This window comes from Streptomyces capparidis (genome assembly GCF_054782095.1).
In genome coordinates this window covers 1-57,671 of the sequence record NZ_BAAGTD010000038.1, presented here as the reverse complement: position 1 = coordinate 57,671, position 57,671 = coordinate 1, and the positions used below count along the sequence as shown (strand labels likewise).

The window sequence follows — 57,671 nt, the reverse complement described above, 5'->3', positions numbered from 1 at the left end:
CCGCGCGCCGCCCGGAGGTGTCGGTGACGGCGACGTCCAGCTCGGTGCCCGCGGTGTTGGGCGGCACGATCACCCGCAGCGCCAGCGCCTGGGAACCGGCCACGGAGAACGGCCGCCCGGGGGTCATGCGCACCGCCGAGCCCGCCTTGGACCAGCGCATCGCGACCGCGTGCCGGCCCGGCTCCCGGCGGGTCTCCCAGCGGGCGAAGTGCGGCGAGGCGCCGGGGCCGTCCGGCGACAGGCAGGCGGTGGCGGCGTCCGGGTCCACCTGCGCGCACACCCGGCCGCCGCTGACGGCGAGCGAGGAGTCAGGCAGCAGCCCCGGCGCGCGGTTGGCGCCGACGGCGTGGGTGAGCACCCGCGCGGAGCCCGCGGACGGCGCGCGCACCCCGGAGCCGTCGAGCAGCGGGCGCACCCGGTCGTCGCCCGCGACGAACAGCCGGGCCGCCGCGGCGATGTACGTGCTGCCCGCCTTCTGCTGCTGCGCGGCGGTCAGCCGGGTCTTCGTGCCCGGCGAGCACACCGGGTCCCGCTCCTCCTCCTCGCCGGGGAAGTCGTCCCAGGCCGGCGCCTCGGCCTGCCCCGGGGTCCACTCGGTGTTGAAGAAGTTGTGGTTCGCGCCGACCATGTACACCGCGCTGTGCAGGGCGGAGCCCCGGCCGACGCCGCGGGTGCCGTCCAGGTAGATCTCGCCCTGGAGGTCGGACACGTCGCCGTCGCAGCCCGGCAGGATCGTCACGGACGGCACGTCGGGGACGGGGTTGTGGCCGAAGACGGTCGGGCCGATCAGCACGGTGCCGCGGATGTCCCAGCGGGCGGGGCCCGGGGCGCCGTCCTGCTCCGCGGGCGGCGGGTAGAGGCTGTCGAGCGCGGCCCGGTTGACGCCCTCCCCGCCCCGGGAGTGGCCCACCAGCAGCACCCGGGACAGGTCCGCCCGCGGCGCCCCGCGCACGACGTCCGGGGCGCCGGAGCGGTCGGAGGCCCAGTCCGCCCAGTGGGTCAGGTGCCGTCGCACCAGGGACGAGCGGGCCTGCGCGCCGCCGTCCTCCGCGGCGAAGTCCTGGCCGTTGACGCCGTTGGCCGATATGGACACCGTCACATAGCCCTGGGAGGCCAGAAGCCGCTGGTCGTGCTGGTAGCCGCGGTGGCTGGGCACCGGCCGCGTCCCAGCCGGGCAGGGCCAGTCGCCGGTCTCCTGCCCCTCGCCGCCGTAGCACGTGGAGTGGCGGCCGTGCAGGAACAGCGCCAGCGGCCTGCTGCCCCGGGCGTCGGCCGGCGCCACGACGGTGGCCCGCATCTCCACGGGCTCCGGGAAGCCGGGCAGCTTCACCGGGTCCAGGGAGTACTCGCCGCTGACGGTGCGGTGCCCGCCCGGGACGCCCGGGTCGACCTTCAGCGAGGGCAGGGAGGTCACAGGCCGCGCCGGGGAGGTCCCGCGGGCCCGGTCCCGGTCGGCACCGGCCCCGGCATGCGCGTCCAGGCGGCGCCCGCCGGCAAGCACCTCGAGCTCCCCGCCGGCCCCGACGGCGGCCGGGCCGAGCCTCAGCCGGAACGTCCGCCCGTCGTCGTCGGCCACCGGGCGGCCGATCAGCCGGCCCCCGGAGTGGAACTCGACCCGGGCGTCGCCCATCGGGACCCGGCGCGGCGAGCGCCACACCAGCTCCCGCCCGGCGCCCGAACCGGCGATCTTCCAGCCCTTGGGAAGCGCGTCGCTCTCGCCTGCCTGCGGCGCGGACGGCGGCGCAGCGGGCGACTGCCCGGGCGACGCCTGCGCCACCCCGGGCGACCCCAGCGCCACCGCGAGCACCGCGGTGGCGGCGGCCACCATGCGCGGGACACGGATCACATGGTCCTCCTCGTCATCGGACACACCCGGCACCTCACCGGCCCCGGGCTCCTCCGGCTTCTCGGAAGACGCTCGGGGCGGCGGGAGGTTGCCCGGTGACGACGTGTCGGACGACGAGAAGGGGTACTCCGGGCCGGCCGGACCGTGCCTGTCGCTGTGATCGCGAAGCTGCGCATGGCCAGAGGCTGTGCCCGCCCCTGCGACCCGCCCTCCTACTCCCAGGTCGCGGTGTCCGGGTCGATGCCGTGGGCGCGCGCGTCGGCGTCGATGATCCGACGGAACCACGTGGCGAGACCGGCGCGGATGCCGTCGTAATGAGCGGCGAATCCGGGATCGGCCTCGAACATGCGGCCGAGACACACCTGCATCCGCCTGGACAGGGGGAAGTACGAGGCGAAGAGCTCGCGGTGCCGCTCGACGAGTCGGTTCGCCTCCGGGCTGCCGGGCGCGACACCGGCGTCCATCGCGTCCCCGAGAGCGCGTTCGAGGTCGGCGACGGCGTCCGCGATGGCCCGCCACTCCTCCGGACCGCGGGCGGCCGAGCGCTCGGCGTACTGCCGCCACTGCGTGGTGTCCCCGTAGCGCCGGCGGGCCTGGGCGGGCCAGTCCGGGTTCCACCGCGGGCCGAAGACCGCGGCCTGCTGCTCGCCGGTCAGCAGCGGGCCGCGCTCATGGGCCTCGATCATTCGGTCCAGTCCGGCGCTGAGCCGCTGGAGGCGGTCGATGCGCTCGGCGACCTGGGCGCGCTGCGCGCGCAGCGCGCCGGGCACGTCCGCGGCCGAGTCGTCCAGGATCGCCCGGATCCTGTCCAGGCCGAGGCCGATCTCCCGGTAGACGACGATGCGGTGCAGACGTTCCAGATCAGCGGAGGTGTAGAGCCGGTATCCGGCGGCCGTGCGCAGCGACGGTCGCGCCAGACCCGTCTCGTCCCAGTGGTGCAGCGCGCGGACCGTCACCCCCAGACGAGCCGAGACCTGTCCGACGGTCAGGCCCCCGGCGTCACCGGCGACATCAGGCATGTTCCCCATTGTCGCCGCGACCGGAGCCCGGTGGGGTGATCCCGACGGCGGCGAGGCTCCGCGCCTCCTCGCCGGCCGGATCGAAGGGCTTCGCCGCGGTGAGGACGATCCGCGCGTTCTCGGGGGTGATCACCGTCACATCGCGGGTGTTCCAGGGAGTGTCCCGTGGACCGTCGACCGAGTCCGGGCGCAGCGCCCGACAGGCCTCGACCAGGGAATCGACCTGGCTGAGCACGCACGCGAAAGTGAGGCTCATCGCCGGTGCCTCCGGCGGAACGCTCGCCGCCGGGACGAGGAGCACGTCCTGGAACGCCCACCGGCGCAGATGGACCACCTGTCCGGGGATGCCGAACAGCTCGATGAACCCGAGCCCGCGGGTCCAGAAGTCCACCGACGCCGCCGGATCGCTCGTGGGGATCGTCGCGAACGCGGGCATGCCGTAGATGCCACGGAACGGCTCCGGCGGAACCGCGTCCGGGCCGGGAGGGGGCACAGGACTCATCTCGAAAGCGCTGAAGTGATCGCTCATGCACCCCACCCTCCAGCCTCACGCAACGTGAGGGTCAAGCCGGTCCCCGGCCCGCGCCAGCGGGGACGCCGGCTGCCGGCGCCGCGGCCGGGCCTTCCCCGGCGAAAGGGCGGAATCCGCGGCGCGGGGCCCGTCCCGTCAGCACTCGATGACGTTCACCGCGAGGCCGCCGCGGGCGGTCTCCTTGTACTTGACCTTCATGTCGGCGCCCGTCTCCTTCATGGTCTTGATGACCTTGTCCAGGGACACGTGGTGCCGGCCGTCGCCGCGCAGGGCCATGCGGGCCGCGGTGACCGCCTTCACCGACGCCATGCCGTTGCGCTCGATGCACGGGATCTGGACCAGGCCGCCCACCGGGTCGCAGGTCAGGCCGAGGTTGTGCTCCATGCCGATCTCGGCCGCGTTCTCCACCTGCTCGGGGGAGCCGCCGAGGACCTCGGCCAGGCCGCCCGCGGCCATCGAGCACGCGGAGCCCACCTCGCCCTGGCAGCCGACCTCCGCGCCGGAGATGGAGGCGTTCTCCTTGAACAGCATGCCGATGGCCCCCGCCGCCAGCAGGAAGCGGATCACGCCCTCCTCGTCGGCGCCGGGCACGAAGTTCATGTAGTAGTGCAGGACGGCGGGGATGATCCCGGCCGCGCCGTTGGTGGGCGCGGTCACCACCCGGCCGCCCGCGGCGTTCTCCTCGTTGACGGCCATCGCGTACAGGGTCACCCACTCCATGGCGCGGGCCGCCGGGTCGCCCTCGGCGCGCAGGGCGCGGGCCGCGGTGGCCGCGCGGCGGCGCACCTTCAGGCCGCCGGGCAGGATGCCCTCCCGGGACATGCCGCGCGCCACGCAGTCCCGCATCACCCGCCAGATCTCCAGCAGACCCGCCCGGATCTGCTCCTCGGTGCGCCACGCCTTCTCGTTCTCCAGCATCAGCGCGGAGATCGAAAGCCCCGTCTCGCGGGACATGCGCAGCAGCTCGTCGCCGGTGCGGAACGGGTGCCTGAGGACGGTGTCGTCCAGCTTGATGCGGTCCTCGCCCACCGCGTCCTCGTCCACGACGAACCCGCCGCCGACGGAGTAGTACGTCTTCTCCAGCAGGGGCGTGCCGGAGGCGTCGAGGGCGGTCAGGGTCATGCCGTTGGCGTGGTACGGCAGGGAGCGGCGCCGGTGCAGGACCAGTTGGGTGGGCTCGTCGAACGGGATCTCGTGGCGGCCCAGCAGTTGCAGCCGGCCGGTGGCGCGGACGCGGGCCACCTCGTCGTCGGCCGCCTCGACGTCCACGGTCCGCGGGGAGTGGCCCGCCAGGCCGAGGAGGACGGCCTTGGGGGTGCCGTGGCCGTGGCCGGTGGCGCCCAGCGAGCCGTACAGCTCGGCGCGCACCGACGCGGTCTCCGCCAGGGCGCCCTCCTTCTCCAGGCGCCGCGCGAACATGCGCGCCGCGCGCATCGGGCCCACGGTGTGCGAACTGGACGGGCCGATGCCGACGGAGAACAGGTCGAAGACGCTGATGGCCACGGGGACTCCGGTGTCTGGTGGTGCGGGTGGGCCGGACACGGGCCCGGTGCTGGGGCCGCCCCGGGCAGGGGGCGGCGGGCGGCGGGGCACCGCCGCTCCGTCCAGTGTGCGTGACCAGGACGGCGTTCGGCGGTGCCCCGCCCGAGCGGGGCGGGTGGGCCCGGCTCAGGCCGTCGTGAGGCCCGGGTAGAGCGGGTGCCGGTCGGCCAGGGCCGTCACGCGCGCCCGCAGGCCGGCGGTGGCGGCCTCGTCCGGGCCCGGCCGCAGGGTGTGCGCGATGACGTCGGCGACCTCGCGGAAGTCCTCGGCGGTGAAGCCGCGGGTGGCCAGCGCCGGGGTGCCGATGCGCAGGCCCGAGGTGACCATCGGGGGCCGCGGGTCGAACGGGACGGCGTTGCGGTTGACGGTGATGCCGACCGCGTGCAGCCGGTCCTCGGCCTCCTGCCCGTTCAGCTCGGAGGCGCGCAGGTCCACCAGGACCAGGTGCACGTCCGTGCCGCCGGTGAGGACCGACACGCCCGCCGCGGCGGCGTCGCCCTGGGTGAGGCGCTCGGCGAGGATCCTCGCGCCCTCCAGGGTGCGGCGCTGGCGGTCCTTGAACTCGTCGGTGGCCGCCACCTTGAACGCCACCGCCTTGGCCGCGATCACGTGCTCCAGCGGGCCGCCCTGCTGGCCGGGGAACACCGCCGAGTTGATCTTCTTGGCGTGCTCGGCCCGGGACAGGATGACGCCGCCGCGCGGACCGCCGAGCGTCTTGTGCGTGGTGGTGGTCACCACGTCGGCGTGGGGGACGGGGGAGGGGTGCAGGCCCGCCGCCACCAGGCCGGCGAAGTGGGCCATGTCCACCATCAGGTAGGCGCCGACCTCGTCCGCTATCCGGCGGAACGCGGCGAAGTCCAACTGCCGCGGGTAGGCCGACCAGCCCGCGACGATCAGCTTCGGCCGGTGCTCCTTGGCCAGCCGCTCGACTTCCTCCATGTCCACCAGGTGGGACTGCTCGTCCACGTGGTAGGCCACGACGTTGTAGAGCTTGCCGGAGAAGTTGATCCGCATGCCGTGGGTCAGGTGCCCGCCGTGCGCCAGGTCCAGGCCGAGGATGGTGTCGCCCGGGTCGAGCAGCGCGAACATGGCGGCGGCGTTGGCCTGGGCGCCGGAGTGCGGCTGGACGTTGGCGGCGTCCGCGCCGAACAGCTCCTTGACCCGGTCGATGGCGAGCCGCTCGACGACGTCGACGTGCTCGCAGCCGCCGTAGTAGCGGCGGCCCGGGTAGCCCTCGGCGTACTTGTTGGTGAGCACCGAGCCCTGTGCCTGGAGGACGGAGAGCGGGGCGAAGTTCTCCGAGGCGATCATCTCGAGGGTGGACTGCTGGCGGTGCAGCTCGGCGTCCACCGCGGCGGCGACATCGGGGTCGAAGTCGTGGAGGGGGCGGTTCAGTACCGTCATGGGTTTCTCGAATCTCCGCGTGGGTCCCGGCGGCGCCCGCGGCCGTCGCGCGTGGCCGCGGCGCTTCCGGGGACGGGTGGGCCCGTGGGGACGGGGCGTGGTCGGTCGGCGGGCGCTGCCGCCGGGCGCGGGCTCAGCCGGCGGTGAACTCCTGGTACCCGGCGGCGTCCATCAGGTCGTCCGCCTCGCCGGACACCCGGATGCGGAAGAGCCAGCCGTCCCCGTAGGGGGAGGAGTTGACCAGCGACGGGTCGTCCACGACGTCCTGGTTGACCTCGGTGACCTCGCCGCCCACCGGGGAGTACAGGTCGCTGACGGACTTGGTGGACTCCAGCTCGCCGCAGGTGTCGCCCGCGGCGACGGTGGTGCCGGGCTGCGGGAGCTCGACGTAGACCACGTCGCCGAGCGCGTTCGCGGCGTGCTCGGTGATGCCCACGGTGGCGACGCCGTCCACGGCCTCGGACAGCCACTCGTGTTCCTTGCTGTAACGCAGGTTCTCGGGGGTGCTCATGGTGGGATTCTCCCGGATGGGCGTGGGTGGAGAAGGACGGTGGGGTGCCCCGGTGGTGGTGAAGGGGCAGGTGGGGCTGGCGGGACCGGACGCTCGTGGCGCCGCGCCGCCGGGCGCGCCTGGGCCCGGCCGGTGCGGGTGCGCCCCGGCGGGCCGCGGCGGCGGGCTCGCGGCAGGGGTCAGCGGGCGCGCTTGTAGAAGGGGAGGGCGACGACCTCGTGCGGCTCGCGCCCGCCGCGGATGTCCACGGCCACCCGGGTGCCGGGGGCGGCGTGGCCCGCGTCCACGTAGGCCATCGCGATGGGGCGGCCCAGGGTCGGGGACGGGGCGCCGGAGGTGACCCGGCCGATCACGGAGCCGTCCTCGGCCAGCGCGGCGAAGCCCGCCCGGGGGATCCGGCGGCCCTCCGCGACCAGGCCGACCAGGGTCCGCGGCGGCGTCCGGCGGGCCGCCTCCGCGGCCTTCGCCAGGGCCTCCCGGCCGACGAACGCGCCGCCGTTGGTGGTCTTGTCGAAGCGCACCACCCGGCCGAGCCCGGCGTCGAACGGGGTGGTCTCCTCGCTCAGCTCGTGCCCGTACAGCGGCATGCCCGCCTCAAGGCGCAGCGTGTCCCGGCAGGACAGGCCCGCGGGCACCAGGCCGTCCTCGGCGCCCGCGGCGGTGAGCGCCTCCCACAGCGCCTCGGCCGCCTCCGGGGCGACGAACAGCTCGAAGCCGTCCTCGCCGGTGTACCCGGTGCGGGCGATCAGCGCCTCGGTACCGGCGACGGTGCCCGGCAGGCCGGCGTAGTACTTCAGGCCCGCCAGGTCGGCGTCGGTGAGGCGGGCCAGGATCGCGGCGGCGCGCGGGCCCTGGAGGGCGACCAGCGCGTAGGCGTCCCGGTCGTCGCGGACCTCGGCGTCGAAGCCCTCGGCGCGGGCCCGCAGCTCGCCCAGCACCCGCTCGGCGTTGGCGGCGTTCGCCACCACGAGGAACCGCCGATCACCCGTGCGGTAGACGATCAGGTCGTCCAGGATGCCGCCGTCCGGGGCGCAGATCATGGTGTAGCGGGCCCGCCCGACCGCCAGCGCGGAGACGAAGCCCACCAGCGCGTGGTCCAGCGCCTCGCCCGCCGCGGGGCCGGTCACGGTGATCTCGCCCATGTGGGAGAGGTCGAACAGGCCGGCGCTGCCGCGCACCGCCAGGTGCTCCTCGCGCTCGCTGCCGTAGCGCAGCGGCATGTCCCAGCCCGCGAAGGGGGCCATGGTGGCGCCCAGGCGGCGGTGGACCGCGTCGAGGGGCGTGCGGCGGACGGCGTCGGCGGCCGGGGCGGCGTCGGCCGCCGGCCGGGGCTCGCCCTGGCTGTGGCTCTGGTTCGTCATCGAGGCTCCAGGCTCCGGGAGGAGGCGGGTGGGGGAGGGGTCGCGAAGATCTCCTCCCCAATCTGTCATCGGAACCTGAGAGGTTCGCCTGAGCGCCCTTGGAACGCCCCGGCTTGCACCGTGGGTGGGACCGGCGCCCCTGCCGGGACGCGGTCCGCTTTTCAGATCTGCCTCGCCCGCGCGGTAGCTGTGCCTGAGAGATTCCGGGGAGGAGTTGCTCCTTCGGCGCCCCGTCGCGGGCCCGCGCTCACGCGCGCCCGGCGGGGACTCTCCCGCGCGGCCTCGAACGGCCGTTTTGGAATTGTCCGGATCATCATCGCACGGCTCACAGGCGGCTGACAGGGGTCCCCATTACCCTTTCTTGAACGACCGGGCAACGACCCGGGGAAAGGCGGTTCGCCGGTGCGGTGGCGGAACGGGGACGTGACGGCGGCATGCCCGCCTTCGGGCGCGGCGCCACCCGGGCGGCGCGGCGGTGCGGCCGCGCGGGTGACGAGGCCGGGCCGGCCGCTCGATCTGCGCCGCGGCCGAGGCGGCCCGGCGGTGCGCAGCCTGCGCTACCCGGCGGGTGACCTGGTGGTCGTCTCGGGGCTGCCCGGCAGCGGCAAGAGCACGCTGATGAGGCGGGCCGTGGGGCGTGGCCCCGGCGCGGCGCGGTGCGTGGACTCCCAGGACGTGCGGGAGCGCTTCGAGCGGCGGATGCCGCACTGGCTGCCGTACGCGGTGTACCGGCCGGTGGTGCGGATCGCACATTACTACGGATTGCTGCGGGCGGTGCGTACGGGGCGGAGCCTGGTCGTCCACGACTGCGGCTCGCTGGTGTGGGTGCGCCGCTGGCTGGCCCGCGCGGCGCGGCGGCGGGGCCGCGGCATGCACCTGCTGGTGCTCGACGTCCCGCCCGAGGTCGCCGCGGACGGGCAGCGGACACGGGGGCGGCGGGTGTCCGGATACGCCTTCGCCCGGCACCGCAGGGCGGCCCGGCGGCTGGTCGCGGCGGCGGAGCAGGCGGTGGCGGACGGGGCGGCGGCGCGGCTGCCGCGGGGCTGCGTCTCGGTGGTGCTGCTGGACCGGGCCGCGGTGGGGGAGCTCCGGGAGATCGTGTTCGGGGACTGAGCGGCGGGGCGGTGCCGGGCGCGGCGGGGACCTGGCAAGATTCGGGGGCAGGTGCCAGTTGACATGACCGCCCCGGCGGGGGCGGAGCGGCGGAGACGGTGAGTGGCGCGATGAGCATCCCGGCACAGGAGAGCGGCTACCCGGCGGCCGGGTTCCCCTGCAACGAGCTGGAGCAGGTGCTGGCCGCCTCGCTCGGCCGGCCCGAGGCCACGGCCCGGCTGCTGGAGGTGCTGTCCCGCTCCCCGGTGTGGATCCCGCTGCCGTCGGGCGGCGGCCCGGACAGCCGGGACCTGGACCTGCCCACCATGGACCTCGGCGGCGTGCCCTACGTCCCCGTCTTCAGCTCCGAGGAGCAGTTGCGCCGCGCCGCGGGCGGGATGTCCTTCGCGGTCGCGCCCTGCCACGAGTTCGCGCGCGGCCTGCCGCCCCAGGTCGGGGTGGCCGTCAACCCCGACGGCGCGGTGGGCGTGCCCGTGCCGCCGGAGGCCGTCGTCGAGCTGTGCCGGGGCCCGGCCGTGGACCCGCGGACCGCGGCGAGCGGGCCGACCGGGCACGAGGAGGCGGGGGCGGCCCGCCCCGGGGCCCGGGTGCGGCTGTGGGAGCCGGACCTGGTGGACGAGCCGGTGGACTTCCTGGCCACGGCCGCGGGCGAGTTCGCCGTCACCCCCGTGGTGCTCTCCGCGCGCCGGGCGCTGGCCAGCGTGGAGGGGCAGTCCCCGGCGCTGTTCGTGGGCGTGGAACTGGACAGTTGGCGGGAGGAGGACCGCGTCGGCGCCATGGAGGCGCTCGGCCGGGCGCTCGGCGCCGTCCCGCTGCCGTGGCCGGTCAACTGCCTGCTGCTCGACATAGCCCAGGACCCGGTCGGCGACTGGATGCTGGAGCGGGTCGAGCCCTTCTACGTCAGGGACTGACCCCCGACTCCCCGGGGAAGGGCCTGCCGCCGACCCTTAACCTGATTGGATGGCGGCGGGCGCACACCCGTGCGCGGGACTCGACTTCGGACGGAGAGGGGCGGGTGCGACAGTGAGCGCGGGAGGTGGTGCGGCGGCGGCCGGCCAGGTCGAGCAGTTGCTGCGCCAGGTCGCGCCGGGCCGGTACGACGCCTACGAGGCGCTGCTGAGAGCCCTCGCCGAGGGCGAGGTGTGGATGCTGCTCTGGCAGGGGCAGCCCGGCTCGCCCGACGCGCAGTACGGGAACATGGACGTGGACGGCTACGGCTACGCCCCGTGCGTGACCTCCGCCCGGGAGCTGACCGCCAGCGGGTGGAACCGCGCCCACGAGGTGGTCTCCGGCCGCGCCATCGCCCGCTCCCTGTTCCGCACCCGCTGGGGCCTGTGGCTCAACCCGCACGCGCCCGGCGGCGGCGTCGGCATCCCCTGGCTCGACCTGCGCCGGATCGCCTCCGGCCTGGACCGGCTGCCCGCGGGCCCGCTGCGGCTCAGCGAACCCGCCCTCCCCTTGGCGCAGTTCTACGCGCTGCTGACGCAGAACGCCCACCACACACCGGTGGTCCGCTCACTGCGCCGCGCCTGGGTGCAGCCCGCGCTCGGCGAGCCGTACCTGGCGATCGGCCTCGACCTGTACGACCCGGGCCCGCAGTCGATGGAGGCGGCCCGGCAGATGATGCAGCGCTCCGTCGTCGCCGCCCCCGAGGGGCTGCCGGTCTCCACCGTGGTCATGGCCGACGAGTACGACCCCGTGGTGATGTGGATGCGGGCCGTCCAGCGCCCCTTCTTCGACCGCGACGCGTTCGGCGCCGTCCCCGCCCCGGCCCCCGCACCGCCCGGCCCGGCCCCGACCCCCGGCCCCGCCTGGCCCCAGCCCCACCCCGGCTCCCACCCGGCCTGGCCCGCCCAGCCGGGCTGGGGCCAGCCGGGCGCACCACGGACGTACTGACCACCTGCCCCCGGCCCGGCCGGGCGGCGACCGACGGCCCGGGGCTGGCGGGTCGCGGTTGGGCGGGTGGCCCGAGCGGCCAACCCGGGTGCGGCCCGGGTGCGGCCATGCTCCGGTCCGGCTGCGGGCGTGCTCCGGTCCGGGTGCGGCCGGGTCGGGTGCACCGACGGGGTGTGGGGTGCCACCCCGAGGCGCTCGCCCGGTGACACCAGCGCGGCCGCGGCCTCCGCCTGCCTGCCGTTGTCGGCGAACAGGACCGGGGCGCCGGGGGTGGCGCAGTCCGTGCGGTCCGGTGGCCGTGGTTGAGGTGCGGTGACAGCCTGAGGTTCGGTGACAGCCCGGCTGCCCGTACTCGTCTCCGCCCTGCTCCGTCTTGTGGTGCCCGACTGCCCAGCCGTCCCCCCTCTCCAGGCCGCACCCCGGCCCACCCGCGCCTGTCCGGCCCGACAGACCCCGGCCGCCCGTCGTCCTCTCCGACGCCCCCTGCGAGCTTCCCCCCGAGAGCCTCCCCCCCCCGCGAGGCTCCCCCTCGCGGCCGCCGCTCCCGGGCGGGCCTCACCCCCTCTCCCTCACTCCTTCAGCGCCGCGTCCATCAGCCCCAGCGGTGGGCTGCCCAGGGTCAGCAGGGCGGTGTGGAAGCGCTCCAGGGAGAAGCCCCGGCCCCAGGACGCCCTGGCCCGGTCCCGCAGGGCGAGGATTTCGAGCTTGCCCCAGGTGTAGCGGCCGTAGGAGGCGTCGAAGGTGCCGCGCCGGGCCTCCGAGGCCGCCGCCGCCCGGGACAGGTGGGCGTCGGCCATGAACCGGTGCGTCGCCTCCGCCACGTCCATCGCCCCCGTGTGCAGGCCGATCGCGCAGGTCAGCCGGGTGACCCGGGTCAGCCCCTCCAGGGCCACCCCGATCGCGAAGCGCGGGTCCCCGGCGCGGAACCCCTCCTCCATGCAGACCTCCTCCACGTAGTGCGCCCATCCCTCGGCGAAGGACAGCGAGTGCAGCAGCCGCCGCACCGGTGTCGGCGCCCGCCGCAGCGAACGGCCGTGCGCGTAGTGGCCGGGAGCCACCTCGTGCACCGTCACCGACGGCAGGCTGGTGCGGTTGAACAACTGGAGCCACCCCCGCCGCTCCTCCTCCGGCCAGTCCGGCTCCGGCGGGGTGACGTGGTACCACGACGGCACGTCGGCCTCCTGCGGGCCCGCCCACGTCATCATCGCCGCCGACCACCGGCGCGAGGGCGGGGCGAGGCCCACCCGGCACTCGCCGTCCAGGTGCGGGGCCAGCCGCCGCTCCCGGCTGAAGGCGAGCACCTCGTCCGTCAGCCGCGCCGCCTCGGCCACCACCTCGTCGGCGGCCGGGTGGTCCGCCAGCAGCCCGGGCAGCAGCTCCTCCGGCGGGCGCGCCGGGTCCAGGGCGCGGCACCCCTCCGCCAGCAGCGCGGACAGCCGCTCCCGCTCCGCGTCGGCCCGCGCCGCCAGCTCCGTCAGGTCCACCGCGACGCCCTCCTGGCTGCCCATCAGCGCGGCCAGGGCGGCTCCGCCCAGCCGGGCGTCGGGGTCGCCGAACTCCGCGGCGCGCGCCACGTGCGCCACCAGCCGGTCCAGGGCCTTCAGCGCCGCCGCCTCCTCCGGGCCCCGGTCCGGGGCGAGGTCGGCGCCGAGCCCCTGCACCGCGCCGAGCAGCGCCCCGGCGACCGGGGAGGACAACCGGTCCAGTGAGGCGATGGCCCCGTCCACGGCGTCCGGCCAGGCCGCCAGGTGCCGCCGCCGGGCCTCGGCGCGCTCCTCCTCGGGCGCGTACTCGCGGTCGTACACGGTCAGTTCGAGGTTGGCCAGGTGGGGGTAGGGGTCGCGGCGGTGGAGTTCGAGCTCCGCGAACTGCACCCGCAGCGCCTCCTCGAACACCGCCAGATGCGCCTCGTCGTGGGCGTCGCCCCGCGGCGCCCCGTCCCGCCCGGCCCGCTCCAGTGCCGCGAGGCCCGCCCGCACCCCCTCGGGGGACAGGTCCTGCACCCGCCCGTCGTACTCGTGCAGCCCCGCCATCTCGCGGACGGTGGGGATCATCAGATCGCACACCGCGCGCAGTCGATCATCCATGGACCGAAGGTAACCCTCCCCGGGGCCGCCCGGCGATGCCTCGTCACCGGCCGGAACACATCCGTCACCGCCTCCCGCGCCGGGCGGCGGGCACTTCTCCCCGACGCCCGGGGAGGCACGGCCCGCCCGGCCCGCGGCCGTCCGGCAGTGGCTGACATCACGTGCTCCCGGGGCCGGGCAGGGCTGGACCGGGCGTGGCTACTCATGGGTAACATAATCGCGGTCAAGGACGGTCCGCCCTGCGGGGGTGGTCCCGCAACTCCGTCTCGAGAGGTCGGTCTGCCCCCATGAAGATCGTCGTCTGTGTGAAGCAGGTGCCGGACACCGCGTCCGAGAAGACCCTGCGAGCCGAGGACGCGACGCTCGACCGCGAGGCGGTCGACGCGGTGATGAACGAGATGGACGAGTTCGCCGTCGAGGAGGCGCTCCTCATCGCCGAGCGCACGGACGGCGAGGTGACCGTCCTGCTGATGGGGCCCGACCAGGGCACCGAGACCCTCCGCAAGGCCCTGTCCATGGGCGCCCACCGGGGTGTCCACGTGGTGGACGACGCGCTGCACGGCTCCGACGCCGCGGTGACCTCCGCCGTGCTCGCCGCCGCCCTGAAGGACTTGGACTTCGACCTCGTCGTTCTCGGCTCCGAGGCGTCCGACGCGCGGACCTCGCTGGTGCCCGCGATGCTCGCCGAGCGCCTCGGCCTGCCGCAGATGACCTTCGCGCAGAAGGTCGAGATCGACGGCGACGCGATCACCGTCGAGCGCCTCACCGACTACGGCCACGACGTGGTGACCGGCCGGCTCCCCGCCCTCGTCTCCGTCGTGGAGAAGATCAACGAGCCGCGCTACCCCTCGTTCAAGGGGATCATGGCCGCCAAGAAGAAGCCGGTCACCACGCTCGACCTGGCGGACCTGGGCCTGGACGCCGCCGAGGTGGGCGCCGCCGGCTCCTGGAGCGCCGTCGAGGAGTTCGCGGTGCGCCCGCCGCGCACGGCCGGCGAGATCATCAAGGACGAGGGCGACGGTGGCAGGCAGCTCGTCGCGTTCCTGGCGGAGCGCAAGCTCCTGTGACCCCCCGCGGGTCCCGCCGCTTCCGCGGCGGGATGCCCGGCCCCCCGGGGCCCGCGCCGACGCGAGCGGCGCCCGCCCCCGACGCGAGCCCGCCCGCCCGCTGCCCCTTTGTCTGGAGAGATCCCCATGGCTGAAATCCTGGTCCTGGTCGACCACCTCGACGGGGACGTCAAGAAGGTCACCCTCGAACTGCTCACCAAGGCCCGCGCGCTCGGCGAGCCCGCCGCCGTCTTCGTCGGCCCCGGCTTCGACGCGGCCCGGGACCGGCTCGCCGAGTACGGCGCCGCCAAGGTCTACGTGGCCGACGCCGAGGAGCTCACCGCCCACCCGGTCGCGCCCAAGGCCGAGGTGCTCGCCCGGCTCGTGGCCGACTCCGGCGCCGCCGCCGTCCTCGTGCCCGCCACGGCCGAGGGCAAGGAGGTGGCCGCCCGTCTCGCGGTGCGCACCGGTTCCGGCGTACTCACCGACGCGGTGGACGTGACCGCGGCCGACGGTGGCCTGGTCGCCGAGCAGTCCGTCTTCGGCGGCACCACCGTGGTGCGCTCCCGGGTCACCCGCGGCACCCCCGTCGTCGCCGTGCGCCCCAACGCCGTGCAACCCGAGCCCGCTCCGGCCGAAGCCGCGCGGGTGGACGTCACCGTGGAGCTGTCCGCCGCGGCCAGGCTCGCCACCATCGCCGAGCGCGTCGTCAAGCCGCGCACCGGCCGCCCCGAGCTGACCGAGGCGTCCGTGGTCGTCTCCGGCGGGCGCGGCGTGGGCGCCGCGGAGAACTTCCCCGTGGTCGAGGCCCTGGCCGACGCCCTCGGCGGAGCGGTCGGCGCCTCCCGCGCCGTGGTGGACGCGGGCTGGTACCCGCACCAGTCGCAGGTCGGGCAGACCGGCAAGACCGTCTCCCCGCAGCTCTACGTGGCCGCCGGGATCTCCGGCGCGATCCAGCACCGCGCGGGCATGCAGACGTCCAAGACCATCGTCGCGGTGAACAAGGACCCCGAGGCGCCGATCTTCGACCTGGCGGACCTCGGCGTCATCGGCGACCTGTTCGACGTGCTGCCGCAGGCCACGGAGGAGGTCGCCGCCCGCAAGGGCTGACCCCGCCGCCTCATGAGAGCGCGGTACGGTGAGCCGGGCCCTCACCCCGGGGCCCGGCTCCGCCCCCGCCGCCGGGCACCGCCCCGCGCGGGGCCGTCCCGCTCCCGCACCGTCCGCCGCCTTCGCAACCCCCATGTCCCATCCGTCCGCGGCCGTGAGCCCGGACCGAGCCCGAAAGGCGCCCGCATGTCCCGATCCGCTGCCGAACTCCCGTTGAGCGAGAGCGAGTTCGACCGGGACACCGCGGTCGTCCCGCGCCCGGACGACCCGTTCGTCTTCGACGCGGAGTTCTCCGCCGGCTGGACGATCGGCCTCGGGGTCAACGGCGGCTACCTGCTGGCGCTCGCCGACCGCGCGCTCGCCCGGGTGCTGCCGCACCCCGACCCGCTGTCGGTGACCGCCTACTACCTCACGCCCTCCACCCCGGGCCCGGCCGTGGTGCGCACCGAGGTCGTGCGCACCGGGCGCTCGATGTCGACCGGTCAGGCGAGCCTGTTGCAGAAGGACGCCGAGGGCAACGAGGTGGAGCGGCTGCGCGTCATCGCCCACCACGGGGACCTGGACGCGCTCCCGGCGGACGTGCACACCTCCGCCGCGCCGCCGGACCTGCCGCCCCGGGACCGGTGCGTGGGCGCCGACGCCGCCCCCGAGGGCGTCTTCGGGCCGAAGGAGCTCAACGGCCTCATCGACCGCATCGACCTGCGCATGGATCCGGCCACGGTGGGCTGGGCCGTCGGCCAGCCTTCGGGCCGGGGCGAGATCAGGGGCTGGTTCCACCTCGCCGACGGACGGCCCAACGACCCGCTGACGCTGCTGCTCGCCGCCGACGCGCTGCCGCCCACCGCGTTCGACCTCGGCATGCGCGGCTGGGTGCCCACGGTGGAGCTCACCGTGCACGTGCGGGCGAAGCCCGCGCCCGGCCCGCTGCGGGTCGCCGTCACCACCCGCAACCACGCCGGCGGCTTCCTGGAGGAGGACGCCGAGGTGTGGGACGGCGCCGGCCGCCTGGTCGCCCAGTCCCGGCAACTGGCCAGGGCGCCGCGCCGCTCCCGCTGACCCCGGGCGCCCGGGGCCGGAGGCGGCCGGACGGCACCGGGCCGCGCTGGCCGGTCCTGCCCCGGCCGGTCCCGCTCCGGCGACTAGGATGGCCGCATCATGCCGTACCTCGACCACGCCGCCACGACTCCGATGCTCGCCGAGGCGGTCCAGGCGATGACCGAGCAGCTCGGCCGCACCGGGAACGCCTCCTCGCTGCACGCGGCAGGGCGGCGGGCCCGGCGGGTGGTCGAGGAGTCCCGCGAGGCACTCGCGGGCGCGCTCGGGGCCCGGCCCAGCGAGATCGTCTTCACCGGCGGCGGCACCGAGTCGGACAACCTCGCCGTCAAGGGCCTGTACTGGGCACGCCGCGCCGAGGATCCGCGGCGCACCCGCGTGCTGGTCAGCCCGGTCGAGCACCACGCCGTGCTGGACGCGGTGCTCTGGCTCGCCGAGCACGAGGGCGCCCGGCTGGAGTGGCTGCCGGTGGACGTCCACGGACGGGTGTGGCCCGACGCGCTCCGCCAGGCACTGGCCGCCTGCCCCGACGACGTGGCACTGGCCACCGTGATGTGGGCGAACAACGAGGTCGGCACGATCATGCCGGTCCGGGAACTGGCCGACGTCGCCCACGAGTTCGGGGTGCCGCTGCACGCGGACGCCGTGCAGGCGCTCGGCCAGGTGACGGTGGACTTCGCCGCCTCCGGCCTGGACGCGATGACCGTCACCGGCCACAAGGTCGGCGGTCCGCTCGGTGTGGGCGCCCTGGTGCTGGGCCGCGAGCACAAGCCCGTTCCCCAACTGCACGGCGGGGGGCAGGAGCGCGAGGTGCGCTCGGGCACCCTGGACGTGCCCGCGATCGCCGCGTTCGCCGTCGCCACGGAGCTGGCCACCGCCCGGCGCGAGGACTTCGCCCGCGAGGCCGGCGCGCTCCGCGACGATCTGGTGCGCAGGGTGCTGGACGCCGTGCCGGACGCGGTGCTCAACGGCGACCCCTCCCCCGAGGGGCGCCTGCCCGCCAACGCCCACTTCTCCTTCCCCGGCTGCGAGGGCGACTCGCTGCTGCTGCTCCTGGACGCCCAGGGCATCGAGTGCTCCACGGGCTCGGCGTGCTCCGCCGGGGTCGCCCAGCCCAGCCATGTGCTGCTGGCCATGGGCGCCGACGTCGAGCGGGCCAGGGGCTCGCTGCGCTTCTCCCTCGGCCACACCTCCACGGCAGGCGACGTGGACGCGGTGGCCGGCGCGATCGGCCCCGTGGTGGAGCGGGCCCGCCGGGCCACGGAGCGCTGCACCGCGGGATGACCCCGGGCCGCGGGGCCCGGGTGACCGGTACGCAGCGCGGCGCGGCCTCGTTACCCTGGACGGACCATGACTGACTTCCCCGGCGCACCCGCCGACCCGCACGCCTCCGCCGCGCCCGGCCGGGAGGAGCCCGGCGCCGCCCGCCCGCTGCGGGTGCTCGCCGCCATGTCCGGCGGCGTGGACTCCGCCGTGGCCGCCGCCCGCGCCGCCGAGGCCGGGCACGAGGTGACCGGCGTGCACCTGGCGCTGTCCAGCAACCCCCAGTCGTTCCGCACCGGGGCGCGCGGCTGCTGCACCGTGGAGGACGCCCGCGACGCGCGCCGCGCCGCGGACGTCATCGGCATCCCCTTCTACGTGTGGGACCTGGCCGACCGCTTCCGCCAGGACGTGATCGAGGACTTCGTCGCCGAGTACGCCGCGGGCCGCACGCCCAACCCGTGCCTGCGCTGCAACGAGAAGATCAAGTTCGCCGCGCTGCTGGACAAGGCGCTCGCCCTCGGCTTCGACGCGGTCTGCACCGGCCACTACGCCCGGATCGTGCGCACCCCCGACGGCCGCCGCGAGCTGCACCGCGCCGCGGACCACGGCAAGGACCAGTCGTACGTCCTCGGTGTGCTGGACGCCCGGCAGCTCGCCCACGCCATGTTCCCGCTCGGGGACACCGACACCACCAAGGACGAGATCCGGGCGGAGGCCGAGCGCCGCGGGCTCGCCGTGGCCCGCAAGCCCGACAGCCACGACATCTGCTTCATCGCCGACGGCGACACCCAGGGCTTCCTGGCCCGCCGCCTCGGCACCGCCGAGGGCGACATCCTGGACACCGAGGGCAACAGGCTTGGCACCCACAGCGGCGCCTACGGCTTCACCGTCGGCCAGCGCAAGGGCCTGCGCATCGGGCACCCCGCCCCCGACGGCAAGCCCCGCTACGTGCTGGACATCTCCCCGGTGGACAACACCGTCACCGTCGGCCCCGCCGCCGCCCTCGACGTGGTGGCGCTCACCGGGACGAAGCCGCGCTGGTGCGGCGAGCCCCCGGCCGGGCCGGCCTCGTACACGGCGCAGTTGCGCGCGCACGGCGGCGAGGTGCCCGTGACCGCCGAGCTGCTCGGCGGCGAGTTGCGGGTGCGGCTCGGCCGACCCGTCCGCGGCGTTGCCCCGGGACAGGCGGTCGTGCTGTACGACGGGACCCGCGTGGTCGGCTCCGCGACCATCGCCACGACGCGGCGCGCCACCGTCGACGCCTAGGCGCCGGCGCTCCCGCCAGGCACGCCACCACCCGGTCCTGGCCCCGCGGTCCGCGGCTCCCCGTGACTTGGCCATGCCTCCCCCTCCGGAGTCACGCTCGGTCCGACATCGCACACGTTAGGTGACGGGTCGGACGGTCCTCCACCCCCGTCCCCGGCCTGTGGAAAACTCCGGGGCGCCGGGAGCCCGCGGCCGCGGGCCCGTCCACAGGCCGCCGCATGCGCCCGCGGCCGCGTGGTACGCATGAGGCATGAAGACGCATCTGATCACCGGTGCCGGCTCCGGCATCGGCGCCGTGGTGGCCGCCCGGCTCGCCGCCCGCGGGGACGCGCTGGTCCTGCTCGCCCGCAGCGGGCACCGCGCCAAGGAGCTCGCCGAGCGGTTCCCGAACAGCCAGGTGCTCGTCGCCGACCTGGCCCGGCCCGAGAGCCTGGAGGAGCTCACCCTGCCGGAGCGCCTGGACTCCCTGCTGCACATAGCGGGCGTGGGCGATCTGGGCCCCGTCGCGGAGATGGACGCCGCCACCTGGACGTCGGTCCTGGCGGTCAACCTGGTCTCGCCCGCCCAACTGACCCGGCTCGCCCTGCCCGCGCTGCGCGCCGCCCGCGGCCACGTCGTCCTGGTCAACTCCGGCGCCGGGCTGCGGGCCAACCCCCAGTGGGCGGCGTACGCCGCGAGCAAGCACGGCCTGCGCGCCCTCGCCGACTCCCTGCGCGCCGAGGAGCACGGCAACGGGGTGCGGGTCACCTCCGTCTACCCGGGCCGCACCGCCACCCCCATGCAGGAGAAAGTGCACGCCTACGAGGGCATGGACTACGACCCGGAGGAGTGGATCGCCCCCGAGTCCGTGGCCACCACCATCCTCACCGCCCTCGACCTGCCGCGCGACGCCGAGATGACCGACGTGACGGTGCGCCCGGGCGCGTAGCGGACCCGCGCCGGGAAGTGGCTACCCTGCCCGGGTGAGCAGTGACGAGAGTTTCACCTGGCCGGAAGGCGTCGCCACCGGCATCGGATCCATGCCGGGCACGGACGTCCGCGAGAGCGTGCGCGTCGTCGTCGAGTCGCTCGAGGTGCTCCCGCACCTGCCCGAGCTGCCCGCGCGCGGCCCCGGCGCCGACATGACCGGGCGCACCCTGGGCCTCCTGGTGGAGCTGTACGCGCGTGTGGAGCCGTCCGGCTGGCGGTTCTCCGACCGGCCGGGCCGGGACACCCGGCGCGCCCACGCCTGGCTGCGCGAGGATCTGGACGCGCTGGAGGAGTTCACCCAGGGGTACACCGGGCCGCTGAAGATCCAGGCGGTCGGGCCGTGGACGCTGGCCGCCAACGTGGAGCTGCGCAGCGGCGAGGCGGCGCTCGGCGACCCGGGGGCCTGCCGCGACCTCACCGCCTCGCTGGCGGAGGGGCTGCGCCTGCACGCGGCCGAGGTCCGCCGCCGGGTGCCGGGGGCGCGGGTGGTCGTGCAGCTCGACGAGCCCTCGCTGAGCGCCGTGCTGGCCGGCCGGGTCGCCACGGCCAGCGGCTACCGCAGCCACCGGGCCGTGGAGCGGGAGATCGCCGAGAGCGCCGTCCGCGAGGTGGTGAACGCCGTCGGCGCACCCGTCGTCGTGCACTCGTGCGCCTCCCAGGTGCCGGTCGGGCTGCTGCGCTCCGCCGGGGTGGACGCCGTCTCGCTGGACTTCGGTTTGCTCACCGAGCGTGACGACGACATGATCGGAGAAGCCGTCGAGGCGGGCACCGTGCTGTTCGCCGGTGTCGTACCAGGCACCGATGCGCCGTTGTCGGACCCGGGCGGTAGCGTCAATGGTGTCCGGAAGCTGTGGCGCAGGTTGGGGCTGGATCCGGCGGCTCTCCCCAGGGCTGTCGCGATCACTCCGACGTGCGGTCTCGCGGGGGCCTCCCCGGCCTACGCGCGGTCCGCGCTCGCCGTGTGCGCCCGGGCGGCGAAGACACTCGTCGACAACCCGGAGTAGTCACCGCCGAGTGGGCGGGCTCTCCGGGCCGGCGTCCCGAGCGGTCGTCGCAGCAGTCGGCATCGGCAGACGGAAGGACTCACAGTGGCTCGGGAACAAGGCGCGGACGGTCAGGAGGCGGGCGTCGTGTCGGAGATCCCCGCCGACGTCCAGGAGCGGCACACCGTGCTGGCCCAGGAGATCGAGGAGCACCGCTTCCGCTACTACGTCAAGGACGCGCCGATCATCAGCGACGCCGACTTCGACCGCATGCTGCGGGAGCTGGAGGAGATCGAGGAGCGCCACCCGCAGCTTCGCACCCCCGACTCGCCGACCCAGAAGGTCGCCGGGAGCTACGAGACCGAGTTCACCCCGGTCGAGCACCGCGAGCGCATGCTCAGCCTGGACAACGCGTTCACCCACGAAGGGCTCGACGCCTGGCACGACCGCGTGGTGAAGGAGATCGGCGAGTCCGCCGTCCACTACCTGTGCGAGCTGAAGGTGGACGGCCTCGCGGTGAACCTGACGTACGAGCGCGGCAGGCTGGTCCTCGCCGCCACCCGCGGCGACGGCCGCACCGGCGAGGACATCACCCCCAACGTGCGCACCATCGCCGAGATCCCCGACCATCTCTCCGGCGACAACGTCCCCGACCTGGTCGAGGTGCGCGGCGAGGTCTACTTCCCGATGGAGAGGTTCGAGGAGCTCAACGCCCGCCTGGTGGAGGCGGGCAAGGCCCCGTTCGCCAACCCGCGCAACGCGGCGGCCGGCTCCCTGCGCCAGAAGGACCCCAGAGTCACCGCGACCAGACCCCTGCACATGGTGGTGCACGGCATCGGTGCCAGGCAGGGCCTGTCCATCGAGCGCCTGTCGGACGCCTACGGCCTGCTGCGCGAGTGGGGCCTGCCCACCGCCAGGCACAACAAGGTCGCGGGCACCATCGACGAGGTGAAGGAGTTCATCGAGCACTTCGGCAGGCACCGGCACGACGTCGAGCACGAGATCGACGGCGTGGTGGTGAAGGTGGACGAGGTGGCGCTCCAGGGGCGCCTCGGCTCGACCTCCCGCGCGCCCCGGTGGGCGATCGCGTTCAAGTACCCGCCGGAGGAGGTCAACACCAAGCTCCTCGACATCAGGGTCAACGTGGGCCGCACCGGCCGCGTCACCCCGTACGCGGTGATGGAACCGGTCAAGGTGGCCGGATCCGAGGTGGAGATGGCCACCCTGCACAACCAGGACGTGGTCAAGGCCAAGGGTGTGCTCATCGGCGACACCGTCGTGCTGCGGAAGGCGGGCGACGTCATCCCGGAGATCCTCGGCCCCGTGGTGGACCTGCGGGACGGCAGCGAGCGGGAGTTCGTCATGCCGACCGCGTGCCCGGAGTGCGGCACCCCGCTGGCGCCGGCCGCCGAGGGCGACGTGGACCTGCGCTGCCCCAACGCGCGGCGCTGCCCGGCCCAGCGGCGCGAGCGCCTGTTCTACCTCGCCGGGCGCAACAGCCTGGACATCGAGGCGCTGGGCTATGTCGCCGCGACCGCGCTCACCCAGCCGCTGGAGCCCGCCGAGCCGCCGCTCGCGGACGAGGGCGACCTGTTCGACCTGGACGTCGAGCGGCTGCTGCCGATCAAGGTGAAGGTGCTCGACCCGGACACGGGCAAGCCCAAGCTCGACCCGAAGACCGGCGAGGAGAAGGTGGTCACCTTCTTCGCCAACCAGAAGGGCGAGCCGAAGAAGAACACCCTGGTGATGCTGGAGAACATCGCGGCGGCCAAGGAGCGCCCGCTGTGGCGGCTGCTGGTGGGCCTGTCCATCCGGCACGTGGGCCCCACCGCGGCGCAGGCGCTGGCCAGGGAGTTCCGCTCCGTCGACCGGATCATCGAGGCGGACGAGGAGGAGCTGGCCAACACCGACGGTGTGGGGCCGACCATCGCCGCCGCCGTCAAGCAGTGGTTCGCCGAGCCGTGGCACCGGGAGATCATCGAGAAGTGGCGCGCGGCGGGCGTCCGGCTCGAGGAGAAGGGCTTCGGCACGGGGCCGCGGCCGCTGGAGGGCGTCACCGTCGTGGTCACCGGCACACTGGCCGGATACACCCGGGACGGCGCCAAGGAGGAGCTACAGGACCGTGGCGCCAAGGTCACCGGATCGGTGTCGAAGAAGACCGACTTCGTCGTCGTCGGCGACAACCCCGGCACGAAGTACGACAAGGCCGTACAACTGAAGGTGCCGGTTCTGGACGAGGACGGATTCGCCGTCCTCCTCGCGGAGGGCGCGGACGCGGCCCGGGCGAGGGTCGCGGCGCAGGCGCAGGACGCGGAGGAGGCGGACCGGGCGGAGGCGCAGCAGGAGGCGGCGGAGGAGGCCGAGGGCGGCGCGGCGGAGGCCGGCCAGGGCGCCTGACGTGGGGTCGAGGGGACGGCGGGCCGCCGGGACCGGGCGCGGGAACCCGGCTCCCCGCCCCCCGCCCGGGCCCGGCGCGCAGGCGCCCGTCTTCGACCGGTAACGGCTCGCCGGGGGGAGTGGATCCGATGCGGTGGCGTCAGCCGAGGCGGCGTCAGCCCGCCCGCAGCAGGGGCAAGAACGAGCCGAAGAGTAATCAGTGCAGCTCAACAGGTTCACGGATCTCTCGAACGGCGCATATCAGAGCTAGAGGGGTGGGCGGGTTGCATTTGGGCAACCGCTTCGGATCGGTGCCCCCTGCCGCCGGATCCGGCCTACTGTTGAGGTTGCGCGCCTGCATCCGCTTGTCAACGGCTACCTTCTGCCGCCTCGCGGGCACGACACCCTTGGACTGATTGAGGGCCCACAGGCTGCGAGAGGGACGGGCATGGAAATGAGGGACAGCTCTCCGCCGGAGTGCGCGGCACGCCGGGCCGCCCTGCCCGCCGTCCCGACGGCGGTCACCGCGGCGGGAGCCGTCACGCTGGCCGTCGGTGTCTTCAGGCTGCTCCACGACGAGCGCGCGCTGTTCCCCGCGGGCTCCGTCGGCTGGGCGTTCGCCATCCTCACCGGGCTCGTCGTCGGCCACCTGGTCGCGCTCGGCCGCGACCGCTGGTGGGGCGGCGCCGGGTCGGGGGCGGCCCTGACCCTGGCCGTGCTGCTCCTGCACGGATGGGTCCCCGCCGCCCTGGTGAGCCTGGCCGTGGTGGTGCTGGTCGGCGCCGCCCGCAGACACCGCTGGAGAGAGGCGTGCCTGCGCGGCGCCGTGGACATCCTCGGCATAGGCGTCGCCGCCCTGACCCTGGCCCTGTTCGGCGTCCGGCCCTCCGTGGAGCAGCCCTGGCTACCCGTCGAGTGGGACGCGGCGTCCGTGCCCGCCGTGGTCTCGGCGGCCTTCACCTACCTGGTGGTCACCCGCAGCCTGCTGTGGCTGGCCACCGCCCCGCCCGCGGGCGGGCTGCGCACCGTGCTGCGCACCGAGATCCTGCGGCACGGCATGGTCGGCGTCGCACTGCTGGGGATCTCCCCGCTGATAGCCGCCGTGGCCGCGCACCGCCCGGTGCTGCTGCCGCTGTTCGCCGTCCCGCTGATGGCCCTCGACAGCACGCTGTGGATGGTCCGGGCCCGCGCCGAGGAACAGCTCCGCGACCCGCTGACCGGGCTGCCCAACCGGCAGTGGCTGCTGGAGCGGGTGTGGGTGGCCCTCGACGAGGCCGAGCACCACGGGGAGCGGGCCGCGCTCGTCCTGATAGACCTCGACAAGTTCCGCTCCGTCAACGACACCCTGGGCCACCTCGCCGGGGACCGCTTACTCCTCCAGGTCGCCGACCGGCTGCGCTCCTCGCTGCCCCGCGGCGCGGAGGTGGCGCGGCTCGGCGGCGACGAGTTCGCGGTGCTGCTGCCCACGGCGGACTCCACCACCCGCGCCCAGCGCGTCGCCCGCTCCCTGGTCGCCGGGCTCAACGCCCCGCTGAACCTCGACGGCCTCACCCTCGTCCTCGGCGCGAGTGCCGGGGTCAGCGTGTTCCCCGACCACGCCATGGACGCCGAGGGCCTGCTGCGCCGGGCGGACGTGGCGATGTACCAGGCCAAGCGGGACCGCAGCGGGGTGGAGGTCTACGAGTCCTCCCGCGACGCCAACACGCCCGACCGCCTGGGCCTGCTCGGCGACCTGCGCCGGGCCCTGGAGTCGAACGAGATAGCCCTGCACTACCAGCCGAAGGTGTCCTTCGACGGCAAGGTCTCCGGCCTGGAGGCCCTGGTGCGCTGGGTCCACCCGGAGCGGGGCCGGGTGAACCCCGAGGAGTTCGTCACCCTCGCCGAGACCTCGGGTCTCATGCCGCAGCTCACCGAGTACGTCCTGGAGAGCGCCCTCGGCCAGGTGGCCCGCTGGCGCGCGGACGGGTTCGACGTGCCGGTCGCGGTGAACGTCTCCCCGCGCGACGTGCACAGCCCCGGCTTCGCCGGCTCGGTGGCCGCCCGGCTCGCCCGGCACGGCGTCCCCGCCAGCTCGCTGCAACTGGAGATAACCGAGCACGTGCTGCTGGAGGACCCGCAGCGGGCCGCGGACACCCTCGCCGGGCTGACCGGCCACGGGGTGCGGATGTCGCTGGACGACTTCGGCACGGGCTACTCCTCGCTGGTGCACCTGCGGCGGCTGCCGGTGAGCGAGCTGAAGATCGACCGTTCCTTCGTGGCCCGGCTGGCCGTGGACGCCGAGGACGCCGAGATCGTGCGGTGCACGGTGGAGCTGGCCCACTCCCTGGGCCTGGTCGTGGTCGCCGAGGGCGTGGAGGACGACGCCACCTGGGAGCGGCTGCGCGACCTGGGGTGCGACGCGGTCCAGGGCTGGCTGGTGGCCGCCGCCATGCCGCCGGAGGAGACCACCGCGTGGCTGCGCAGCCGCGGGGTCGGCGCGCCCGTCGCGGCGACGGTGCAGAACACCCCGGCCGTGCAGAGCGCACCGGCCAAGCAGCTCCCCCGCCAGCACGGCCCGTTCCAGCCCTCGACGGCCGAGACGGCGCAGACGACGCGCCGCTCCGCCGCCCGGCCCCGCCCCTGAGCCGGCCGGTCCCCGGGCCCGAGTCGGCCCCACGCGCCGCCGTGCCGCCGCCGCGCCGCGCCCCGCGGCACCGCCCGCGCCCGCCCGGCCCCGGGGCTCCCGCCCGGCCGCGCTGTCAAGCCCCTGTGGACGGGCGGAACCGGCCGGCGGCGGGGCCGCCTGTGGACAACGAAAAAACCGGTGGGCGCAGCGCCTAGGATTGGCCGCAGAAGACACCAGCCCCCCGAACACTCACCCTGAGGATCGCTGCATGCCTGGCATCACGCGCGAGGAGGTCGCCCACCTCGCCCGGCTGTCGCGTCTTGAGCTGAAGGACGAAGAGCTCGACCACTTCGCCGAGCAGCTCGACGCGATCATCGACGCGGTCGCCCGCGTCGGTGAGATCGCGGCCGACGACATCCCGCCGACGTCGCACCCGCTGCCGCTGACGAACGTCACGCGGCCCGACGAGGTCCGGCCGTCGCTCGATCCGCAGCAGGCCCTGACCGGCGCCCCCGCCGCGGAGGAGCAGCGTTTCCGGGTGCCGCGGATCCTGGGGGAGGAGTGACCGCCATGACCGACCTGACCAGGCTCACCGCGGCCGAGACCGCCGCCGCCGTCGCCTCGGGCGAGACCTCGGCGACCGAGGTCGCCCAGGCCCACCTCGACCGGATCGACGCGGTGGACGAGAAGGTCCACGCCTTCCTGCACGTGGACCGCGAGGGCGCCCTGGCCGCCGCCCGCGCCGTGGACGAGCGGCGCGCCAAGGGCGAGCCGCTCGGCCCGCTGGCCGGCGTCCCGCTGGCCCTGAAGGACATCTTCACCACCAAGGGCGTGCCGACCACCGTCGGCTCCAAGATCCTCGAAGGCTGGATCCCGCCCTACGACGCCACGGTCACCCGCAGGCTGCGGGAGGCGGGCGTGGTCATCCTCGGGAAGACCAACATGGACGAGTTCGCCATGGGGTCCTCCACCGAGAACAGCGCCTTCGGCCCCACCGGCAACCCCTGGGACCTCACCCGCATCCCCGGCGGCTCCGGCGGCGGCTCCTCGGCCGCCCTGGCGTCGTACCAGGCGCCGCTGGCCATCGGCACCGACACCGGCGGCTCGATCCGCCAGCCCGCCGCCGTCACCGGCACCGTCGGCGTCAAGCCCACCTACGGCGCCGTCTCCCGCTACGGGATGGTCGCCTTCTCCTCCTCCCTCGACCAGGGCGGCCCCTGCGCCCGCACGGTGCTGGACGCGGCCCTGCTGCACGAGGTCATCGCGGGCCACGACCCGCTGGACTCCACCTCCATCGACGCCCCGGTCCCGCCGGTCGTCGAGGCCGCGCGGCGGGCCGAGGTGAAGGGGACGCGCGTCGGCGTCGTCAAGGAGTTCGGCGGCGAGGGCTACCAGCCGGGTGTCGAGCAGCGCTTCCGGGAGGCCGTGGAGCTGCTGCGCGAGCTCGGCGCCGAGGTCGTGGAGATCTCCTGCCCGGCGTTCCGCTACGCCCTGCCCGCGTACTACCTGATCGCCCCCAGCGAGGCCTCGTCCAACCTGGCGCGCTACGACGCCATGCGCTACGGCCTGCGGGTCGGCGACGACGGCACCCGCTCCGCGGAGGAGGTCACCGCCCTCACCCGCGAGGCCGGGTTCGGCCCCGAGGTCAAGCGCCGCATCATGCTCGGCACCTACGCGCTGTCCTCCGGGTACTACGACGCCTACTACGGGCAGGCGCAGAAGGTGCGCACGCTGATCTCCCGCGACTTCGCGGCCGCCTTCGAGCGGGTGGACGTGCTGGTCTCCCCGACCACGCCCACCACCGCGTTCCCGATCGGCGAGCGCGTGGACGACCCCATGGCGATGTACCTGGCCGACCTGTGCACCATCCCGGCCAACCTGGCGGGCAACGCGGCGATGTCCGTGCCGTGCGGCCTGGCGCCCGAGGACGGGCTCCCGGTCGGCCTCCAGATCATCGCCCCGACCATGGCCGACGACCGGCTCTACCGGGTGGGCGCCGCCGTCGAGGCCGCGCTGAACACCCGCTGGGGCCACCCGCTGATCGAGGAGGCACCGTCACTGTGAGCGCCCTCAGCAAGGTGAAGAACTTCAAGAAGAGCAAGACCGGCACCTACCTGTCGATCGCGACCTCGCTGTTCGGCGCGGTCAGCGTGCTGAAGCAGGCGAAGACGGCCCGCGGGGAGGGCGACCGGCTCCAGTTGGTGGACGCGGTCGTCAGCGCCGCGGCCATCGCCACGGGCGTCGCCCTGCTCGTGCGCGAGCTGCGCAGCCTCGACAGCGACGATGTCCTGGCCGGCTGAGCCGGGGAGAGGGTGAAGAGGACTGTGACCGTCATGGACCTGGTGTCGTACGAGGACGCGCTGGCGTCGTACGACCCGGTGATGGGTCTGGAGGTGCACGTCGAACTCGGCACGCGCACCAAGATGTTCTGCGGGTGCGCCACGGCCTTCGGAGCCCCGCCGAACAGCCAGGTCTGCCCGACCTGCCTCGGCCTGCCCGGATCGCTGCCCGTGGTCAACCACACGGCGGTGGAGTCGGCGATCCGCATCGGCCTCGCGCTGAACTGCGAGATCGCCGAGAGGTGCCGGTTCGCCCGGAAGAACTACTTCTATCCGGACATGCCGAAGAACTACCAGATCTCCCAGTACGACGAGCCGATCGCCTACAACGGCTACCTGGATGTCGAGGTGGACGGCGAGACCTTCCGGGTCGGCATCGAGCGCGCCCACATGGAGGAGGACACCGGGAAGTCCACCCACGTGGGCGGGGCCACCGGCCGCATCCACGGCGCGGAGCACTCGCTGCTGGACTACAACCGGGCCGGGATCCCGCTCATCGAGATCGTCACCAAGCCGATCGTCGGCGCGGGCGCCCGGGCGCCCGAGGTGGCCCGGGCCTACGTCGCCGAGCTGCGCGAGCTGATCCGGGCGCTCGGCGTCTCCGAGGCCCGCATGGAGCTCGGGCAACTGCGCTGCGACGCCAACCTGTCGCTGCGCCCCATCGGCACCGAGACGTTCGGCACCCGCAGCGAAACCAAGAACGTCAACTCGCTGCGCTCGGTGGAGCGCGCGGTGCGCTACGAGATCCAGCGGCACGCCACCGTCCTGAAGGAGGGCGGCCGGATCGTGCAGGAGACCCGGCACTTCCACGAGGACGACGGCAGCACCACGCCGGGCCGGGTCAAGGAGGAGGCCGAGGACTACCGGTACTTCCCCGAGCCCGACCTGGTGCCGGTGGCGCCGGACCGCTCCTACGTCGAGGAGCTGCGCGGCACCCTGCCCGAGCTGCCGAGCGAGCGCCGCCGCAGGCTCCAGTCCGACTGGGGCCTGAGCGACCACGAGATGCAGTCGGTGCTCAACGCGGGCGCCATCGACCCGATCGTCGCGACGATCGAGGCCGGGGCCACCGCGGACGCCGCGCGCAAGTGGTGGATGGGCGAGCTCGCCCGGCGGGCGAACGAGGACGGCGTGGAGCTGAGCGCGCTGGCGATCACCCCCGTCCAGGTGGCGCGGATCGCGGCGCTGGTCGCCGACGGCTCGCTCAACGACAAGCTGGCCCGCCAGGTCATCGAGGGCGTTCTCGCCGGCGAGGGCGACCCGGAGCAGGTCGTGGAGAAGCGCGGCCTGAAGGTCGTCTCGGACGAGGGCGCGCTCACCGCGGCCGTGGACGAGGCCATCGCGGGCAACCCCGCGGTCGCGGAGAAGATCCGCGGCGGCAAGGTCGCGGCGGCGGGCGCGCTGGTCGGCGCCGTGATGAAGGCCACCCGTGGCCAGGCGGACGCGGCCCGGGTGAAGGAGCTGATCCTGGAGCGCCTCGCCCCCGGCGAGTGACCGGGGCCCCGGCTCGTGACGCGGGGGCGGCCCTCCCACCCGGGGAGGGCCGCCCCCGCGGCCGTGCCGGCGGCCGGCCCGGCGCCTACTTCTTCAGGATCGGGCTGCCGAGCACCACGACCCCGGAGTAGCAACTGTCGTCGGGGTCGCTGTACTCGATCTTCATCCGCAGCCCCTTGTTCAGCTCGAGGGTGATCGGGTTGGTCCTGCCCAGGGTGAGCCCCTCGTTGATCAGCCGCTCGCCGTCCACGGTGACGGTCAACTGCGCGTTGTCGTGCAAGGAGTTGTCCTCGATGCCCGCGGTCATCTCCAGGGTGGAGTAGGAGCGGTCGAGGTTGAACTCCATGGAGCCGCTACAGTCGTTCTCGCCGACGAAGGCGTCGTCGTAGTCCTTGCCGTCGATGGCGGCGACCTTCACGGTGAAGCCGTCGGAGGCGAGGGGCGTCAGCGTCGTCAGGCCCACCGTGTCGCCGTCGGCCGGCGGCGCCCCGCGGCTGCCGTCCGTGCCGTCGTCGACGATGTCGTCCGCGCCCAGGGACGGGTTGGTGCTGCCGTTCCCGCCGTCCGCCCCGCCGTCGGTGCCGGTGTCCTCGCCGGTGTCCTGCCCGCCGTTGCGCGCCTGCTCCGTCACCGTGTGGGTGACCGTGGTGGTGGCCTTCGCGCCGGCCTGGGTCCCCGGGTCGTCGTCCTCCATCGCCTTCATGCCCGCCGCCGTGGCACCGGCCACCGCGACGACGGCCAGCACCGCCAGCGCCACCCGCAGGCCGCGGCGGCGGCCCCGCTCGGGAGCCGGCCGCGGCGCCGGGGTCGCCAACGGCTCGGGCGCGGGGGCGGGCCCGGGCGGAGGAGGGGCCGCCGGGTCCGGGAAGGCGCGCACCGGCGGCGGCTCGGCGGCCGGCGGCTGCGCGACGGACGGCTGTGAAACCGGCGGCTGCGTGTCCGGTGCCCCGGCGACCGGTGCCCCGGTGACCGGCGGTCCGGCCGGGGGCGGAGGCGGGACGGCTGCCGCGGCGGGCTCCGGCCGGGCCGTGGGCGGCACGGTCGCCGGCGGCGGCACCGATGGCGCGGAGGAGGCGGTGATCGGCAGGCCGAACGGCGGCGGCGCGGGCACGGCGTCGGCGGGCGGCGCCGCGGGAACGGGCGGCGCCGCGTCCTCGGGCCGGTCGGCGGCCGCCGCCCTGCCCGCCCCGGCCCCGCCTGCCACGGCCTGGCCTGCGGCCGTCGCCGACGTGGTCGACACCACCGCGAAGCGCAGGTCGCGCACCCACTGCGAGAGGGTGTCGGGCCGCTGCACCGGCTCGGCCGCGAACGCCGACAGGATCCGCTCCGCGCGCTCCGGGTCCAGCGCCGCCAGGTGCGGCAGCGCGCCGAACGCCCCGCGAAGCTGCTCCGGAGTGCTCGGCGGCGACTGCCCGCTCAGCAGGAAGTAGGCGATGGCGGCGAACGCGTACCGGTCGGTGGCCGGGGAGCGCTTGCCCTCGAAGACCTCGGGGGCCGCGTACCCCGGGGTGAACCACACCTCCGCGGTCTGGTGCTCCGCAGTCAGCTTGCTCAGGCCGAAGTCCACCAGCGTGGCCTGCCCGTTCGCGTCCACCATGACGTTGCCGGGCGACAGGTCGCCGTGCACCACGGTCCGCCCGGACGGGGTGGCCTTGCCGGAGTGCAGCCAGTCCAGCACGTCGGCCAACTGCTCCAGGCAGCGCATGGCCTCCCGGCGCTCGGCGGGGGACTCCAGCGTCCGCTCGGCCCGCCAGTCGCGCAGGTCCAGGCCGTCGACGTGGTTCATCACCAGGTACAGGGCGCGGCCGGGGGTGTCGTCGCCCGTGCCCTTGCGGTGCGTGGGCGGCCCCTCGAAGTGCTCGCGCACCCCGACGACCCCCAGCCGGTGCACGAACCGCAGCAGCTCGGCCTGCTCGTGCCACTTCGCGCTCACCTTGGCGAAGTGCTCGGGGGACAGCGTCACCTTGGAGTCCAGCACCTTCACCACGACCGGCTCCCCGCCCCCGGCCAACTGGATCTCCGCCAGGTACAGCGTGGCCTCGCCACCCCTGCCGATGGAGCGGACCAGCCGGTAGCGGTCGGGGGCCGTGTCCGGGCCGAGGTACAAGCTGTTGTCCATGCGCAGGCTGCTCCCGTTCACGAGCGAGGTTGACGCGGAAAAGCTGAGGTCCCATGAGATCCGGGCAGGACCGGGGCAGTTCACCTTGGCGCGTGCGCCGGGGTCCGGTCAACGCGAGCAGTGCAACAGCCGCGCAACCGATACGCCACGGACGGCGACGGCCGGAGGCGCCACGGCTCCGCGGCGCCCGCACCGCGGACCGGCCCGCCCCCGGGACCCGCGCCGCGGGGCGCCTTACCGGCGCCCCGCCGCACGAGCAGGCTCCGGGTAAGCACCCCCGGGGGAGTCCTAGGGCCCCCGGTCCGTCCGGCCTAAGGCGCGAGGGCGGGCCGAGATCAGGCAGTCTCCCGATGTGCCGTACCCGCCTTGGCGAGGAGGGTTGATCCCGGCACCGGGGAACGGCTCCGGAGCCGGAAGAGGTGAGGACGCGCCATGTTCCACTACGAGCTGCACCAGGAGATCGCCGCAGAACTGCTCCGCCGGGCCGACCGGGAGCGGCTGGCCCGGCAGGCCGTCCGGGAGACCCGGCGCGAGGCCCGCCGGCAGCGGGACCGGAAGAACACGGCCACCGACCGGTTCACCACCGCGGCCTGACCGCGGCACCGGCACAGGCCGCCGTGGGTCCCGATGAACCCCCGTACCGAGGAAGCCCAGGGAACCGCTGTTCGCCCGGGGAAAACCAAGCCGGGACTGTCGGACCCCTGTGGGATGCTCGAAGGCGTGCAGACCATGTCCGTCAGTCCCGTCTTCATCGGCCGCACCGCTGAGCTGGCCGCGCTGACCGGCGCGCTCGCCCGCGCGGACGCCGGTCGGCCGCAGGCGCTGCTCGTCGGCGGGGAGGCCGGCGTGGGCAAGACGCGCCTGCTGGACGAGTTCCTGGCCCGCGCCTGCGAGTCCGGCGCGGTCACCGCGCTCGGTGGCTGCCTGGAGATACGGGCGGACGGGCTGCCGTACGCGCCGCTGGTCACGGCGCTGCGCATGCTGCACCGCAAGCTCGGGCCCGAGCTGGCCAAGGCCGCCGCGGGACACGAGGCGGACCTGGCCGGCCTCCTGCCCGACCTGGGGGAGCCGGCGCGCGAGTCGCACGACGAGGCCGGGCGCGGGCGGCTGTTCGAGCTGACCGTGGACCTGCTGGAGCGACTCTCCGAGAACCGCACGATCGTGCTCGCCGTGGAGGACCTGCACTGGGCGGGCCGCTCCACCCGCGACCTGCTGTCGTTCCTGTTCCGCTCGGTGCAGCGCGGGCGGCTGCTCATCGTGGTCACCTACCGCGCCGACGACATCCACCGCAGGCACCCGCTGCGGCCGTTCCTCGCCGAGCTCGACCGGCTGCGCACGGTCGAGCGCATCGAGCTGTCCCGGTTCACCCGCGAGGAGGTGGCCCGCCAGCTCGCCGCGATCCTCAACGAGGAGCCCGACCAGGCCCTCGTCGGCAAGATCTACCGCCGCTCCGAGGGCAACGCCTTCTTCGTGGAGGAGCTGGCCTGCAACATCCACGCGGGCTGCGACATGGGCATCAGCGACTCCCTGCGCGACCTGCTGCTGGTGCGGGTCGAGGCGCTGCCCGAGGACGCGCAGCGGGTGGTGCGCATCGTCGCCGAGGGCGGGTCCAGCGTGGAGTACCCGCTGCTCGCCTGCGTGGCCGGGCTGCCCGAGGACGATCTGATCGAGGCGCTGCGGTCCGCGGTCGGCGAGCACATCCTGCTGCCCACGCCCGAGGGCGAGGGGTACCGGTTCCGGCACGCCCTGGTCCGCGAGGCCGTGGGCGACGACCTGCTGCCCGGCGAGCGCAGCCGCCTCAACCGCAGGTTCGCCGAGGCGCTGGAGGCCCAGCCCGGCCTGGTGCGCCCCGACGAGCGCGAGGCCAGGCTCGCCAGCTACTGGTACCACGCCAACGACCCCGACAAGGCGCTGCCCGCGGTGCTGAACGCCGCCGTCGCCGCCCGCAGGCGCAGCGCCTACTCCGAGCAGTTCGGCCTGCTGGAGCGGGCGCTCGAGCTGTGGGAGTCGGCCTCGGACGAGACCGTCGCCACCCTGCGCACGGTGGACGGCGCGGCCGAGGGGTACCCGATGTGCGGCTCGGCCGGGGACAGGCAGGACGGGCAGATGCGCTTCCTGGACCTGCTGGCCGAGGCCACCGTGGCGGCCCGCAGGGGCGGGGCCAACGACCGGGCGTACAAGCTGTCCAAGCGCGCCCTGCGGCACATCGACGAGAGCCGGAACCCGGAGCGCGCCGCGTGGTTCTGGCTCCAGCGCTCCCGGGCCGTGACGGTGCTCCAGCGCGCCGACGGCAGGGCGGAGCTGCTCGAGGCGCGCCGGCTGGTGGAGGGACGGCCGCCGTCGGCGGTCCGGGCGGACGTGCTCAACCGGGTCGCCGCCTGGGAGGCGCTGCACGTCAGCACCGAGGAGAGCCTGCGCACGGCGGAGGAGGCGATGCGGATCGCCGCCGAGGTGGGCTCGCTGGCGGGCGAGCTGCACGCGCGCAACACCCTCGGGGTGCTGCACGCCTTCCAGGGGCAGCTCGAGCGCGGGATCGCCGAGCTGGAGGAGGTGGTGCGGCGGGCCCGGGCCATGGAGGACGCCGACGTGCTGGCGCGCGGCTACATCAACCTCTCCTCCACCCTGGAGGGCGCCGGGCGCTCGCGGGAGGCCGCCGAGGTGGCCCGCAAGGGCGCGGCCGTCGCCGAGAAGTACGGCCTGACCAGGGACAACGGTGCGTTCCTGCTGGGCAATCTGATGGAGTCGCTGATCTCCACGGGCGACTGGGCGGAGGTCGACGACCGGTACGCGCAGGCCATGGACTGGGTGCGGGCGGCGCAGACGCGCGCCATGCTGGAGGCGCACGGGGCCGACCTCGCGCTGCGCCGCGGCGACCTGCCCCGCGCCCAGGAGTACCTGGACCGCGCCCTGGAGAGCTTCGGCGCCGACCTCCAGCCGCAGCAGGCGCTGCCGCTGGCGGACCTGAGGCTGCGCGTGGCGCGGCACGGCGGATGGTTCGCCGAGGCGCGGGAGCACCTGCGGCGGGCGGTGGACAAGGGCTTCCCGCCGGGCATGGAGCGGTACGCGTGGCCGCTGCTGTTCCACGGCGCGCAGACGGAGGCGGAGACCACCGGGGTGCAGGCCATGCGGGAGGGCCGGGAGGAGACCCTGGCCGCGATCCGCGCCGCCGCGGCGGGGCTGGCGCAGCCCGCTCCCGTGTGGCAGGCCTGGGCGGTGATGGTCCAGGGCGAGCTCGCCAGGGCCGAGGGCCGGGCCGACCCGGCGCTGTGGGCGCGCGCGCTGACCCTGATGGAGCCCGTCGGCTGGCCGTACCCGCTGGCGCTGGCCCGCTACCGGCAGGCGGAGGCGCTGGTCGGCTCGGGGGACCGGGAGGGCGCGGGCGCGGCGCTGCGGCGGGCCGCGCGGGAGGCCGGGCGGCTGGGCGCGGGCGCCCTGTCCCGGGAGATCGGGCAGTTGGCGGAGCGGGCCCGCATCCCGCTGGAGGAGGCGGCGGAGCGCCGCCCGGAGCGGCCGGTGACGCCGGACGCCGCGCTGGGGCTCACCAGGCGGGAGCGGGAGGTGCTGCGGCTGGTGACGGCCGGGCGCACCAACCGGCAGATAGCCGAGGAGCTGTTCATCACGCCGAAGACGGCGAGCGTGCACGTGTCCAACATCCTGGCGAAGCTGGGGGTCGCGGGCCGGGGCGAGGCGGCGGCCCTGGCGCACCGGCTCGGCCTGTACGCGGAGGCGTGAGGGGCGCGGGTGCCCCGGAGCGGTCCGGGCCCGTGGGTGCGGAGGAGAATTCTGGCTTCGGCTTGGCACTGAGTGACAGTGTGCGGGAGCCGGACCCGCGGGAATCGGCCAGGCACGGGACCGCTGCGCCGGGGCACGGCAGCGCCGCCTCCGTGCGCCGGAGCCGCCCGGCCGGGTCGGCAGGCGAGGCCGCGCGGCCGGACTCCCGGGGGTGGTGGTGCCCCGGGTGCTCGGGTGTCCCGGCCTGCCGGGGGTGCTCAGGCGCCGGCGGGCCGGATCACCACCACGCCCGAGTCCAGGTCGATGGGACCGGCGCCCGGGTCCGCGTCCCCCGCCTCGTCGCGCGTCATCTCGAGGCGGTTGCGCTCGTCCTGGGTGTGCTTACGTCCCGGACTGAACAACTCTTCGAAAATACTCCCGAACATCCGGCCATCGTCCGTTACCGCACGGTGAGGCGCAAGAGGCGATCGTCGTCGGCGCCGGGCGTCCCGCGCCCGTCGGTGTTGCTCGTGGACAGCCACAGCGAGCCGTCCGCGGCCCGCGCCACCGTCCGCAGGCGCCCGTACTCGCCGGTGAACAGCGCCTTCGGCTTCCCGGCCCGCTCGCCGTCCACGGGGACCATCCACAGCCGCCGTCCCCTCAGCCCGGCCAGCCACACGGCGCCGTCGGCGTAGGCGATGCCGCTGGGGGACGCCTCCTCGGTGGACCACTGGGCGACCGGGTCCACGTACTCGTCCCGGTCCGCGGAGCCGTCCGCCTTCCCTTCGACCTCGGGCCAGCCGTAGTTGCCGCCGGGCCGGATGAGGTTCAGCTCGTCCCACCGGTTCTGCCCGAACTCCGACGCCCACAGCCGCCCCTGGTCGTCCCAGGCCAGGCCCTGCACGTTGCGGTGGCCCAGGGAGTAGACGACCGAGCCGGGGAACGGGTTGCCGGGCGCGGGCTCGCCGTCGGGCCGCATCCGCAGGATCTTCCCGCCGAGGGAGGACCGGTCCTGGGCCAGGTCCGCGTCGTAGCGCTCGCCGGTGCCCGCGTACAGCATGCCGTCGGGGCCGAACGCGATCCGGCCGCCGATGTGGTTGGTGCCGCTCGGTATCCCGGCCAGCACCGTGGCGGGGCGGCCGAGCCGGTCGCCCTCGAGCTTCATCCGCACGATGCGGTTGTCCCGCTCCGCGGTGTAGTAGGCGTAGACGTAACGATCCTGCTCGAACGTCGGCGCGACCGCGAGCCCGAGCAGCCCGCCCTCGCCGCCGTCCGCGGTCCGTACGCCCGGCACGGTGCCCACGGTCCTCTTCCGCCCGCCCTCGGACACCCGCACCACCTCACCGGTGTCCCGCGAGGCGACCAGGGCGTCGCCGCCGGGCAGGAAGGCCAGGCCCCACGGGGTGTCCAGGTCGGTGGCCACGGTGCCCGCGACGGTGGCGCCGGTGGCCCGGCGCCCGGACGAGGACGCGCCGGGCGAGGAGGCGCCCGGGCCGGGGGACGAGGCCGCGGGGGAGGAGGCCGGGGACGAGGGAGCGGGGGAGGACGCGGACTCCCCCGGGCCGTCGCCGTCGGAGGAGCAGGCCGTCGCCGCGAGCAGCACGGCCGCGGCCAGCGCGAGGACTCGGCTGCGCGTGGAGGAGAGCAACGCTGAACTCTGCATGTCTCCAGGACAACACGACCGGCCCCGAAGACCTGGGTGATCGGCGCGCGGCGTCCCCGCGCGCCGCCGGTGGCGCCGGGGCGGGAGCGCCGGGCGGCGCACGGTCCCCGCGCCGCGCGCCTCAGTCCCACGACCCCAGCGCCCGGGGCAGCGCGGCTATCTCCGCCAGGTCCGGCGGGGTCAGCCGCAGCCCGGCGGCGCGCGCGTTCTCCACCGCCCACCGCTCCCGCCGGGTGCCGGGCACCGGCACCACGCCGGGTCCCTGCGCCAGCACCCAGGCGAGCGCGACCTGCGCGGGCGTGGCCCCGTGCCGCTCGGCCACCCGCCGGAGACCCGCCACTATCGGCTGGTTCGCCGCCATCATCTCGGCGGTGAACCGCGGGTGCCGGGCCCGCAGGTCGTCCGGCTCGAAGCCCTCACCAGGCCGCAGCGTCCCGCTGAGGAACCCGTTCCCCAGGGGCATCGCCGCCATCAGCCCCACCCCGCGCGCCACGCACCACGGGAGCAGGTCCGCCAGGGCTTCCGGCGACCACACCGACAGCTCGGCCTGGACGCAGGAGACCGGGAAGACCTGCTGCGCGCACGCCAGTTGACGCAGAGTGAGCGAATGCATGCCCGCGCCCCCGTTCGCGCCCCCTCGCCGATCCGCGCGCGCCCCCACCGCGCACAGGCCGAGCGCGCGCACCTTTCCGGCGGTGACGAGTTCCGCCATCGCCCCCCAGGTCTCCTCCAGCGGCACTTCCGGATCGACCCGGTGAAGCTGGTACAAATCGATGACGTCGGTCTGGAGACGGCGCAGCGACGCGTCGCAGGCGCGCCGGACATAGCCCGGCCTGCCGTTCGCGACGATGTGCGAGTCGCCCACCAGCAACCCGCACTTGGTGGAGACGAACGCCTCGTCCCTGCGGCCGCGCAGCGCCCGCCCCAGGAGCAGCTCGTTGGTGAAGGGGCCGTACATGTCGGCGGTGTCGAAGAGCGTCACCCCGTGGTCGAGCGCGGCCCGCACCGCGCGCAAGGACTCCTCCCCGTTCCGCCGTGACGAGCCGTACGCCCAGCTCATGGGCATGCACCCCAGCCCGACGGCGCCCACCACGAGAGCCGACGCGCCCATTGTCCTGCGCTCCACCCGGTTGTCCCCTCCGCACTGCCCCTCACCGGCGGCGGCACCAAACTAACGTCTGCTGACTTAGCCTCCTGACATGGATACGACGAAGCACATCTGGCTCTCGCTCCCGCCGCAGGAAATCGAAGGCCTGCCCGAGGGGCCGGAATACGGCTACTGGGACGGAGAAGGGGAACCGCCTTCCGGTATCGAGGCGGTGGAATTCTTCGTCACCCCCTATCTGAAGGGGCCCGTCGCCGTTCCCCTGCTGCCGCGCATGCGGAACCTGCGCGTTGTGCAGACACTCACCGCCGGAGTGGATGTGCTGCTTCCGCACATTCCGAGCGGCGTTACGCTCTGCAACGCCCGCGGTGTCCACGAAGCCAGCACGGCGGAACTCGCGCTCACCCTGACCCTGTCCTCGCTGCGCGGTATACCCAGGTTTGTCCGGGGGCAGGACACGGAGCGGTGGTACGCCGGCTTCTACCCGGCGCTCGCCGACAGAACGGTGCTCATCGTCGGGTACGGCGCGATCGGCGCCGCGATCGAGGACCGGCTCACGCCGTTCGAGTGCGACGTCATACGGGTCGCGCGCAGCGCTCGCGAGACGCCGCGTGGTCCCGTGCGCCCCCTGCGTGACCTTTCACACCTGCTGCCCCGCGCGGACGTGGTGATTCTGGTCACCCCGCTGACGGACGAGACGCGGGGCCTGGTGGACGCCGGTTTCCTGGCCCGGATGAGGGACGGCGCGCTGCTGGTCAACGTCGGCCGCGGCGCGGTCGTGGACACCAAGGCGCTGCTGCCGGAGCTGGAGTCGGGCAGGCTGCACGCGGCCCTGGACGTCACCGACCCCGAACCACTGCCCCCGGGACACCCCCTGTGGCACGCGCCCAACGTGCTCATCAGCCCGCACGTGGGTGGCAGCAGCTCCGCCTTCCTCCCCCGTGCCAGGCGGCTGGTCCGGGCACAAGTGCGCCGGTATCTCTCCGGAGACCCCCTGGAAAATGTCATTGTCATGAGCTGACTTGCGTTATTTCCATACAGAGAGGTCCTTTGGCGGGGCTTTGACTGCACTGAGTGTCTGCGCCACCCGATATGGTTACGCTCAGTACATTCACTATGTCCCTGAGTGACCGTCTGGTGTATCGTCCGGAGCGGGGATGCGCCGTAACTCCCAATTAGGAGGGGACGGAGTGCGGACGCCGGAAAAACCCCAGGAGTCTTCGACCTAAGGGGGGCGACGGGCGATGTGCGGCCAATGGACCAACTACCGCCGGAACACCAACCCGGCGCGGGAACGGACGAAGCCGCCCCACGACGGGCGGCGCCAGGACCGGCCGCGGCACGACCTGCTGCGGCCGGGCGACCGCGGGCGCTCCTCCGCGGAGTGCCGGATGCGCCCCTGCGAGAGGCGGCTGCCCGTGGGCCGGCCGCGTGAGGGACGGTGGCCGAGGTGAGCGCGCCCACCGCCGTCCTGACCCGGGCGCCCGTCACCGGCGGGCGCGCCGGGCTGCTGCCGCAGCTCGTCGTGGCGGTGCTCTGCGGCGGCTACGCCGTCGGCTCGGCCGTGGGCTGGGGCACCCCCTTCGTCGCCAGCGTCATGGGCGACTTCGGCCTGTGCGCCGCCGCCCTGTGCGCCTGCGCCTCCTGCCTGTGGTACGCCCGCGCCGTCTCCGGGCGCAGCCGGCCCGCCTGGCTGCTGTTCGCCGTCTCCTCGTTCATGGTCGCCGCGGGCAACGCGGTCTGGGGCTGGTACGAGGTCGTCCAGGGCGCGCGGGTGCCCAGCATCTCCGCGGCGGACTTCCTGTTCCTGATGTTCGCCCCGCCCGCGATCATCGGCCTGCTGGTGCTGGCCAAGCGGCCGTGCACCCGCCTGGGCTGGGTCTGCCTCGGGCTGGACAGTTGGCTGATCGCCGGGTCCCTGATCACCCTGAGCTGGAGCCTGGCGCTGGCCCACACCGCCCACGGCGACTCCGGCGGCTCGCTGCGCACCGCGCTCACGCTGGCCTACCCGCTGATGGACATCGTCCTGGTCAGCATGGTCATGGCGCTGCACTTCAGGCGCTCGTCGGTCAACCGCACCGCGGTGAACACCGCGCTGGCCGCGCTCGCCCTCACCGTGCTGTGCGACGCGCTGTTCACCACCCCGGTGCTGCGCGACAGCTACCACTCCGGCCAGATGCTCGACGCGGGCTGGTTCGCGGGCAGCATGCTGCTGGCCTACGCGCCGTGGGTCAGCGCCCGCGAGGCGGCCGCCCGCCGCGGCCGCACCACGATCGTCACCCAGCCCGTGCGGCGCGTGGCGAGCGCCCTCACCGCGCTCACGCCCTACGTCGCCGCGGCCGTGTGCACCCTGGGGATCATCTACAACGTCCTCAACGGGCGCCGCGTGGACCGCGTGGTGCTGCTCACCTGCTGCCTCGTCGTGCTCGCCCTGGTGGTCCGCCAGGGCATCATGCTGCTGGACAACATCTCCCTCACCCAGGAGCTGGCGCAGCAGGAGAACCACTTCCGCTCGCTGGTGCAGGGCTCGAGCGACGTCATCATGATCGCCACCCCCGCCGGGGTGCTGCGCTACGTCAGCCCCGCGGCGCAGGGCGTGTACGGGCGCTCCCCGGAGGAGCTGGTCGGCACCGAGTTCGCCCGCCTGGTCCACCCGGCCGACCTCGGCAGGACACTGCGGGAGGTGCGCCGCTTCCTGGCCGCCCCGCCGCACGAGGAGAGCGCTACGCGCATCGAGTGCCGCATCCGCTCGGGCACCGGCTCCTGGCTGCACGTGGAGTCCACGGTCAACCGCCACCAGGACGGCCTGATCTTCAACAGCCGGGACGTCACCGAGCGGGTCAGGCTCCAGGCGCAGCTCCAGCACAGCGCCTCCCACGACCCGCTCACCGACCTGCCCAACCGGGCGCTGTTCACCGAGCGGGTGCGCCAGGCGCTCGGCGGGCGCCGCACCGGGGACGGCATCGCCGCCGTGCTCTTCATCGACCTGGACGGCTTCAAGGGGGTCAACGACACCGTGGGCCACCAGGCGGGCGACGAGCTGCTGGTGCACGCCGCCCGCAGGCTCCAGGACGCCGTCCGGGCGGGGGACACGGTGGCCCGCTTCGGGGGCGACGAGTTCGCCGCCCTGGTGTGCGGCGGCAGCGAGGACCTGTATGTGCGGGAGCTCCAGATCCGCGAGGTGGCCGACCGGCTGCGCACCTCCCTGTCCGAGCCCTACCGCGTCGCGGGCACCGAGGTGCGCATCGCGGCCAGCATCGGCGTGGCCTTCGCCGAGCCCGGCATCGGCTGCCAGGAGCTGATGCGCAACGCCGACCTGGCGATGTACCGGGCCAAGGCCGCGGGCAAGGGCCGGGTGGAGATGTACGCCCCCCAGATGCGCGCCGACGTGGTGCGCCGCACCGAGCTCGCCGACCGGCTGCGCACCGCGCTCGACGAGGGCGAGTTCACCCTGCTGCACCAGCCGGTGGTGGACCTGGTCACCGGCGAGGTCGCCCTGGTCGAGGCGCAGCCCCGGTGGCGGTCGGCGCAGGGCATGCTGCTCACGCCCGCCGAGTTCCTGCGCATGGCCGAGGACTCCGACCGCACCGCCGATCTCAGCCGCTGGCTGCTGGACGAGGCCGTCGGCCAGGCCGCCGACCGGTACCGGGCCGGCCACCGCGCCCCGGTGGCGGTGCGCATGTCCGCCAAGCGCCTGCTGGAGCGCGGCCCGGCCGCGCACCGGGTGGAGGAGGTCGCCGCGCGCCGCGGCCTGCCCGGCGAGTGCCTGGTGCTCGAGGTGTCCGAGAGCGACCCCCGCGACTCCATGGAGGACCTGGAGCGCAGGCTGGTGGAGCTCAAGCGGTACGGGGTGCGCATCGCGCTGGACTGCTTCGGCGCGGGCTCCGGCTCGATGACCGCGCTGCGCCGGCTGCCCGTGGACATAGTCAAGATCGACCGCAGTTTCGTGGAGGGAGTGGTGGAGAACGGGCGGCTGTACAAGCTCACGGCCGGTATGCTCCGGCTCGCCAACGAGCTCGGCCTGACCACCGTCGCCGACGGCGTCGACCGGCCCGAGCAGGCGCAGGCGCTGCGCGCCATGGGTTGCACCTACGCGCAGGGGATGGTCTTCTCCGGCCCGCTGGAGAGGGCGCCGCTGCGCCGCGCCCTGACCCGCGGCTCCTACCCGGTGCCGCACACCGCGCCGCCTGCCGCGGTGCCCGCGGGAGCGCTGCCGCACGCGGGGGCCGGCCGCCCGCATAATGAGACGTCCGTCCCACCGGCTTGACACTCCTGACGATGTCGGAGGAAGGTCGGTGCCATGCGCACCCGAATTCTCGTACTTGGACGGCGCGTCGGCTGATCCAGGGCTGTCCCGCACGGCCCCGTGATCCCCCGCTGACGCGCTCCCCTCGCTTGCCCTACGGGCACGAGGGGTTTTTTGTTGCCGCAAACCCTCCCGCACCATCCTCTCGAGAAGAGAATCCCAGATGACCGAGCAGGCCACAGGGTCCCCTCACCCGCAGCCGCGGGCCCGCGGCGCGGAGCGGGCGCCCGTTTCCCCAGCCAGGCTGACCGGCGCGCAGGCCCTGATCCGTTCCCTGGAGGAAGTGGGTGCCGAGACCGTCTTCGGCATCCCCGGAGGCGCGATCCTGCCCGCCTACGACCCGCTGCTCGACTCCTCGCGAGTGCGCCACATCCTGGTCCGCCACGAGCAGGGCGCGGGGCACGCCGCCACCGGCTACGCCCAGGCCACCGGCAAGGTCGGCGTCTGCATGGCCACCTCGGGCCCCGGCGCCACCAACCTGGTCACGCCGATCGCCGACGCCCACATGGACTCGGTGCCCCTGGTCGCCATCACCGGCCAGGTCGCCAGCCACTCCATCGGCACGGACGCCTTCCAGGAGGCGGACATCTGCGGCATCACCATGCCGATCACCAAGCACAACTTCCTGGTGACCGACGCGGACGACATCCCGCGCACCATCGCGGAGGCGTTCCACATCGCCTCCACCGGCCGCCCCGGCCCCGTCCTGGTGGACATCTCCAAGGACGCCCTCCAGGCGCAGACCACCTTCCGCTGGCCGCCGTCCCCCGAGCTGCCCGGCTACCGCCCGGTCACCAAGCCGCACGCCAAGCAGATCCGCGAGGCCGCGCGGATGGTCGTCGGCGCCCAGCGCCCGGTGCTGTACGTCGGCGGCGGCGTGCTGAAGGCCCGCGCGACGGCCGAGCTGCGCATCCTCGCCGAGCTGACCGGCGCGCCCGTGGTCACCACCCTGATGGCGCGCGGCGCGTTCCCCGACAGCCACCCGCAGCACCTGGGCATGCCGGGCATGCACGGCAGCGTCCCGGCCGTGGCCGCGCTCCAGAAGGCGGACCTGATCGTCGCGCTCGGCGCCCGCTTCGACGACCGGGTCACCGGCCGCCTGGACACCTTCGCCCCGAACGCCAGGATCGTCCACGCCGACATCGACCCCGCGGAGATCTCCAAGAACCGGCTGGCGGACGTGCCGATCGTCGGCGACGCCCGCGAGGTGATCGCCGACCTGATCGTCGCGGTCCAGGCCGAGCACGACGCGGGCCACAAGGGCGTCTACAGCGACTGGTGGAACCGGCTGAACGGCTGGAAGAAGACCTACCCGCTCGGGTACGAGGCACCGGCCGACGGCAGCCTGGCCCCGCAGCAGGTCATAGAGCGGATCGGCCGCCTGTCCGGCGAGGACACCGTCTACGCGGCGGGCGTCGGCCAGCACCAGATGTGGGCGTCGCAGTTCATCACCTTCGAGCGGCCCGGCACCTGGCTGAACTCCGGCGGGCTCGGCACGATGGGCTACGCGGTCCCGGCCGCGATGGGCGCCAAGACCGGCCGCCCGGACACCACCGTCTGGGCGATCGACGGCGACGGCTGCTTCCAGATGACCAACCAGGAGCTGGTCACCTGCGCCCTGAACAACATCCCGATCAAGGTCGCGATCATCAACAACGGCGCGCTGGGCATGGTCCGCCAGTGGCAGACCCTCTTCTACGGCCGGCGCTACTCCAACACCGTCCTGCACAGCGGCCCGGAGGCGGACGGCCTCACCCCCGGCGCCGGCACCCGCATCCCGGACTTCGTCAAGCTCGCCGAGGCCATGGGCTGCCACGGCCTGCGCTGCGAGTCCCCGGCCGAGCTCGACGCCACCATCGAGCGGGCGCTGGCCCTCAACGACGCCCCGGTGGTCGTGGACTTCATCGTCCACGAGAACGCCATGGTGTGGCCGATGGTCGCCGCCGGCACCTCCAACGACGAGATCATGGCCGCGCGCGACGTCCGCCCGGACTTCGGCGACGCGGACGACTGACCGCAGCCGGCACGCCACCGAAGAGGAAACCATGTCCAAGCACACGCTCTCCGTCCTCGTGGAGAACAAGCCCGGCATCCTGGCCCGGATCGCCGCCCTGTTCTTCCGGCGCGGCTTCAACATCGACTCCCTCGCCGTCGGCACCACCGAGCACCCGGAGATCTCTCGGATCACCATCGTGGTCAACGTGGAGGAACTCCCGCTGGAGCAGGTCACCAAGCAGCTCAACAAGCTCGTCAACGTGCTGAAGATCGTCGAGCTGGACCCGGCGTCCGCGGTCCAGCGCGAGCTGGTGCTGGTGAAGGTCCGCGCCGACAACGAGACCCGCTCCCAGATCGTGGAGATCGTCCAGCTCTTCCGCGCCAAGACCGTGGACGTCTCCCCGGACGCGGTCACCATCGAGGCCACCGGCAGCGGCGACAAACTGGAGGCGATGCTGCGGATGCTGGAGCCGTTCGGCATCAAGGAGCTCGTCCAGTCCGGCGTGGTCGCCATCGGCCGCGGCGGCCGCTCCATCACCGACCGCTCGCTGCGCGCCCTCGACAGGTCGGCGTGACCCCGGCCGGGCGCGGCCCCCGCGGCCGCGCCCGGCGCCGCTGGGCCCTACGGTGGGACGTACACCGCGAAACGCCGCAGCGCCCCGCAGACCCCAACCTCAGTGACACCGAATCCTGAACCAAGGAGAAGACCCCAAGTGGCCGAGCTGTTCTACGACGACGACGCCGACCTGTCCATCATCCAGGGCCGCAAGGTCGCGGTTCTCGGCTACGGCAGCCAGGGCCACGCCCACGCGCTGTCCCTGCGCGACTCCGGCGTCGACGTGCGCGTCGGCCTCCCCGAGGGGTCGAAGTCCCGGACCAAGGCCGAGGAGCAGGGCCTGCGCGTGGTCACCCCGGCCGAGGCCGCCGCCGAGGCTGACGTGATCATGGTGCTGGTCCCGGACCCGGTCCAGGCCGACGTCTACAAGGAGTCCATCGCGCCGAACCTGAAGGACGGCGACGCGCTGTTCTTCGGCCACGGCTTCAACATCCGCTTCGGCTTCATCGAGCCCCCGGCGGGCGTGGACGTGTGCATGGTCGCCCCGAAGGGCCCGGGCCACCTCGTGCGCCGCCAGTTCGAGGAGGGCCGCGGCGTGCCGTGCATCGCGGCGGTCGAGCAGGACGCCACCGGCAAGGCGTTCCCGCTGGCGCTGTCCTACGCCAAGGGCATCGGCGGCACCCGCGCCGGCGTCATCAAGACCACCTTCACCGAGGAGACCGAGACCGACCTGTTCGGCGAGCAGGCCGTGCTGTGCGGCGGCACGACCGCGCTGGTCAAGGCCGGTTTCGAGACCCTGGTCGAGGCGGGCTACCAGCCGGAGATCGCCTACTTCGAGTGCCTGCACGAGCTGAAGCTCATCGTGGACCTGATGTACGAGGGCGGTCTGGAGAAGATGCGCTGGTCGGTCTCGGAGACCGCCGAGTGGGGCGACTACGTCACCGGCCCCCGCATCGTCACCGACGCCACCAAGGCCGAGATGAAGAAGGTGCTCGCCGAGATCCAGGACGGCAGCTTCGCCAAGCAGTGGATGGCGGAGTACAAGGCCGGGCTGCCGAAGTACAACGAGTACAAGAAGGCGGACTCCGACCACACCCTGGAGACCACGGGCAAGAAGCTGCGCGGGCTCATGAGCTGGGTGGACAACGAGGACGCCTGAGCCGGCCGGCCGCGCCGTCCCGCCCGCCGCACCCGCGGCGGGCGGGCGGCGCGGCCTGCGTCTGCCCGGCGCGGCGCGGGCCCCCGCCGCCCCGCCCGCACACCCGCGACATCCAGCCACGCTGCGGGTGATCCTCGACCAACGGCGCCGGTGGGCGGCACCGCCGTGGCTAGACTGCACTTGCGCGTCAGGCTCACAGCGTCGTGCGTCTCCCGAACGCGGAATGTCTCCTATTCGCCTGCCTCTATCCCGCCGTGCGGCCGCAGGGACCGGCCGTCCCGCGAAGGACAAGTGAGGACCACGTGAGCACGTCAACCAATCGGGGGACGGCCCCCGTACCCCCGAAACCCGTCGTACTGATCGCCGAGGAGCTGTCGCCCGCCACCGTCGACGCCCTGGGGCCGGACTTCGAGATCCGGCAGTGCAACGGCGCCGACCGAGCCGAGCTCCTGTCCGCCATCGCCGACGTCGACGCCATCCTGGTCCGCAGCGCGACGAAGGTGGACGCCGAGGCCATCGCCGCGGCCCGCAGGCTGAAGGTCGTCGCCCGCGCGGGGGTGGGCCTGGACAACGTGGACGTGTCGGCGGCCACCAAGGCGGGCGTGATGGTCGTCAACGCCCCGACGTCCAACATCGTCACCGCCGCCGAGCTGGCCTGCGGCCTGCTGATCGCCACCGCCCGCAACATCGCCCCGGCGAACGCGGCGCTGCGGGGCGGCGAGTGGAAGCGCAGCAAGTACACGGGCGTCGAGCTCAGCGAGAAGACGCTCGGCGTCATCGGCCTCGGCCGGATCGGTGTCCTGGTGGCCCAGCGCATGTCCGCGTTCGGCATGAAGATCGTCGCGTACGACCCGTACGTGCAGCCCGCGCGCGCCGCCCAGATGGGGGTGAAGCTGCTGCCGCTGGACGACCTGCTGCGGGTGTCCGACTTCATCACCATCCACCTGCCGAAGACGCCGGAGACCATCGGTCTCATCGGCGACGAGGCGCTGCGCAAGGTCAAGCCGACCGTGCGCATCGTCAACGCCGCCCGCGGCGGCATCGTGGACGAGGAGGCCCTGGCCAGCGCGCTGAAGGAGGGCCGGGTCGCGGGCGCGGGCCTGGACGTGTTCGCCAAGGAGCCGTGCACCGACTCGCCGCTGTTCCAGTTCGAGAACGTGGTGGCCACCCCGCACCTGGGCGCGTCCACCGACGAGGCGCAGGAGAAGGCGGGCGTGGCCGTCGCCCGCTCGGTGCGGCTGGCGCTCGCGGGCGAGCTGGTGCCGGACGCGGTCAATGTGCAGGGCGGTGTCATCGCCGAGGAGGTCCGCCCGGGGCTGCCGCTGGCCGAGCGCCTGGGCCGGATCTTCACCGCGCTGGCGGGCGAGGTCGCGGTCCGCCTGGACGTGGAGGTGCGCGGCGAGATCACCCAGCACGATGTGAAGGTGCTGGAGCTGTCCGCCCTCAAGGGCGTGTTCTCCGACGTCGTGGCCGAGACGGTCTCCTACGTCAACGCGCCGCTGTTCGCCCAGGAGCGCGGGGTGGAGGTGCGGCTGACCACCAGCACCGAGAGCCCGGAGTTCCGCAACCTGATCACGGTGCGCGGCACGCTGGCGGGCGGCGACGAGGTGTCGGTCTCCGGCACCCTGATCGGCCCCAAGCACACCCAGAAGATCGTCGGCATCGACGAGTACGACGTGGACCTGGTGCTCAGCGAGCACATGGCGTTCCTGCGCTACGAGGACCGCCCCGGAGTGGTGGGCACCGTCGGCCGGATCCTCGGCGAGGCGGGCATCAACATCGCGGGCATGCAGGTCTCCCGCGCCGCGCAGGGCGGTGAGGCGCTGGTGGCGCTCACCGTGGACAGCGAGATCCCGGCGCCGGTGCTGGGCGAGATCACCGGCGAGATCGGCGCCACCTCCGCGCGCGCGGTCAACCTGGTGGACTGAGCGCGGACACGGCCGGCCGGCAGGCGGACGACGCGTCCGCCGGGCCCGGCCGCGGTGTCCGGCCGGCAGTACGGTGCCCCATCTCCCGTCGAGGAGGTGGGGCACCGCCGTGTTCGCGCAGGTCCGGGCGGACGCCGCCGCTCCGCCGGAGGGCGGCGTTCCACCGGCGTCGTCTCAGATAGTAGGAAACCCTAGTAAACGCCGAGACAACCGCGCCGACCTGCCCTAACGTGGAAGGTGCCAACGTGTGCTGAATCCAGCGACCGGGCGATGCGCGACCGGTGTCAGGCGCAGGCCACCCCTGCCACACCGGGAAAGCCCGCCCCTTGGCGTTCGCTTCACCACCGTCTCCACGACCGGACCGCGCGGCGGCGAGCCGCGAGCAGCGCCGCACGCCCGCCGGTCCTCCCCCTTCACGGAAATGGAGTGACAGCCATGGACGACAACGCCCGCCGCCAAGCCGCAGAAGCCCTCCAGCGCGCCCTCGACCGCCGCGACAACGGCGGCGCCACCGGCCACTGAGCCCGCGCACCGTTCACTGAGTCCGTGCGCCGGGCGGACCCGGGCCGCTTCGGCGCGGACAGGCCCTACCGCGCCGTCCGCTCCACGGTGAAGCGGTCCACCCGCTTCCCCGTGTCCGACAGCGCCGTCACCGTCAGCCTCGCCGCGCGGCCGCGCGGCGCGGGCACGGAGTCCACGCGGATGAATGAGAAACCGGTGTAGCGCACCCGGGACCAGGTCACGGTCTCCGGCTGCTTGTCCCCGGACTCCGTCCAGTGGTAGCTCGCCACGTCGGCGTGCGCCCGGCCGTGGCCGTCGTAGACGTCGGGCGCGGGGAAGTTGTACAGCGCCGCGCCGGCCCCGCCCGCGGTGATGTAGACGGCACCGTCGGACTCCGGCCGCACGGTCCCGCCGATGGGCACCGGCCGGACCGCGCCGCCGCGGATGGCGTCGGTGCGCTCGTAGACGTGGTTGTGGCCGTTGACGACCAGGTCCACCCGGTGCCGGTCGAACAGCGGCACCCACTCCTCGCGCACCCCGCCGTCGGAGGCGTGGGCGCGGGTGGTGGAGAAGGCGCAGTGGTGGAAGAACACCACGAGGAAGTCGATGCCGGGCGCCGCCCGCAGCCGGGCCAGCTCCCGGTCCAGCCAGGCGGTCTGCCCACCGGCGGTGTAGCCGAGGTTGGCGCGGATCTCGTGGCTGACGTCGTTTCCGTCCAGCGCGACCACCCCGACGTTGCCGTAGGTGAACGCGTACACGCCGGGCGCCAGGTCCGGTGCCGGGCCGCCGCCGGGGAAGGCGAAGCGGGCCTGGTCGCCGCCGTAGCCGTTGGGGGAGTACCACGGCTCCATGTCGTGGTTCCCCGTGGTCACCATCCACGGCACCCGGGAGGCCACCGGCTCGGTCTGCGCGAAGAACACGTCCCACGAGCGGGGGTCGTAGGTGTCCTGCTCGGTGCCGTGGCCGGAGACGTCCGCGTAGGCGATGTCGCCCGCGTGCAGGTGGAACGCCGGGTTCTGGGCGAGGAGCACGCTGTCGTTGGCCACGGCGTGGGCGCCGACGCCCTGGTCGCCGAACGCGGTGAAGGTGAACGGCCGCCGCGCCGCGGGCTCCGGGGCGGTGGTGAACGAGCCCAGGGTGTGCAGCGCCCCGGGCGTCGCCGGGTCGAAGCCGTCGTGGCCGCACCCGTAGTAGTACGTGGTGCCGGGGCGCAGCCCGTCCAGCGCGGCGTGCAGGTAGTACTGCTCGACCGGCCCGGTGCGCCCGCCGAGCGCGGGCGTGCGCAGCGGCACCAGGCGGGCGGGCAGCTTCCGGCTGAGCTCCCACGGCCGCGGGCCCACGCGCACATAGGGCCGCCGCACCGCGACCGGGACCTGCCAGGAGATCCGCATCTGGGTGCGCGGGTCGGCGCCGAAGGCGAGATGCCGGCCGAACGGGGCGACCAGCGCGCCGTCCACCTCCGCCGTCGCGGGCCTGGTCACCAGGGTGGGGCCGGCGGCCGGGCCCGCGGTGGCCCGTGCCGAGCCGCCGAGCAGGCCCGCGCCCGCCGCCGTCCCCGCCGCGGCGGTGCCGCCGCGCAGCAGCCCCCTTCTGCTCATCCGCGTCCCGAAGCGGGAGCGCAGGTACTCGTGCTGCTCGGCCATGCTCAGCCGCTCGGCGAGCGGCTCCGGGACACCCATGCGCGGAGTCTTCATAAGAAACGAAGTTCGCATGTCCGGCGTTCCGGAAGAGGGACGACACGTGAACTGCCGCCGTCCGGGGGACAACGGCGGTGTTGCGCGCCGGCGGGCGGGTGACCGCCGCGGGACACGGCCGCGTGGGCCCGGCGGCGCGGCCCGGCGCGGCGGCGGTGTGTCCGCATCGTGGACGCGGTTGTGTCATTCGCTGGGACGGCGACTAGGCTGCCGCCATGTCTCGCACCATCCGCCTCGCAGCCATTCCCGGTGACGGCATCGGCCAGGAAGTCGTGGCCGAGGGCCTGAAGGTCCTCGCCGCAGCCCTGCCCGCCGAGGTCACGGTGGAGACCACCGAGTACGACCTCGGCGCCCGCCGCTGGCACGCCACCGGCGAGACCCTGCCGGACCCGGTGCTCGAGGAGCTCAAGGCCCACGACGCCATCCTGCTCGGCGCCATCGGCGACCCCGGCGTGCCCTCCGGCGTCCTGGAGCGCGGCCTGCTGCTGAAGCTCCGCTTCGCCTTCGACCACCACGTCAACCTGCGCCCGGCCCGGCTCTTCCCGGGCGTGGACTCCCCGCTCGCGGGCAAGCAGGACATCGACTTCGTGGTCGTCCGCGAGGGCACCGAGGGCCCCTACGTGGGCAACGGCGGGCGGCTGCGCCAGGGCACCGCGCAGGAGGTCGCCACCGAGGTCAGCCTGAACACCGCCTTCGGCATCGAGCGGGTGGTCCGCGACGCGTACGCCCGCGCCCAGGCCCGGCCCCGCCGCAGGCTCACCCTGGTGCACAAGAACAACGTGCTGGTGCACGCCGGCCACCTGTGGTCGGAGATCTTCCAGCGGGTGGGGCGGGAGTTCCCGGACGTCACCACGGACTACCTGCACGTGGACGCGGCGACGATCTTCTTCGTCACCCAGCCCGAGCGGTTCGACGTCATCGTCACCGACAACCTCTTCGGTGACATCCTCACCGACCTCGCCGCGGCCGTCACCGGCGGCATCGGCCTGGCCGCCAGCGGCAACATCAACCCCGCCGGCGCCTTCCCGTCCATGTTCGAGCCGGTGCACGGCTCCGCGCCCGACATCGCGGGCACCGGCAAGGCCGACCCCACCGCGACGGTGCTGTCCGTCGCCCTGCTGCTCCAGCACCTCGGCCTGACCGCCGAGGCCGCCCGCGTCGAGGCCGCCGTCGCCGAGGACCTCGCCGCGCGCGCGGACGCCGGGCCGCGCACCACCGCGGAGATCGGCGACGCGCTGGCCGCCCGAGTAGCCGGCTGACCGGCGGGCGCCACTGTTCACGGGGCTCCCGCGCCGGAGCCCCGTTCGCCTTTCCGCACACCGCGGCAGGCGCCACCCGGGGCTTCGGGCAGGGGTCCCGCGCACCCCGCCACTGGGATTACCCGCGGCGGGATGCGAGTATCGACCCAGGGCCACGGCCTGCTCCTCCCGCCACGCCCGGCATCCCCGCGCCGCCCGCCCCCGCAGACATCGGGGGCCGCCGCACGGGGTGAAGCTTGGACGTCCGAGTAACGGAGCGGGGCACGGTCCACCACGACACAGGTGAAGGACACGCAAACGATGACCACGCCCGAAAGCGCACCCGCCCCGCTGCCCGCCATCGAGCTCAAGCCCTCGGCGCGGCCGCTGCCCGCCGCCGAGCGCGCGGCCCTGCTGGCCAACCCGGGATTCGGCCGGGTGTTCACGGACCACATGGTCACCATCCGCTGGAGCGAGGGCCGCGGCTGGCACGAGGCCCAGTTGGTGCCGTACGGGCCGCTGGAGATCGACCCGTCGAACATGACGCTCCACTACGGCCAGGCGATCTTCGAGGGGCTCAAGGCGTACCGGCAGCCGGACGGCGGGGTCGCCACCTTCCGCCCCCGGGCCAACGCCGCCCGCTTCCGCGCGTCCGCCCGCCGCATGGCGATGCCCGAGCTGCCCGACGACCTGTTCGTCGCGGCCGTCGAGGCGCTGGTCACCCAGGACCGCGACTGGGTGCCGGACCAGCCCGAGCAGACCCTCTACCTGCGACCCTTCATGATCGCCACGGAGAACGGGCTCGGCGTCAGGCCGGCGAGCGAGTACCTGTTCCTGCTGATCGCCTCACCCGCCGCCGCGTACTTCCACGGCGGGGTCAAGCCGGTGTCGGTGTGGCTGTCCAAGGAGTACGTGCGGGCCGCGCCCGGCGGGACGGGCGCCGCCAAGTGCGCGGGCAACTACGCCGCGTCCCTGGTCGCGCAGGCCCAGGCCGCCGCGCAGGGGTGTGACCAGGTCGTGTGGCTGGACGCCGTGGAGCACCGCTGGATCGAGGAGATGGGCGGGATGAACCTGTACTTCGTGTACGGGTCGGGCCCGGACGCGCGGATCGTCACCCCCGCGCTGACCGGCTCCCTGCTGCCCGGCATCACCCGCGACTCCCTGCTGGCGCTGGCCGCCGACCTCGGCCACGCCACCGAGGAGGGCCGGATCTCGGTGGAGGACTGGCAGCGCGGCAACGAGGACGGCTCGCTGACGGAGGTCTTCGCCTGCGGCACCGCGGCGGTGATCACGCCGGTGGGCGAGGTGAAGTCCACCGCCGCCGACTGGACGGTCGCCGACGGGCAGCCCGGCGAGGTGACGCTGCGGCTGCGCAAGGCCCTGCTGGACATCCAGACGGGCGCGGCCGAGGACACCCACGGCTGGATGCACCGCATCTTCTGACCAGACCAGACCAGACCAGACCGGACCAGGCAAGAAGACCGGGTCAGGCCGGATCGGACCGGCCGGGGCCGCGCGGGCGCACCGTCCGCGCGGCCCCGGCGCGTTCCCGCCCGGCGCTCCCCGGCGGGTCGCCCCGCCCTGCCGGCGCCCCGGCGCCCGCGCCCCCGCGCGTCCCGCCCGTGACATGCCCGTACGTGCTTCGCGATCACCTGAACGCGGTATTGCGACGGAAGCGGAATGTCGTGCACCGTTTCGCGAATGGGCACTTCGCTGGGCAACGCGCACTGGAGAAAGATCTGGGTCGGCTCCGCGGGCAACATGGTCGAGTGGTTCGACTGGTTCGTCTACGCCAGCTTCGCCACCTACTTCGCGGACGCCTTCTTCCCCGACGGGAACGAGACGGCCAAGCTGATGAACACCGCCGGCATCTTCGCCGTCGGCTTCTTCATGCGCCCGGTGGGCGGCTGGCTGCTGGGCCGCGTCGGCGACCGCAAGGGCCGCAAGGCGGCGCTCACCCTCACCGTCACCCTGATGTCGGCCAGCGCCCTGATGATCGCCGCCGCCCCGACCTACGCCGTCGCGGGCTACGGCGGCGCCGCCGTGCTGCTGCTGGCCCGGCTGCTCCAGGGCCTGTCCGTCGGCGGCGAGTACGCCGCGAGCGCCACCTACCTCACCGAGGCGTCCGCGCCCGGCCGCCGCGGCTTCGCCTCCAGCTTCCAGTACGTGTCGATGACCGCGGGGCAGTTGTGCGGCCTCGGCCTGCTGCTGATACTCCAGAGCACCCTGTCGGAGGACGCGCTGCACGACTGGGGCTGGCGGGTGCCGTTCGTCGTGGGCGCCCTCGGCGCCGCGGTGGTGTTCTACCTGCGCCGCAACATGCTGGAGACGGAGGTCTACGAGGAGGCGGGCGAGCCCGCGACCGACCGCGGCACGGTCCGCGCCCTGCTGCGGCACCGCCGCGAGGCCGCGCTGGTGATGGCGCTGACCATGGGCGGCACGGTCGCCTACTACACCTACACCACGTACCTGACCAAGTACCTGCACAACAGCGCGGGCCTGTCCAAGCACACCGCGACCCTGGTCAGCTTCTGCGCCCTGTTCGTGTTCATGTGCCTGCAACCGCTGGCCGGGGCGCTGTCGGACCGGATCGGCCGCCGCCCGCTGCTGATCAGCTTCGCGATCGGCTCCACGTTCCTGACCGTGCCGGTGATGACGCTGCTCAAGCGGGTGGACAGCTTCTGGCCCGCGTTCGGCCTCGCCCTGTTCGCCCTGATCGTCATCACGGGCTACACCTCGATCAACGCCTGCGTGAAGGCCGAGCTGTTCCCCACGGGGGTGCGCGCCCTCGGCGTGGCGCTGCCGTACGCCCTGGCGAACGCCATGTTCGGCGGCACCGCCGAGTACGTGGCGCTGGCGTTCAAGAACGGCGGGGCCGAGTCCGGCTACTACTGGTACGTCGCGGGCTGCGCCGCGGTGTCGCTGGTGGTGTACCTGTCCATGCGGGAGACGGCGAACGTCTCGCTCACCGACATCGGACGCCGGCGGGACCCGGCCAAGCAGCCGGATCCGCCCGCCCCGGCGACCGCATCCTGAGACGAAGTTGTCCGCCGGGGGCAGTCGTGTGCAAACTGCCCCCGTGCTCCCGCTCGCCGCGACGATTATTGGCAGCAGGCGCGCCGGTCCGCAGTGACCGCCCGTGCGACCCCGCACCACGGCGGCCATCGTGTCCTCAGACCCGCGCGCAGACCTCTCGCACCCGCGAGAGGTCGTTTCGTTTTGCGGCTCATGCGCCACGCACCCCGTCGGCCCACCGGCCGGAAGGGCGCGGCGCGCGGGAAGGGGGGACAGTGGTACCGGGACATCCCGTACCGGATCCCGACAGGAGAGCTCCAGCCATGACGGGCCAGACGACCCACCGTCCCGACGACGGCTTCCACGTCTTCGACACCACACTGCGTGACGGCGCCCAGCGCGAGGGCATCACCCTCACCGTCGCCGACAAGCTGACCATCGCCCGGCACCTGGACGACTTCGGCGTCGGGTTCATCGAGGGCGGCTGGCCGGGCGCCAACCCCCGCGACACCGAGTTCTTCGCCCGCGCCGCCACCGAGCTCGACCTCAGGCACGCCCGGCTGGTCGCGTTCGGCGCCACCCGCAGAGCCGGTGTCGCCGCGGCGGACGACCCCCAGGTGGCCGCGCTCGTCGCCTCCGGCGCGCCCGTGGTGACGGTGGTCGCCAAGGCGCACGACCGGCATGTGGAGCTGGCGCTGCGCACCACGCTGGAGGAGAACCTGGCCATGGTCCGCGACACCGTCGCCCACCTGCGCGCCGCCGGCCGCCGGGTGTTCGTGGACTGCGAGCACTTCTTCGACGGCTACCGGGCCAACCCCGAGTACGCCAGGGCCGTGGTGCGCGCCGCCCACGAGGCCGGCGCCGACGTGGTGGTGCTGTGCGACACCAACGGCGGCATGCTGCCCGCGCAGGTGCAGGCGGTCGTCGGCGCGGTGCTGGCCGACACCGGGGCCAGGCTCGGCATCCACGCCCAGGACGACACCGGCTGCGCCGTCGCCAACACCCTGGCCGCGGTGGACGGCGGCGCCACCCATGTGCAGTGCACCGCCAACGGCTACGGGGAGCGCGTGGGCAACGCCAACCTCTTCCCCGTCGTCGCCGCCCTGGAGCTGAAGTACGACCGCCGGGTGCTGCCCGAGGGCTGCCTCGCCGAGATGACCCGCATCTCGCACGCGATCGCCGAGGTGGTCAACCTCGCGCCGTCCACCCACCAGCCCTACGTGGGCGTCTCCGCCTTCGCGCACAAGGCGGGCCTGCACGCCTCGGCGATCAAGGTGGATCCGGACCTGTACCAGCACATCGCCCCCGAGCTCGTCGGCAACAGCATGCGGATGCTGGTCTCCGACATGGCCGGGCGCGCCTCGGTGGAGCTGAAGGGCAAGGAGCTCGGCTACGACCTGTCCGGCGACCGGGAGCTGACCGGCCGGATCGTGGAGCAGGTCAAGGAGCGGGAGAAGGCCGGCTACACCTACGAGGCCGCCGACGCCTCGTTCGAGCTGCTGCTGCGCGACGCGATCGAGCGGAACGCCGGGCGCGAGCCGGAGCCGTACTTCACCGTCGAGTCCTGGCGGGCCATCGTGGAGGACCGCCCGGACGGCACCCACGCCAACGAGGCCACGGTCAAGCTGTGGGCCAAGGGCGAGCGGCTGGTGAGCACCGCGGAGGGCAACGGCCCGGTCAACGCCCTGGACAAGGCGCTGCGCGTGGCGCTGGAGCGGATCTACCCGGAGCTGGCCCGCATGGAGCTGGTGGACTACAAGGTCCGCATCCTGGAGGGCAGGCACGGCACCGAGTCGGTCACCCGGGTACTGGTGGAGACCGGCGACGGCAAGGGCGAGTGGTCCACGGTCGGCGTCGGCGCGAACGTCATCGCCGCCTCCTGGCAGGCGCTGAACGACGCCTACACCTACGGCCTGCTGCGCGCCGGCGTACGCCCCGCGGAGTGACCGCGCCCGGGGGCCGGTGGTGCGCCGGCCCCCGGGACGGGGACGCGCACGCCCTCTGGTCTACGAGCGTAGACCCGGGGCATCATGTGAGCGCTCCACCGTCCGCACCCGTCCCTCGCCCCAGGGGAGGATCCGTCATGGGTCGTGTCATGAGCATGTCGCCCCGCGCGCTGCCGTCCCGAGTCCTGCCGTCCAGGTCCGCGCTGACGAAGTCGCGCACCGCCGTGGCCGCCGCCGCGGTCGCCGCCACCGTCCTGTTCGCCCCGGGAGCCGGCCTCGCCTCCACCACCGAGGCGCACGCCGTCACCAAGCTCAGCCACGCGCAGGCCGCCGACATGTTCCGCTCGGTCGGCATCACCTGGTCCTCCAGCGGCGGCTGCTCGGACCGGAACAACCCCACCTGCACCTCGTTCGAGCAGATCAACCTCACCACGGTGCAGGGCGCCCAGACGCTCAAGCGGGCCAGCGGCTGCGCGCTGAACGTCACCGGCGGCACCGAGACCGGCCACGCCAGCGGCACGTACAGCCACTGGAACGGCTACAAGCTCGACTTCAGCCTCTCCACCTGCCTGAACAACTACGTGAACGCGAACTTCACCTACATCGGCGGCTCGAAGTGGCGCTCCGGCTCGGGGAACGTCTACTACCGGGAGAGCAACCACTGGGACGTGACCTACTACAACTGCGGCGGCTGCTGACGGGCCCGGCGGCGGGCGCGCGCGGCGCCCCCGCCCGCACGCACGCCCCCGCACAGGAGGAAGGTCCCCGTCCGGCCGTCGCCGTGCGGGGACCCGCGTGTCGTTCCGCCGCTTCCGCGGCCGTGCCGTCTAGCGCAGCCGTGCCATCAGCGCGTGTTCGACGAGGGTGATGAGTGCGGATTTGGCTTCGGCGCGCTGGCGTGCGTCGGTGGTGATGATGGGGGT

At 74.2% G+C, this 57,671-nt stretch carries 42 protein-coding genes, 1 pseudogene and 2 riboswitches (1 of these 45 running past the window's edge); of the genes and pseudogenes, 29 read left to right on the top strand and 14 right to left on the bottom strand.

All coding sequences use genetic code 11. The features are described from left to right. The 7 genes from ACYVO2_RS26445 to gcvT form a co-directional block, all read right to left on the bottom strand. Nucleotides 1–1,846: the 5' portion of an alpha/beta hydrolase family protein gene (locus ACYVO2_RS26445; RefSeq protein WP_461010523.1), read on the bottom strand. It extends 950 nt beyond the left edge of the window; 1,846 of the gene's 2,796 nt are visible here — the first part of the coding sequence; it begins with the start codon at nucleotides 1,844–1,846; its stop codon lies beyond the left edge, outside the window. Nucleotides 1,847–2,058: 212 nt separating this feature from the next. Then, nucleotides 2,059–2,865, bottom strand: a complete 807-nt coding sequence (locus ACYVO2_RS26440; RefSeq protein WP_461010500.1) for a MerR family transcriptional regulator — start codon at nucleotides 2,863–2,865, stop codon at nucleotides 2,059–2,061. Further along, on the bottom strand, nucleotides 2,858–3,394 hold the full coding sequence (locus ACYVO2_RS26435) for a VOC family protein (protein WP_461010499.1): 537 nt from the start codon (nucleotides 3,392–3,394) through the stop codon (nucleotides 2,858–2,860). Before ACYVO2_RS26435 ends, ACYVO2_RS26440 begins: the two co-directional genes overlap by 8 nt. 138 nt (nucleotides 3,395–3,532) lie before the next feature. Next, nucleotides 3,533–4,900: an L-serine ammonia-lyase gene (locus tag ACYVO2_RS26430; RefSeq protein WP_461010498.1), complete on the bottom strand. Its 1,368-nt coding sequence runs from the start codon at nucleotides 4,898–4,900 to the stop codon at nucleotides 3,533–3,535. Between the two features lie 165 nt (nucleotides 4,901–5,065). Further along, nucleotides 5,066–6,343, bottom strand: a complete 1,278-nt coding sequence (glyA, locus tag ACYVO2_RS26425) for a serine hydroxymethyltransferase (protein ID WP_461010497.1) — start codon at nucleotides 6,341–6,343, stop codon at nucleotides 5,066–5,068. 133 nt (nucleotides 6,344–6,476) lie between these two features. Next, nucleotides 6,477–6,854 carry a glycine cleavage system protein GcvH gene (gene gcvH, locus ACYVO2_RS26420; RefSeq protein WP_461010496.1) on the bottom strand — a complete coding sequence of 126 codons (378 nt, stop codon included), beginning with the start codon at nucleotides 6,852–6,854 and terminating at the stop codon, nucleotides 6,477–6,479. Nucleotides 6,855–7,033: 179 nt separating this feature from the next. After that, nucleotides 7,034–8,098 carry a glycine cleavage system aminomethyltransferase GcvT gene (gene gcvT, locus ACYVO2_RS26415; RefSeq protein ID WP_461010522.1) on the bottom strand — a complete coding sequence of 355 codons (1,065 nt, stop codon included), beginning with the start codon at nucleotides 8,096–8,098 and terminating at the stop codon, nucleotides 7,034–7,036. Between the two features lie 169 nt (nucleotides 8,099–8,267). Next, nucleotides 8,268–8,386, bottom strand: a riboswitch (glycine riboswitch). After that, nucleotides 8,387–8,500, bottom strand: a riboswitch (glycine riboswitch). A gap of 117 nt (nucleotides 8,501–8,617) precedes the next feature. Here gcvT and ACYVO2_RS26410 point away from each other — a divergent pair. The 3 genes from ACYVO2_RS26410 (at nucleotide 8,618) to ACYVO2_RS26400 (ending at nucleotide 11,224) form a co-directional block, all read left to right on the top strand. Then, complete coding sequence (locus ACYVO2_RS26410) at nucleotides 8,618–9,328, top strand: AAA family ATPase (protein ID WP_461010495.1); 711 nt, start codon at nucleotides 8,618–8,620, stop codon at nucleotides 9,326–9,328. 110 nt (nucleotides 9,329–9,438) lie between these two features. After that, complete coding sequence (locus ACYVO2_RS26405; RefSeq protein ID WP_461010494.1) at nucleotides 9,439–10,239, top strand: enhanced serine sensitivity protein SseB; 801 nt, start codon at nucleotides 9,439–9,441, stop codon at nucleotides 10,237–10,239. 112 nt (nucleotides 10,240–10,351) lie between these two features. Continuing rightward, nucleotides 10,352–11,224 (top strand): enhanced serine sensitivity protein SseB C-terminal domain-containing protein, encoded by an 873-nt coding sequence (locus tag ACYVO2_RS26400; protein ID WP_461010493.1) that lies wholly within the window; start codon nucleotides 10,352–10,354, stop codon nucleotides 11,222–11,224. Nucleotides 11,225–11,793: 569 nt separating this feature from the next. Here ACYVO2_RS26400 and ACYVO2_RS26395 read toward each other — a convergent pair. After that, the gene (locus tag ACYVO2_RS26395) at nucleotides 11,794–13,311 is read right to left on the bottom strand and encodes a DUF885 family protein (RefSeq protein ID WP_461010492.1); all 1,518 of its coding nucleotides are present in this window, start codon (nucleotides 13,309–13,311) and stop codon (nucleotides 11,794–11,796) included. A gap of 287 nt (nucleotides 13,312–13,598) precedes the next feature. Here ACYVO2_RS26395 and ACYVO2_RS26390 point away from each other — a divergent pair, with 287 nt between their 5' ends. The 13 genes from ACYVO2_RS26390 to gatB all read left to right on the top strand — a co-directional run bounded on the left by ACYVO2_RS26390 (nucleotide 13,599) and on the right by gatB (nucleotide 29,812). Then, on the top strand, nucleotides 13,599–14,378 hold the full coding sequence (locus ACYVO2_RS26390) for an electron transfer flavoprotein subunit beta/FixA family protein (RefSeq protein WP_461010491.1): 780 nt from the start codon (nucleotides 13,599–13,601) through the stop codon (nucleotides 14,376–14,378). A gap of 126 nt (nucleotides 14,379–14,504) precedes the next feature. Beyond that, complete coding sequence (locus ACYVO2_RS26385) at nucleotides 14,505–15,467, top strand: electron transfer flavoprotein subunit alpha/FixB family protein (RefSeq protein ID WP_461010490.1); 963 nt, start codon at nucleotides 14,505–14,507, stop codon at nucleotides 15,465–15,467. A 186-nt stretch (nucleotides 15,468–15,653) separates the two neighbouring features. After that, the gene (locus ACYVO2_RS26380) at nucleotides 15,654–16,523 is read left to right on the top strand and encodes a thioesterase family protein (RefSeq protein WP_461010489.1); all 870 of its coding nucleotides are present in this window, start codon (nucleotides 15,654–15,656) and stop codon (nucleotides 16,521–16,523) included. A 99-nt stretch (nucleotides 16,524–16,622) separates the two neighbouring features. Next, on the top strand, nucleotides 16,623–17,804 hold the full coding sequence (locus ACYVO2_RS26375) for a cysteine desulfurase family protein (protein ID WP_461010488.1): 1,182 nt from the start codon (nucleotides 16,623–16,625) through the stop codon (nucleotides 17,802–17,804). Nucleotides 17,805–17,870: 66 nt separating this feature from the next. Beyond that, nucleotides 17,871–19,049: a tRNA 2-thiouridine(34) synthase MnmA gene (gene mnmA / locus ACYVO2_RS26370; RefSeq protein WP_461010487.1), complete on the top strand. Its 1,179-nt coding sequence runs from the start codon at nucleotides 17,871–17,873 to the stop codon at nucleotides 19,047–19,049. A 250-nt stretch (nucleotides 19,050–19,299) separates the two neighbouring features. Next, nucleotides 19,300–19,977 (top strand): SDR family oxidoreductase, encoded by a 678-nt coding sequence (locus ACYVO2_RS26365; protein WP_461010486.1) that lies wholly within the window; start codon nucleotides 19,300–19,302, stop codon nucleotides 19,975–19,977. Between the two features lie 34 nt (nucleotides 19,978–20,011). Continuing rightward, nucleotides 20,012–21,022, top strand: a complete 1,011-nt coding sequence (locus ACYVO2_RS26360; protein ID WP_461010485.1) for a methionine synthase — start codon at nucleotides 20,012–20,014, stop codon at nucleotides 21,020–21,022. A 126-nt stretch (nucleotides 21,023–21,148) separates the two neighbouring features. Beyond that, on the top strand, nucleotides 21,149–23,398 hold the full coding sequence (gene ligA, locus ACYVO2_RS26355) for an NAD-dependent DNA ligase LigA (protein ID WP_461010521.1): 2,250 nt from the start codon (nucleotides 21,149–21,151) through the stop codon (nucleotides 23,396–23,398). A gap of 427 nt (nucleotides 23,399–23,825) precedes the next feature. Further along, entirely contained in the window at nucleotides 23,826–26,000 is a 2,175-nt protein-coding gene (locus ACYVO2_RS26350) for a putative bifunctional diguanylate cyclase/phosphodiesterase (RefSeq protein ID WP_461010484.1), read from the top strand. 250 nt (nucleotides 26,001–26,250) lie between these two features. Then, a complete protein-coding gene (gene gatC, locus ACYVO2_RS26345) occupies nucleotides 26,251–26,547 on the top strand; it encodes an Asp-tRNA(Asn)/Glu-tRNA(Gln) amidotransferase subunit GatC (RefSeq protein ID WP_461010483.1) in 297 nt (98 codons plus the stop codon). A gap of 5 nt (nucleotides 26,548–26,552) precedes the next feature. Further along, nucleotides 26,553–28,046 (top strand): Asp-tRNA(Asn)/Glu-tRNA(Gln) amidotransferase subunit GatA, encoded by a 1,494-nt coding sequence (gene gatA, locus ACYVO2_RS26340; RefSeq protein ID WP_461010482.1) that lies wholly within the window; start codon nucleotides 26,553–26,555, stop codon nucleotides 28,044–28,046. Further along, nucleotides 28,043–28,282 carry a hypothetical protein gene (locus ACYVO2_RS26335; protein WP_461010481.1) on the top strand — a complete coding sequence of 80 codons (240 nt, stop codon included), beginning with the start codon at nucleotides 28,043–28,045 and terminating at the stop codon, nucleotides 28,280–28,282. The genes gatA and ACYVO2_RS26335 overlap by 4 nt, the downstream gene beginning before the upstream one ends. A gap of 33 nt (nucleotides 28,283–28,315) precedes the next feature. Continuing rightward, complete coding sequence (gene gatB, locus ACYVO2_RS26330; RefSeq protein ID WP_461010520.1) at nucleotides 28,316–29,812, top strand: Asp-tRNA(Asn)/Glu-tRNA(Gln) amidotransferase subunit GatB; 1,497 nt, start codon at nucleotides 28,316–28,318, stop codon at nucleotides 29,810–29,812. 85 nt (nucleotides 29,813–29,897) lie between these two features. Here gatB and ACYVO2_RS26325 read toward each other — a convergent pair whose 3' ends face one another. Beyond that, complete coding sequence (locus ACYVO2_RS26325) at nucleotides 29,898–31,931, bottom strand: protein kinase domain-containing protein (protein WP_461010480.1); 2,034 nt, start codon at nucleotides 31,929–31,931, stop codon at nucleotides 29,898–29,900. A 432-nt stretch (nucleotides 31,932–32,363) separates the two neighbouring features. Here ACYVO2_RS26325 and ACYVO2_RS26320 point away from each other — a divergent pair, with 432 nt between their 5' ends. Continuing rightward, complete coding sequence (locus ACYVO2_RS26320) at nucleotides 32,364–32,525, top strand: hypothetical protein (protein ID WP_461010479.1); 162 nt, start codon at nucleotides 32,364–32,366, stop codon at nucleotides 32,523–32,525. Nucleotides 32,526–32,660: 135 nt separating this feature from the next. Further along, nucleotides 32,661–35,663 (top strand): helix-turn-helix transcriptional regulator, encoded by a 3,003-nt coding sequence (locus ACYVO2_RS26315; RefSeq protein ID WP_461010478.1) that lies wholly within the window; start codon nucleotides 32,661–32,663, stop codon nucleotides 35,661–35,663. A gap of 257 nt (nucleotides 35,664–35,920) precedes the next feature. Here ACYVO2_RS26315 and ACYVO2_RS26310 read toward each other — a convergent pair whose 3' ends face one another. From ACYVO2_RS26310 to ACYVO2_RS26300, 3 genes are all read right to left on the bottom strand, one after another. After that, complete coding sequence (locus ACYVO2_RS26310) at nucleotides 35,921–36,088, bottom strand: DUF6191 domain-containing protein (RefSeq protein WP_461010477.1); 168 nt, start codon at nucleotides 36,086–36,088, stop codon at nucleotides 35,921–35,923. A 14-nt stretch (nucleotides 36,089–36,102) separates the two neighbouring features. After that, a complete protein-coding gene (locus ACYVO2_RS26305) occupies nucleotides 36,103–37,305 on the bottom strand; it encodes a PQQ-dependent sugar dehydrogenase (protein WP_461010476.1) in 1,203 nt (400 codons plus the stop codon). Nucleotides 37,306–37,426: 121 nt separating this feature from the next. Further along, nucleotides 37,427–38,431, bottom strand: a complete 1,005-nt coding sequence (locus ACYVO2_RS26300; protein ID WP_461010475.1) for an aldo/keto reductase — start codon at nucleotides 38,429–38,431, stop codon at nucleotides 37,427–37,429. Nucleotides 38,432–38,504: 73 nt separating this feature from the next. On the opposite strand from ACYVO2_RS26300, the gene ACYVO2_RS26295 reads away from it, so the two are divergent. The 6 genes from ACYVO2_RS26295 (at nucleotide 38,505) to serA (ending at nucleotide 48,354) form a co-directional block, all read left to right on the top strand. Beyond that, a complete protein-coding gene (locus ACYVO2_RS26295; protein WP_461010474.1) occupies nucleotides 38,505–39,431 on the top strand; it encodes a 2-hydroxyacid dehydrogenase in 927 nt (308 codons plus the stop codon). Nucleotides 39,432–39,860: 429 nt separating this feature from the next. Next, nucleotides 39,861–42,677 carry a putative bifunctional diguanylate cyclase/phosphodiesterase gene (locus ACYVO2_RS26290; protein WP_461010473.1) on the top strand — a complete coding sequence of 939 codons (2,817 nt, stop codon included), beginning with the start codon at nucleotides 39,861–39,863 and terminating at the stop codon, nucleotides 42,675–42,677. A 202-nt stretch (nucleotides 42,678–42,879) separates the two neighbouring features. Next, nucleotides 42,880–44,730 carry an acetolactate synthase large subunit gene (locus tag ACYVO2_RS26285; protein WP_461010472.1) on the top strand — a complete coding sequence of 617 codons (1,851 nt, stop codon included), beginning with the start codon at nucleotides 42,880–42,882 and terminating at the stop codon, nucleotides 44,728–44,730. Between the two features lie 31 nt (nucleotides 44,731–44,761). After that, nucleotides 44,762–45,286, top strand: coding sequence for an acetolactate synthase small subunit (gene ilvN / locus ACYVO2_RS26280; RefSeq protein ID WP_461010471.1), 525 nt, complete (start codon nucleotides 44,762–44,764; stop codon nucleotides 45,284–45,286). 138 nt (nucleotides 45,287–45,424) lie between these two features. Next, nucleotides 45,425–46,426: a ketol-acid reductoisomerase gene (ilvC, locus tag ACYVO2_RS26275; protein ID WP_461010470.1), complete on the top strand. Its 1,002-nt coding sequence runs from the start codon at nucleotides 45,425–45,427 to the stop codon at nucleotides 46,424–46,426. A 302-nt stretch (nucleotides 46,427–46,728) separates the two neighbouring features. Next, nucleotides 46,729–48,354 (top strand): phosphoglycerate dehydrogenase, encoded by a 1,626-nt coding sequence (gene serA / locus ACYVO2_RS26270; protein WP_461010469.1) that lies wholly within the window; start codon nucleotides 46,729–46,731, stop codon nucleotides 48,352–48,354. Between the two features lie 587 nt (nucleotides 48,355–48,941). Here the strand turns inward: serA and ACYVO2_RS26265 are convergent. Beyond that, nucleotides 48,942–50,549 (bottom strand): purple acid phosphatase family protein, encoded by a 1,608-nt coding sequence (locus ACYVO2_RS26265; protein ID WP_461010468.1) that lies wholly within the window; start codon nucleotides 50,547–50,549, stop codon nucleotides 48,942–48,944. A 215-nt stretch (nucleotides 50,550–50,764) separates the two neighbouring features. Between ACYVO2_RS26265 and ACYVO2_RS26260 the strand changes: the two genes are divergently transcribed. The 5 genes from ACYVO2_RS26260 (at nucleotide 50,765) to ACYVO2_RS26240 (ending at nucleotide 57,446) form a co-directional block, all read left to right on the top strand. After that, complete coding sequence (locus ACYVO2_RS26260) at nucleotides 50,765–51,808, top strand: 3-isopropylmalate dehydrogenase (protein ID WP_461010467.1); 1,044 nt, start codon at nucleotides 50,765–50,767, stop codon at nucleotides 51,806–51,808. A gap of 300 nt (nucleotides 51,809–52,108) precedes the next feature. Next, nucleotides 52,109–53,230 (top strand): branched-chain amino acid aminotransferase, encoded by a 1,122-nt coding sequence (locus ACYVO2_RS26255; RefSeq protein ID WP_461010466.1) that lies wholly within the window; start codon nucleotides 52,109–52,111, stop codon nucleotides 53,228–53,230. Between the two features lie 258 nt (nucleotides 53,231–53,488). After that, nucleotides 53,489–54,823 carry an MFS transporter gene (locus ACYVO2_RS26250; RefSeq protein ID WP_461010465.1) on the top strand — a complete coding sequence of 445 codons (1,335 nt, stop codon included), beginning with the start codon at nucleotides 53,489–53,491 and terminating at the stop codon, nucleotides 54,821–54,823. A gap of 302 nt (nucleotides 54,824–55,125) precedes the next feature. Further along, nucleotides 55,126–56,748, top strand: coding sequence for a citramalate synthase (gene cimA, locus ACYVO2_RS26245; protein WP_461010464.1), 1,623 nt, complete (start codon nucleotides 55,126–55,128; stop codon nucleotides 56,746–56,748). Nucleotides 56,749–56,903: 155 nt separating this feature from the next. Further along, nucleotides 56,904–57,446, top strand: coding sequence for a hypothetical protein (locus ACYVO2_RS26240; protein ID WP_461010519.1), 543 nt, complete (start codon nucleotides 56,904–56,906; stop codon nucleotides 57,444–57,446). Nucleotides 57,447–57,575: 129 nt separating this feature from the next. Here the strand turns inward: ACYVO2_RS26240 and ACYVO2_RS26235 are convergent. After that, nucleotides 57,576–57,671 (bottom strand): annotated as a pseudogene (locus ACYVO2_RS26235) (ATP-binding protein); the annotation flags it as partial.

Bases quoted from the DNA above. Each gene is read 5' to 3' on its own strand.
- ACYVO2_RS26440 (WP_461010500.1), bottom strand. From the start codon at position 2,865: ATGCCTGATGTCGCCGGTGACGCCGGGGGCCTGACCGTCGGACAGGTC.
- ACYVO2_RS26435 (WP_461010499.1), bottom strand. From the start codon at position 3,394: ATGAGCGATCACTTCAGCGCTTTCGAGATGAGTCCTGTGCCCCCTCCC.
- glyA (WP_461010497.1), bottom strand. From the start codon at position 6,343: ATGACGGTACTGAACCGCCCCCTCCACGACTTCGACCCCGATGTCGCC.
- gcvH (WP_461010496.1), bottom strand. From the start codon at position 6,854: ATGAGCACCCCCGAGAACCTGCGTTACAGCAAGGAACACGAGTGGCTG.
- gcvT (WP_461010522.1), bottom strand. From the start codon at position 8,098: ATGGCCCCCTTCGCGGGCTGGGACATGCCGCTGCGCTACGGCAGCGAG.
- ACYVO2_RS26405 (WP_461010494.1), top strand. From the start codon at position 9,439: ATGAGCATCCCGGCACAGGAGAGCGGCTACCCGGCGGCCGGGTTCCCC.
- ACYVO2_RS26395 (WP_461010492.1), bottom strand. From the start codon at position 13,311: ATGGATGATCGACTGCGCGCGGTGTGCGATCTGATGATCCCCACCGTC.
- ACYVO2_RS26390 (WP_461010491.1), top strand. From the start codon at position 13,599: ATGAAGATCGTCGTCTGTGTGAAGCAGGTGCCGGACACCGCGTCCGAG.
- ACYVO2_RS26385 (WP_461010490.1), top strand. From the start codon at position 14,505: ATGGCTGAAATCCTGGTCCTGGTCGACCACCTCGACGGGGACGTCAAG.
- ACYVO2_RS26380 (WP_461010489.1), top strand. From the start codon at position 15,654: ATGTCCCGATCCGCTGCCGAACTCCCGTTGAGCGAGAGCGAGTTCGAC.
- ACYVO2_RS26375 (WP_461010488.1), top strand. From the start codon at position 16,623: ATGCCGTACCTCGACCACGCCGCCACGACTCCGATGCTCGCCGAGGCG.
- mnmA (WP_461010487.1), top strand. From the start codon at position 17,871: ATGACTGACTTCCCCGGCGCACCCGCCGACCCGCACGCCTCCGCCGCG.
- ACYVO2_RS26365 (WP_461010486.1), top strand. From the start codon at position 19,300: ATGAAGACGCATCTGATCACCGGTGCCGGCTCCGGCATCGGCGCCGTG.
- ACYVO2_RS26350 (WP_461010484.1), top strand. From the start codon at position 23,826: ATGGAAATGAGGGACAGCTCTCCGCCGGAGTGCGCGGCACGCCGGGCC.
- gatC (WP_461010483.1), top strand. From the start codon at position 26,251: ATGCCTGGCATCACGCGCGAGGAGGTCGCCCACCTCGCCCGGCTGTCG.
- gatA (WP_461010482.1), top strand. From the start codon at position 26,553: ATGACCGACCTGACCAGGCTCACCGCGGCCGAGACCGCCGCCGCCGTC.
- gatB (WP_461010520.1), top strand. From the start codon at position 28,316: ATGGACCTGGTGTCGTACGAGGACGCGCTGGCGTCGTACGACCCGGTG.
- ACYVO2_RS26325 (WP_461010480.1), bottom strand. From the start codon at position 31,931: ATGGACAACAGCTTGTACCTCGGCCCGGACACGGCCCCCGACCGCTAC.
- ACYVO2_RS26320 (WP_461010479.1), top strand. From the start codon at position 32,364: ATGTTCCACTACGAGCTGCACCAGGAGATCGCCGCAGAACTGCTCCGC.
- ACYVO2_RS26315 (WP_461010478.1), top strand. From the start codon at position 32,661: ATGTCCGTCAGTCCCGTCTTCATCGGCCGCACCGCTGAGCTGGCCGCG.
- ACYVO2_RS26310 (WP_461010477.1), bottom strand. From the start codon at position 36,088: ATGTTCGGGAGTATTTTCGAAGAGTTGTTCAGTCCGGGACGTAAGCAC.
- ACYVO2_RS26305 (WP_461010476.1), bottom strand. From the start codon at position 37,305: ATGCAGAGTTCAGCGTTGCTCTCCTCCACGCGCAGCCGAGTCCTCGCG.
- ACYVO2_RS26295 (WP_461010474.1), top strand. From the start codon at position 38,505: ATGGATACGACGAAGCACATCTGGCTCTCGCTCCCGCCGCAGGAAATC.
- ACYVO2_RS26285 (WP_461010472.1), top strand. From the start codon at position 42,880: ATGACCGAGCAGGCCACAGGGTCCCCTCACCCGCAGCCGCGGGCCCGC.
- ilvN (WP_461010471.1), top strand. From the start codon at position 44,762: ATGTCCAAGCACACGCTCTCCGTCCTCGTGGAGAACAAGCCCGGCATC.
- ACYVO2_RS26265 (WP_461010468.1), bottom strand. From the start codon at position 50,549: ATGAAGACTCCGCGCATGGGTGTCCCGGAGCCGCTCGCCGAGCGGCTG.
- ACYVO2_RS26260 (WP_461010467.1), top strand. From the start codon at position 50,765: ATGTCTCGCACCATCCGCCTCGCAGCCATTCCCGGTGACGGCATCGGC.
- ACYVO2_RS26255 (WP_461010466.1), top strand. From the start codon at position 52,109: ATGACCACGCCCGAAAGCGCACCCGCCCCGCTGCCCGCCATCGAGCTC.
- ACYVO2_RS26250 (WP_461010465.1), top strand. From the start codon at position 53,489: ATGGGCACTTCGCTGGGCAACGCGCACTGGAGAAAGATCTGGGTCGGC.
- cimA (WP_461010464.1), top strand. From the start codon at position 55,126: ATGACGGGCCAGACGACCCACCGTCCCGACGACGGCTTCCACGTCTTC.
- ACYVO2_RS26240 (WP_461010519.1), top strand. From the start codon at position 56,904: ATGTCGCCCCGCGCGCTGCCGTCCCGAGTCCTGCCGTCCAGGTCCGCG.